The organism is Enterobacter sp. 940_PEND, assembly GCF_001059415.1.
Lineage (GTDB): Bacteria > Pseudomonadota > Gammaproteobacteria > Enterobacterales > Enterobacteriaceae > Enterobacter > Enterobacter cloacae_M.
Window position 1 is genome coordinate 173,015 of sequence record NZ_JUMS01000006.1, and the last position, 56,930, is coordinate 229,944.

The 56,930-nt window shown below is 56.3% G+C and carries 57 protein-coding genes (2 of these 57 running past the window's edge); 11 read left to right on the forward strand and 46 right to left on the reverse strand.

From position 1 onward, the window contains the following. The 14 genes from nuoN to lrhA all read right to left on the reverse strand — a co-directional run. A protein-coding gene (nuoN, locus tag ADJ24_RS02075) for an NADH-quinone oxidoreductase subunit NuoN (protein ID WP_023312531.1) crosses the window boundary here: on the reverse strand, positions 1–468 show its start. 990 nt of this gene lie to the left of the window's left edge; only the first 468 of its 1,458 coding nucleotides appear in the window; the start codon lies at positions 466–468; its stop codon lies off the left edge, out of view. Positions 469–474: 6 nt separating this feature from the next. After that, on the reverse strand, positions 475–2,004 hold the full coding sequence (gene nuoM / locus ADJ24_RS02080; RefSeq protein WP_023312532.1) for an NADH-quinone oxidoreductase subunit M: 1,530 nt from the start codon (positions 2,002–2,004) through the stop codon (positions 475–477). 76 nt (positions 2,005–2,080) lie between these two features. Next, entirely contained in the window at positions 2,081–3,922 is a 1,842-nt protein-coding gene (nuoL, locus tag ADJ24_RS02085) for an NADH-quinone oxidoreductase subunit L (protein ID WP_023312533.1), read from the reverse strand. Further along, on the reverse strand, positions 3,919–4,221 hold the full coding sequence (gene nuoK, locus ADJ24_RS02090) for an NADH-quinone oxidoreductase subunit NuoK (protein WP_003861496.1): 303 nt from the start codon (positions 4,219–4,221) through the stop codon (positions 3,919–3,921). The genes nuoL and nuoK overlap by 4 nt, the downstream gene beginning before the upstream one ends. Beyond that, positions 4,218–4,772, reverse strand: coding sequence for an NADH-quinone oxidoreductase subunit J (gene nuoJ, locus ADJ24_RS02095; RefSeq protein WP_023312534.1), 555 nt, complete (start codon positions 4,770–4,772; stop codon positions 4,218–4,220). Before nuoJ ends, nuoK begins: the two co-directional genes overlap by 4 nt. A gap of 10 nt (positions 4,773–4,782) precedes the next feature. Beyond that, positions 4,783–5,325, reverse strand: a complete 543-nt coding sequence (gene nuoI / locus ADJ24_RS02100) for an NADH-quinone oxidoreductase subunit NuoI (RefSeq protein WP_003861491.1) — start codon at positions 5,323–5,325, stop codon at positions 4,783–4,785. Between the two features lie 13 nt (positions 5,326–5,338). Beyond that, positions 5,339–6,316: an NADH-quinone oxidoreductase subunit NuoH gene (gene nuoH, locus ADJ24_RS02105; protein ID WP_008500211.1), complete on the reverse strand. Its 978-nt coding sequence runs from the start codon at positions 6,314–6,316 to the stop codon at positions 5,339–5,341. Next, the gene (gene nuoG, locus ADJ24_RS02110; protein WP_023312535.1) at positions 6,313–9,036 is read right to left on the reverse strand and encodes an NADH-quinone oxidoreductase subunit NuoG; all 2,724 of its coding nucleotides are present in this window, start codon (positions 9,034–9,036) and stop codon (positions 6,313–6,315) included. Before nuoG ends, nuoH begins: the two co-directional genes overlap by 4 nt. Positions 9,037–9,091: 55 nt before the next feature. Beyond that, the gene (nuoF, locus tag ADJ24_RS02115; protein ID WP_023312536.1) at positions 9,092–10,429 is read right to left on the reverse strand and encodes an NADH-quinone oxidoreductase subunit NuoF; all 1,338 of its coding nucleotides are present in this window, start codon (positions 10,427–10,429) and stop codon (positions 9,092–9,094) included. Beyond that, complete coding sequence (gene nuoE / locus ADJ24_RS02120; RefSeq protein WP_006176513.1) at positions 10,426–10,926, reverse strand: NADH-quinone oxidoreductase subunit NuoE; 501 nt, start codon at positions 10,924–10,926, stop codon at positions 10,426–10,428. Before nuoE ends, nuoF begins: the two co-directional genes overlap by 4 nt. Positions 10,927–10,928: 2 nt before the next feature. Continuing rightward, positions 10,929–12,731 carry an NADH-quinone oxidoreductase subunit C/D gene (gene nuoC, locus ADJ24_RS02125; RefSeq protein WP_023312537.1) on the reverse strand — a complete coding sequence of 601 codons (1,803 nt, stop codon included), beginning with the start codon at positions 12,729–12,731 and terminating at the stop codon, positions 10,929–10,931. Positions 12,732–12,820: 89 nt separating this feature from the next. Beyond that, positions 12,821–13,495 (reverse strand): NADH-quinone oxidoreductase subunit NuoB, encoded by a 675-nt coding sequence (nuoB, locus tag ADJ24_RS02130; protein WP_003861482.1) that lies wholly within the window; start codon positions 13,493–13,495, stop codon positions 12,821–12,823. A gap of 15 nt (positions 13,496–13,510) precedes the next feature. Continuing rightward, positions 13,511–13,951, reverse strand: a complete 441-nt coding sequence (nuoA, locus tag ADJ24_RS02135; RefSeq protein WP_014171000.1) for an NADH-quinone oxidoreductase subunit NuoA — start codon at positions 13,949–13,951, stop codon at positions 13,511–13,513. A gap of 631 nt (positions 13,952–14,582) precedes the next feature. Continuing rightward, positions 14,583–15,521 carry a transcriptional regulator LrhA gene (gene lrhA / locus ADJ24_RS02140; protein WP_029741933.1) on the reverse strand — a complete coding sequence of 313 codons (939 nt, stop codon included), beginning with the start codon at positions 15,519–15,521 and terminating at the stop codon, positions 14,583–14,585. Between the two features lie 937 nt (positions 15,522–16,458). Between lrhA and alaA the strand changes: the two genes are divergently transcribed. Both alaA and yfbR read left to right on the forward strand, forming a co-directional pair. After that, entirely contained in the window at positions 16,459–17,673 is a 1,215-nt protein-coding gene (gene alaA, locus ADJ24_RS02145) for an alanine transaminase AlaA (RefSeq protein WP_008500204.1), read from the forward strand. Positions 17,674–17,767: 94 nt separating this feature from the next. Continuing rightward, positions 17,768–18,367, forward strand: a complete 600-nt coding sequence (gene yfbR / locus ADJ24_RS02150) for a 5'-deoxynucleotidase (protein WP_023312539.1) — start codon at positions 17,768–17,770, stop codon at positions 18,365–18,367. Positions 18,368–18,448: 81 nt separating this feature from the next. Here the strand turns inward: yfbR and ADJ24_RS02155 are convergent, their stop codons facing one another. From ADJ24_RS02155 to yfbV, 4 genes are all read right to left on the reverse strand, one after another. Then, positions 18,449–20,281 (reverse strand): SLC13 family permease, encoded by a 1,833-nt coding sequence (locus ADJ24_RS02155; protein ID WP_023312540.1) that lies wholly within the window; start codon positions 20,279–20,281, stop codon positions 18,449–18,451. Between the two features lie 75 nt (positions 20,282–20,356). Then, complete coding sequence (locus ADJ24_RS02160) at positions 20,357–21,016, reverse strand: sugar phosphatase (RefSeq protein WP_023312541.1); 660 nt, start codon at positions 21,014–21,016, stop codon at positions 20,357–20,359. An 11-nt stretch (positions 21,017–21,027) separates the two neighbouring features. Next, positions 21,028–21,522 (reverse strand): YfbU family protein, encoded by a 495-nt coding sequence (locus ADJ24_RS02165; RefSeq protein ID WP_023312542.1) that lies wholly within the window; start codon positions 21,520–21,522, stop codon positions 21,028–21,030. 92 nt (positions 21,523–21,614) lie between these two features. Beyond that, on the reverse strand, positions 21,615–22,070 hold the full coding sequence (gene yfbV, locus ADJ24_RS02170; RefSeq protein ID WP_023312543.1) for a terminus macrodomain insulation protein YfbV: 456 nt from the start codon (positions 22,068–22,070) through the stop codon (positions 21,615–21,617). A gap of 337 nt (positions 22,071–22,407) precedes the next feature. On the opposite strand from yfbV, the gene ackA reads away from it, so the two are divergent. After that, entirely contained in the window at positions 22,408–23,610 is a 1,203-nt protein-coding gene (gene ackA, locus ADJ24_RS02175; protein ID WP_023312544.1) for an acetate kinase, read from the forward strand. 76 nt (positions 23,611–23,686) lie between these two features. After that, entirely contained in the window at positions 23,687–25,828 is a 2,142-nt protein-coding gene (gene pta / locus ADJ24_RS02180; RefSeq protein ID WP_023312545.1) for a phosphate acetyltransferase, read from the forward strand. A gap of 74 nt (positions 25,829–25,902) precedes the next feature. Here the strand turns inward: pta and ADJ24_RS02185 are convergent, their stop codons facing one another. The 5 genes from ADJ24_RS02185 to ADJ24_RS02205 form a co-directional block, all read right to left on the reverse strand. Next, positions 25,903–26,856, reverse strand: a complete 954-nt coding sequence (locus ADJ24_RS02185) for a transketolase family protein (protein WP_023312546.1) — start codon at positions 26,854–26,856, stop codon at positions 25,903–25,905. Next, on the reverse strand, positions 26,849–27,679 hold the full coding sequence (locus tag ADJ24_RS02190) for a transketolase (protein WP_023312547.1): 831 nt from the start codon (positions 27,677–27,679) through the stop codon (positions 26,849–26,851). The genes ADJ24_RS02185 and ADJ24_RS02190 overlap by 8 nt, the downstream gene beginning before the upstream one ends. Beyond that, complete coding sequence (locus tag ADJ24_RS02195; RefSeq protein WP_023312548.1) at positions 27,676–29,067, reverse strand: PTS ascorbate transporter subunit IIC; 1,392 nt, start codon at positions 29,065–29,067, stop codon at positions 27,676–27,678. The genes ADJ24_RS02190 and ADJ24_RS02195 overlap by 4 nt, the downstream gene beginning before the upstream one ends. Before the next feature lie 21 nt (positions 29,068–29,088). Continuing rightward, positions 29,089–29,361 (reverse strand): PTS sugar transporter subunit IIB, encoded by a 273-nt coding sequence (locus ADJ24_RS02200; RefSeq protein ID WP_003861447.1) that lies wholly within the window; start codon positions 29,359–29,361, stop codon positions 29,089–29,091. An 80-nt stretch (positions 29,362–29,441) separates the two neighbouring features. Then, positions 29,442–29,885, reverse strand: coding sequence for a PTS sugar transporter subunit IIA (locus tag ADJ24_RS02205; RefSeq protein ID WP_023312549.1), 444 nt, complete (start codon positions 29,883–29,885; stop codon positions 29,442–29,444). A gap of 234 nt (positions 29,886–30,119) precedes the next feature. On the opposite strand from ADJ24_RS02205, the gene ADJ24_RS02210 reads away from it, so the two are divergent. Continuing rightward, positions 30,120–31,139, forward strand: coding sequence for a LacI family DNA-binding transcriptional regulator (locus tag ADJ24_RS02210; RefSeq protein ID WP_023312550.1), 1,020 nt, complete (start codon positions 30,120–30,122; stop codon positions 31,137–31,139). Between the two features lie 3 nt (positions 31,140–31,142). Here the strand turns inward: ADJ24_RS02210 and yfcD are convergent, their stop codons facing one another. From yfcD to yfcF, 3 genes are read right to left on the reverse strand one after another with little or no spacing between them, the layout of a single operon-like run. Then, positions 31,143–31,697, reverse strand: coding sequence for an NUDIX hydrolase YfcD (gene yfcD / locus ADJ24_RS02215; RefSeq protein WP_023312551.1), 555 nt, complete (start codon positions 31,695–31,697; stop codon positions 31,143–31,145). A gap of 55 nt (positions 31,698–31,752) precedes the next feature. Continuing rightward, positions 31,753–32,304 carry a phosphodiesterase gene (gene yfcE, locus ADJ24_RS02220; RefSeq protein WP_023312552.1) on the reverse strand — a complete coding sequence of 184 codons (552 nt, stop codon included), beginning with the start codon at positions 32,302–32,304 and terminating at the stop codon, positions 31,753–31,755. Between the two features lie 56 nt (positions 32,305–32,360). Further along, a complete protein-coding gene (yfcF, locus tag ADJ24_RS02225) occupies positions 32,361–33,005 on the reverse strand; it encodes a glutathione transferase (RefSeq protein ID WP_023312553.1) in 645 nt (214 codons plus the stop codon). 141 nt (positions 33,006–33,146) lie between these two features. Between yfcF and yfcG the strand changes: the two genes are divergently transcribed. The 4 genes from yfcG to ADJ24_RS02245 all read left to right on the forward strand — a co-directional run bounded on the left by yfcG (position 33,147) and on the right by ADJ24_RS02245 (position 35,681). Continuing rightward, positions 33,147–33,776, forward strand: coding sequence for a GSH-dependent disulfide bond oxidoreductase (yfcG, locus tag ADJ24_RS02230; protein WP_023312554.1), 630 nt, complete (start codon positions 33,147–33,149; stop codon positions 33,774–33,776). Between the two features lie 75 nt (positions 33,777–33,851). Further along, a complete protein-coding gene (gene folX / locus ADJ24_RS02235) occupies positions 33,852–34,220 on the forward strand; it encodes a dihydroneopterin triphosphate 2'-epimerase (RefSeq protein ID WP_023312555.1) in 369 nt (122 codons plus the stop codon). Between the two features lie 13 nt (positions 34,221–34,233). Then, the gene (locus tag ADJ24_RS02240) at positions 34,234–35,127 is read left to right on the forward strand and encodes a TIGR01777 family oxidoreductase (RefSeq protein WP_023312556.1); all 894 of its coding nucleotides are present in this window, start codon (positions 34,234–34,236) and stop codon (positions 35,125–35,127) included. A gap of 44 nt (positions 35,128–35,171) precedes the next feature. Then, on the forward strand, positions 35,172–35,681 hold the full coding sequence (locus ADJ24_RS02245) for a GNAT family N-acetyltransferase (RefSeq protein WP_023312557.1): 510 nt from the start codon (positions 35,172–35,174) through the stop codon (positions 35,679–35,681). 110 nt (positions 35,682–35,791) lie between these two features. Here ADJ24_RS02245 and hisP read toward each other — a convergent pair whose 3' ends face one another. From hisP to pdxB, 15 genes are all read right to left on the reverse strand, one after another. Beyond that, complete coding sequence (hisP, locus tag ADJ24_RS02250) at positions 35,792–36,565, reverse strand: histidine ABC transporter ATP-binding protein HisP (RefSeq protein WP_023312558.1); 774 nt, start codon at positions 36,563–36,565, stop codon at positions 35,792–35,794. Positions 36,566–36,573: 8 nt separating this feature from the next. After that, a complete protein-coding gene (locus tag ADJ24_RS02255; RefSeq protein WP_008502590.1) occupies positions 36,574–37,290 on the reverse strand; it encodes an ABC transporter permease in 717 nt (238 codons plus the stop codon). Next, entirely contained in the window at positions 37,287–37,973 is a 687-nt protein-coding gene (locus tag ADJ24_RS02260) for a histidine ABC transporter permease HisQ (protein WP_014832782.1), read from the reverse strand. The genes ADJ24_RS02255 and ADJ24_RS02260 overlap by 4 nt, the downstream gene beginning before the upstream one ends. 88 nt (positions 37,974–38,061) lie before the next feature. Further along, a complete protein-coding gene (gene hisJ, locus ADJ24_RS02265; protein WP_023312559.1) occupies positions 38,062–38,844 on the reverse strand; it encodes a histidine ABC transporter substrate-binding protein HisJ in 783 nt (260 codons plus the stop codon). A gap of 226 nt (positions 38,845–39,070) precedes the next feature. Further along, positions 39,071–39,853, reverse strand: coding sequence for a lysine/arginine/ornithine ABC transporter substrate-binding protein ArgT (gene argT, locus ADJ24_RS02270; protein ID WP_023312560.1), 783 nt, complete (start codon positions 39,851–39,853; stop codon positions 39,071–39,073). Positions 39,854–40,144: 291 nt separating this feature from the next. Beyond that, on the reverse strand, positions 40,145–40,714 hold the full coding sequence (locus tag ADJ24_RS02275; protein ID WP_023312561.1) for a UbiX family flavin prenyltransferase: 570 nt from the start codon (positions 40,712–40,714) through the stop codon (positions 40,145–40,147). Positions 40,715–40,803: 89 nt separating this feature from the next. Further along, positions 40,804–42,321 carry an amidophosphoribosyltransferase gene (gene purF / locus ADJ24_RS02280; protein WP_021241570.1) on the reverse strand — a complete coding sequence of 506 codons (1,518 nt, stop codon included), beginning with the start codon at positions 42,319–42,321 and terminating at the stop codon, positions 40,804–40,806. A gap of 33 nt (positions 42,322–42,354) precedes the next feature. Further along, on the reverse strand, positions 42,355–42,843 hold the full coding sequence (gene cvpA / locus ADJ24_RS02285) for a colicin V production protein (protein WP_000262116.1): 489 nt from the start codon (positions 42,841–42,843) through the stop codon (positions 42,355–42,357). A gap of 254 nt (positions 42,844–43,097) precedes the next feature. After that, positions 43,098–43,790: a cell division protein DedD gene (gene dedD / locus ADJ24_RS02290; RefSeq protein WP_023312562.1), complete on the reverse strand. Its 693-nt coding sequence runs from the start codon at positions 43,788–43,790 to the stop codon at positions 43,098–43,100. After that, the gene (gene folC / locus ADJ24_RS02295; protein ID WP_023312563.1) at positions 43,780–45,048 is read right to left on the reverse strand and encodes a bifunctional tetrahydrofolate synthase/dihydrofolate synthase; all 1,269 of its coding nucleotides are present in this window, start codon (positions 45,046–45,048) and stop codon (positions 43,780–43,782) included. The genes dedD and folC overlap by 11 nt, the downstream gene beginning before the upstream one ends. 70 nt (positions 45,049–45,118) lie before the next feature. Beyond that, positions 45,119–46,024 carry an acetyl-CoA carboxylase, carboxyltransferase subunit beta gene (gene accD, locus ADJ24_RS02300; RefSeq protein ID WP_023312564.1) on the reverse strand — a complete coding sequence of 302 codons (906 nt, stop codon included), beginning with the start codon at positions 46,022–46,024 and terminating at the stop codon, positions 45,119–45,121. A gap of 154 nt (positions 46,025–46,178) precedes the next feature. After that, positions 46,179–46,838 (reverse strand): DedA family protein, encoded by a 660-nt coding sequence (locus tag ADJ24_RS02305; protein ID WP_023312565.1) that lies wholly within the window; start codon positions 46,836–46,838, stop codon positions 46,179–46,181. Positions 46,839–46,866: 28 nt separating this feature from the next. Next, positions 46,867–47,679 carry a tRNA pseudouridine(38-40) synthase TruA gene (gene truA / locus ADJ24_RS02310; protein ID WP_023312566.1) on the reverse strand — a complete coding sequence of 271 codons (813 nt, stop codon included), beginning with the start codon at positions 47,677–47,679 and terminating at the stop codon, positions 46,867–46,869. Further along, entirely contained in the window at positions 47,679–48,692 is a 1,014-nt protein-coding gene (locus tag ADJ24_RS02315) for an aspartate-semialdehyde dehydrogenase (protein WP_023312567.1), read from the reverse strand. Before ADJ24_RS02315 ends, truA begins: the two co-directional genes overlap by 1 nt. Before the next feature lie 67 nt (positions 48,693–48,759). After that, positions 48,760–49,896: a 4-phosphoerythronate dehydrogenase PdxB gene (gene pdxB, locus ADJ24_RS02320; RefSeq protein ID WP_023312568.1), complete on the reverse strand. Its 1,137-nt coding sequence runs from the start codon at positions 49,894–49,896 to the stop codon at positions 48,760–48,762. Positions 49,897–50,009: 113 nt separating this feature from the next. On the opposite strand from pdxB, the gene flk reads away from it, so the two are divergent. Beyond that, positions 50,010–51,014: a flagella biosynthesis regulator Flk gene (gene flk, locus ADJ24_RS02325; protein ID WP_023312569.1), complete on the forward strand. Its 1,005-nt coding sequence runs from the start codon at positions 50,010–50,012 to the stop codon at positions 51,012–51,014. A gap of 84 nt (positions 51,015–51,098) precedes the next feature. Here flk and ADJ24_RS02330 read toward each other — a convergent pair whose 3' ends face one another. Together ADJ24_RS02330 and fabB are read right to left on the reverse strand one after the other, a co-directional pair. Beyond that, on the reverse strand, positions 51,099–52,277 hold the full coding sequence (locus tag ADJ24_RS02330; protein ID WP_023312570.1) for an MFS transporter: 1,179 nt from the start codon (positions 52,275–52,277) through the stop codon (positions 51,099–51,101). A gap of 207 nt (positions 52,278–52,484) precedes the next feature. Further along, positions 52,485–53,702 (reverse strand): beta-ketoacyl-ACP synthase I, encoded by a 1,218-nt coding sequence (fabB, locus tag ADJ24_RS02335; protein ID WP_023312571.1) that lies wholly within the window; start codon positions 53,700–53,702, stop codon positions 52,485–52,487. A gap of 158 nt (positions 53,703–53,860) precedes the next feature. On the opposite strand from fabB, the gene mnmC reads away from it, so the two are divergent. After that, positions 53,861–55,858 carry a bifunctional tRNA (5-methylaminomethyl-2-thiouridine)(34)-methyltransferase MnmD/FAD-dependent 5-carboxymethylaminomethyl-2-thiouridine(34) oxidoreductase MnmC gene (gene mnmC / locus ADJ24_RS02340; protein WP_023312572.1) on the forward strand — a complete coding sequence of 666 codons (1,998 nt, stop codon included), beginning with the start codon at positions 53,861–53,863 and terminating at the stop codon, positions 55,856–55,858. 58 nt (positions 55,859–55,916) lie between these two features. Here mnmC and ADJ24_RS02345 read toward each other — a convergent pair whose 3' ends face one another. The 3 genes in view from ADJ24_RS02345 to ADJ24_RS02355 are tightly spaced (at most 13 nt apart) and all read right to left on the reverse strand, a layout consistent with a single transcriptional unit that may run on beyond the window. Then, positions 55,917–56,195, reverse strand: a complete 279-nt coding sequence (locus ADJ24_RS02345; RefSeq protein ID WP_023312573.1) for a YfcL family protein — start codon at positions 56,193–56,195, stop codon at positions 55,917–55,919. Between the two features lie 13 nt (positions 56,196–56,208). Then, entirely contained in the window at positions 56,209–56,754 is a 546-nt protein-coding gene (locus tag ADJ24_RS02350) for an elongation factor P hydroxylase (protein WP_023312574.1), read from the reverse strand. Continuing rightward, positions 56,754–56,930 carry the end of a sulfite exporter TauE/SafE family protein gene (locus ADJ24_RS02355; protein ID WP_023312575.1) on the reverse strand. 633 nt of this gene lie beyond the right edge of the window, so the window shows 177 of its 810 coding nt (coding positions 634–810); the start codon falls outside the window, past its right edge; its stop codon occupies positions 56,754–56,756. The genes ADJ24_RS02350 and ADJ24_RS02355 overlap by 1 nt, the downstream gene beginning before the upstream one ends.

Below are 56,930 nucleotides of genomic sequence, written 5' to 3' on the forward strand. Positions count from 1 at the left end.
GCTTGCTTCCAGGGACCGCTTCTGACGGAAGGCGTAACCAATCAGGCCGAACAGCGGCAGAGAGATCAGCTCAATACCGAGGAACAGCGCGGCCAGGTGGTTCGCATTCGCCAGCAGAATGCCGCCCAGCGCGGCAATCAGAACCAGCAGGTAAAACTCTTCTTTGTTGTCGTTGTAGCCTTCGAGCCACGGGTACGCAAAGGTACAGGTTGCCAGGCTCGCCAGCAGCACCAGACCGGTATACAGCATGGCGTAACCGTCAACGCGCATCAGCGGGGTGACGTCCATCGCCCCACCCTGGCCAACAAACCAGAGAGAGACTAACGCGGCGTTCAGGCCGATGACCGACAGCGTGGCATTCAGGAAGTGATTGCGTCGCCACGCAATGGAGAGCATCACAACCACCACCGTCAATCCGACGATCAGCAGCGGTAGCAGCGCGATCAGTTGTTGTGGAGTTATTGTCATGGCGAATTACGGCCTTGTAGTAGAAGCAGAATTAACAAACCACTGCTGGATGTTGCCCATCGCGCTATGCGAGGTATCCAGAATCGGCTGCGGGAAGAAGCCCAGCAGCACCAGCAGTACGACCAGCAGCAGGATGATGAACAGCTCACGCAGCGACATCCCCGGCAGTTCTTGTGCAGCAATTTCGCTCTTCGCTTTACCGAAGTAGGCGCGGTGCAGCATCGCCAGCGAGTACACGGAAGCGAACACCAAACCAAAGGTGGAGATCACGGTAATCACCGGTACCACTTTGAAGCTGCCGAACAGAATCATAAATTCGCCGACGAAGTTACCGGTACCCGGCATCCCCAGGGTAGCCACCGCGAAGAACATGGACAGCGCTGGCAGCCATTTAATTTTGCTCCACAGGCCGCCCATCATGCGCATGTCGCGGGTATGCAGACGCTCATACAGCTGACCGCACAGGATGAAGAGGCCGGCTGCGGACAGACCGTGCGCAATCATCTGGATCACCGCGCCCTGGTACGCCAGCTGGCTGCCGGTGTAGATAGCAATCAGCACGAAGCCCATGTGGGAAACGGAGGTGTAGGCAATCAGACGCTTGATGTCGTACTGCGTGAAGGCCATCCAGGCACCGTAGAAGATACCGATCACACCCAGCCACATGGCAATCGGTGCGAACTCTGCGGAGGCATTCGGGAACAGCGGCAGTGCGAAACGCAGCAGACCATAGGCGGCCGTTTTCAGCAAGATGCCCGCCAGGTCAACGGAACCCGCCGTTGGTGCCTGAGAGTGCGCGTCTGGCAGCCAGCCGTGCAGCGGAACGACCGGCATTTTCACCGCGAACGCGATGAAGAAGCCCAGCATCAGCAGGTATTCAACGCCGTGGGACATTGGCGTCTTCAGCAGATCTTCGTAGTTGAAGGTCCAGGTACCGGTCGCGTTGTGGTGAACAAACACCAGCGCCAGAATAGCAATCAGCATCACCAGACCACTCGCCTGGGTATAGATGAAGAACTTGGTTGCCGCCGTGATACGCGTTTTACCGTCGGACGCCTTGTGGCCCCACAGCGCGATCAGGAAGTACATCGGCACCAGCATCATCTCCCAGAAGAAGAAGAACAGGAACATGTCGATGGCAAGGAACACGCCGATCACGCCGCCCAGGATCCACATCAGGTTCAGGTGGAAGAAGCCCTGGTATTTTTCGATTTCTCGCCAGGAGCAAAGTACCGCCAGAACGCCGAGCAGACCGGTCAGCACCACCATCAGCAGCGACAGACCGTCAATCGCCAGGTGGATCGTAATGCCGAAACGCGGGATCCACGGCAGGATGAACTCAGACTGCCACTGCGGAATGCCCGCAGACTGGGTCAGTGAGTAACCGCCCTGCAACCACAGTTGCAGGCCAAGCGCGAGCGTCAATCCCATGGTGATCAGCGCGATCCAGCGCGGCATCTTCACGCCAAAGCGTTCAGTCTGCCAGCACAGGAAGCCGCCGATGAAGGGAATTAATATTAGCCAGGGTAGTAACATGGCGATTTACATTCCTTTTTAAGGCCCCCAGCAGGGGCCTGATTTTCAACGAATTCGAATAAAATTCACTTAACGATCAACGCAACACCATCAGCAGCGCCAGCACGACAACCGCACCGATGCTCATGGACGCCACATACCAGCGCAGGTAACCGTTCTCGCTGTACAGCAGGCCTTTACCTGCAAAGCGGGAAAGGATCGCCGGGATATTCATCAGGCTGTTCAGTGGGTCGCGCTTCAGCAGCCACGCAATGCCCAGGAACGGCTTAACGAAGATCATGTCGTACAGCCAGTCGAAGCCCCACGCGTTGTACCACCAGGTGCCCAGCAGACGGCCCGGCGCACTGTTGGCAACGGCAGTCACCAGCGTACGTTTGCCCAGCCACAGCCATGCAGCGATCAGGATGCCCGCGATAGCGACCACACCGGAGGTGATTTCAAGCGTCAGAACGCGACCGTGCTCAAGCTCGGTGGTGTCTGGCAGTACGCCCTGCAGCGGTGGCACAATCATCGCGCCAACGAAGGTGGACAGTACCAGCAGCACAATCAGCGGCAGGTGGTGGGTAATCCCCTTCCCTGCGTGAGCGTGAATTTGTTCTTTACCGTGGAATACGATGAAAATCATACGGAAGGTATACAGGGAGGTCATGAACGCACCGACCAGACCCGCAACCATCAGATTGATATGACCATTCGCCATGGCACCCGCAAGGATTTCGTCCTTACTGAAGAAGCCCGCGGTGATCAGCGGCAGTGCCGCCAGCGCCGCGCCGCCTACCAGGAAGCAGACATAAACCAGTGGAATAGACTTACGCAGTCCGCCCATCTTGAAGATGTTCTGCTCGTGGTGGCAGGCCAGGATCACGGAACCAGATGACAGGAACAGCAGCGCTTTAAAGAACGCGTGCGTCATCAGGTGGAAAATGGCTGCGTCCCACGCCTGAACACCCAGCGCCAGGAACATGTAACCGATCTGGCTCATGGTGGAATACGCGAGAACGCGTTTGATGTCGGTCTGCACCAGCGCGGCAAAGCCTGCCAGCACCAGCGTGACCGCACCGACGATACCCACCAGATGCAGAATTTCCGGGGTCATCAGGAACAGGCCATGGGTACGCGCAATCAGGTAGACACCGGCGGTTACCATGGTCGCGGCGTGGATCAGCGCGGAGACAGGGGTTGGACCCGCCATCGCGTCGGCCAGCCATGTCTGCAACGGCAGCTGCGCGGATTTACCCACGGCGCCACCCAGCAGCATCAGCGTTGCCCACCACAGCATGTTGTTGCCTGCAGCGAAGTGCGCCGGCGCCAGTTCCACCATTTCGCGGAAGTTCAGCGTGCCCAGTTCGTTGTAAAGAATGAACAGCGCGAAAGCGAGGAAGACGTCACCCACGCGGGTCACGACGAACGCTTTCATGGCCGCTGCGCCATTCTTCGGATCGGTGTAGTAGAAACCGATCAGCAGGTAAGAACACAGACCTACGCCTTCCCAGCCCAGATACATCAGCAGCAGGTTATCGGCCAGCACCAGAACCACCATGCTGGCGATAAACAGGTTGGTGTAGGCGAAGAAGCGGGAGTAACCCTCTTCACCGCGCATATACCAGGAGGCGAACATGTGGATCAGGAAGCCAACGCCGGTGACCACGGAAAGCATGGTCAGCGAGAGGCCATCCAGCACCAGGTTGAAGCCGATGTTGAAATCACCGACCGACATCCAAGTCCACAGCGGCACGCTGAAAGGCTGACGCCCGTTGTTAAAGAAATCGATACCCGCATACGCCGTCACCAGCGCAGCCAGACCGACGGAGCCAATGCCCACGGTCGCAGACAGATTCTCAGACCAGCGGCCGCGAGAAAACGCCAGCAGCACGAAGCCAATCAGCGGAAAAATAATGGTTAAGGCAAGCATGTTCATCCACGCAACTCACTTACTGAATCGATGTTCAGGTTCTGGCGGCGACGATGGAGCTGCAGCAACAGCGCCAGGCCAATACTCGCTTCGGCAGCCGCAAGGCTGATGGCGAGAATGTACATCACCTGACCATCGGTCTGGCCCCAGTAGCTTCCGGCGACCACGAAGGCCAGCGCGGAGGCGTTAATCATGATTTCCAGACCGATCAGCATAAACAGCAGATTGCGGCGGATAACCAGACCGGTCAAACCCAGAACGAATAAAATCGCAGCGAGGATCAGTCCATGTGTTAAGGGGATCATGCGCGCTCCTCCGTTTTTCTTTTCGCGCGGTCGTCAGTGCGGTTGCTCAGCACCTCACCAGCACGCTCTTCGCGGCCAACGTGGAAAGCAACAACCAGACCTGCCAGCAGCAGCATTGAGGCCAGTTCAACCGCCAGAACGTATGGGCCAAAGAGCGTGATACCGACCTCTTTAGCGCCAATCGGCGTGCCGTCGATGCCCTGATCGTTGACGCCCAGAATGGCGTAAACAATCACCGCCAGCATGATGGCCGACAAAATTGCCGGACCAATCCACACCTGCGGTTTTAACCACTGACGTTCCTGCTCTATTTCAGAGCCGCCCAGGTTCAGCATCATCACCACGAACACGAACAGCACCATGATGGCCCCGGCGTAGACGATGATTTCCAGCGCACCGGCGAAGTGCGCGCCCAGTGCGAAGAACACCCCGGAAATGGCCAGCAGGGAGATGATTAAGTACAGCAGCGCATGCACCGGATTGGTGTGCGTAATCACTCGCAGCGTAGCCAGGATGGCGATAAGGCCACAGATATAAAAAGCGAATTCCATTGCCCTCTCCTTACGGTAACAGGCTCTTGACGTCGATAGGCTTAGCTTCGTTCTCTGCTTCGCCCTTATCTTTGCCGTCGATTGCCATACCCGCCATCCGGTAGAAGTTATATTCCGGGTATTTGCCCGGACCGGAAATCAGCAGATCCTCTTTCTCGTACACCAGGTCCTGACGCTTGTACTCACCCAGCTCGAAGTCTGGAGTCAGCTGAATCGCCGTGGTTGGGCACGCTTCTTCACACAGACCGCAGAAGATGCAGCGTGAGAAGTTGATGCGGAAGAACTCAGGGTACCAGCGGCCGTCTACCGTCTCTGCTTTCTGCAGAGAGATACAGCCTACCGGACACGCTACCGCACACAGGTTACAGGCAACGCAGCGCTCGGAACCGTCCGGGTCGCGCGTCAGCACGATACGGCCACGGTAGCGCGGCGGCAGATATACCGGCTCTTCCGGGTACATCCGGGTTTCGCGTTTGGCAAACGCGTGCAGGCCGATCATCCAGATACTGCGTACCTGGGTACCGAAGCCTACCAGTAATTCTTTTAAGGTCATGGTCTATAGCCCCTTATGGCTGCTGCCAGAGAATGACAGCGGCCGTTACCAACAAGTTGACGAGCGTCAGCGGCAGGCACACTTTCCAGCCGAAGGACATTACCTGGTCGTAACGCGGACGCGGTAACGCTGCGCGAATCAAAATGAACATCATCATGAAGAACGCGGTTTTCAGCGCGAACCAGATGAACGGCGGTAAGAACGGGCCATGCCAGCCACCGAAGAACAGCGTTACCATCAACGCGGAAATGGTGACGATACCGATGTACTCGCCCACGAAGAACAGACCGAATTTCATACCGGAATATTCGATGTGGTAACCGTCGGCCAGTTCCTGTTCGGCTTCTGGCTGGTCAAACGGGTGACGGTGACACACCGCCACGCCCGCGATAGCAAAGGTAATAAACCCAAAGAACTGCGGGATAACGTTCCAGATGTCGGCCTGGTTATTGACGATGTCGGTCATGTTGAATGAACCGGCCTGCGCCACCACGCCCATCAGGGAGAGACCCAGGAACACTTCGTAACTCAGGGTCTGCGCGGAAGCACGCATCGCACCCAGCAGCGAGTATTTGTTGTTACTGGACCAGCCTGCGAACAGCACCGCGTAAACCGCGAGGCCTGCCATCATCAGGAAGAACAGAATGCCGATGTTCAGGTCAGCAACCACCCAGGTCGGGCTGACCGGAACGATAGCAAACGCCAGCAGCAGCGAGGTGAAGGCGATCATCGGTGCCAGAGTAAAGATCACGCGGTCAGAGAAGCGCGGGATCCAGTCCTCTTTAAAGAACATCTTGATCATGTCCGCGACCAGCTGGAGTGAACCACCCCAGCCCACGCGGTTCGGTCCGTAACGGTTCTGGAACAGACCGAGCAGACGACGTTCACCAAAGCTCATGAACGCCCCGCAGGTGACCACCACCAGCAGAATAACAATCGCTTTCAGAATGCTCAGCAGGATGTCGATAAGATCCGGCGTTAACCAACTCATGCTTTTGCCTCCTGCAGATTATCAAGACGCGCACCCGCCAGAACCGGCGCGATGCCAGGCATACCCATCGGCAGACCCACCTGCCCTGCTGTCAGACCTTCGGAGATAATCAGCGGCAGGCTGATTGTCTGGCCGTCATAGCTAAAGGCAATGTTTGCGCCCGCGTTAACGCCAAGCTTCGCGGCATCCGCCGGGTTGAGCTTGATGTACGGCTGCGGCATACGAGTCTGGAAGACAGGTGAACGCTGGGACAGCTCGTCGCTACCGAACAGATGGTAGTACGGCGCGATACGCCAGCTACCGTCCTGCGCCTGGAAGCTCGCCGGCACGGTGGTGAAGAAGTCCAGACCGGTTTCGGAAGCTTCAATCAGACGCACGCCCGGATCGCCGTGGCGCAGGGAGCCACCCACTTCAGCCTGGAACTTGTTCCATGCCTGCGGGGAGTTCCAGCCTGGCGCCCATGCGAACGGGATTTGCGAACGCGGCGCAGACGGCTGGTTGTTCCCTTCCATGGAGAAGGCGAACATGGTGTCTTTATCCTGCGGCTGGCGCGGTTCGTGCACGCTGATGTTGGCGCGCATCGCGGTACGGCCGCTGTAGCGGTGCGGTTCACGCGCCAGTTTCTGGCCGCGAATGCGGAAGCTTGCTTCAGGTGCGGCATCTTTAATGCCTGCCAGCTGAGGCAGTTTTTCCACTACCGCGTCGATAACGTGGTCGAGCTGCGTCCAGTCCACTTCACGGCTCTGCACGGTGCTGTGCAGGGAGTGCAGCCAGCGCCAGCTTTCCAGCATCACGGTGTTGCTGTCGTAGTACGCCGGGTCGTAAACCTGGAAGAAACGCTGTGCGCGACCTTCGTTGTTGATAACGGTACCGTCGCTTTCTGCGAAGCTTGCCGCAGAGAGCACCAGGTGCGCTTTGTCCATGATCGCGGTTCGCTGATGGTCAATGACCATCACCAGCGGCGCTTTGGAGAGCGCGGCGTCAACGCGAGCGGCAGAGGCGTGGCGATGCAGGTCGTTTTCGAGCACCACAACGGCGTCAGCGGCACCGGATTCCAGTTCGCTTAACGCTTCTTCCAGCGAGCCGCCGCCGATCATGCCCAGACCAATGCTGTTCACCGCACGGGCAATCATGGTCACACCGACGTCCGCACCGCGGCCTTTCAGGGCTTTGGCAACGTTGGCTGCCGCCTGAATGATCTCGGCGCTACCGGCGTTGGTACCGGAAATAATCAGCGGTTTTTTCGCACCCGCCAGGGCCTGAACAATCACGTCGACCTTGTTCTGCAGGTCGCGATCCAGCTCAACGGCCGGCGAGCTGCTATCCAGCGCGTGGGCAATCGCAAAGCCAAGACGAGCCTGATCTTCAACCGGCGCGCAGTAGGTCCACGCAGCGATATCGTCCAGACGGGTGTTATCGACGTTGGTCACAAACAGAGGATGCTTCGCGCGCTGGCCGATGTTCAGGATCGCCGCAATCTGCCAGTCAGCCACTTTCTGCGCCGCTGCCATTTCACGTGCTTTACCCTTCACCGCCTGACGAACCGCCAGAGCCGCGCGTGCGCCCGTCTGCGTCAGGTCTTCACCCAGCACCAGGACCGCATCATAAGATTCGATTTCGCGCAGCGCAGGGGTATGAATACCGCCTTCACGCAGCACTTTCAGTACCAGCTGCAGACGTTCCTGCTCGCCCTGAGCGATACCGGTATAGAAGTTTTCCGCTCCAACCAGCTCGCGCAGCGCGAAGTTGCTTTCGATGCTGGCGCGCGGGGAGCCGATACCGATCACTTTCTTCGACTGACGCAGAATATCTGCCGCGCCCTGCATCGCCTGCTCAGCGTTCAGGGTAATGAAGTCGTCGCCACGGCGCTGAACCGGCTGACGCGGACGGTCTTTCAGGTTCACATAGCCATAGCCGAAACGACCGCGGTCGCAGAGGAAGTAGTGGTTAACGGTGCCGTTGTAACGGTTTTCGATACGACGCAGCTCGCCGTAACGCTCACCCGGGCTGGTGTTACAACCGAGGGAACACTGCTGGCAGATGCTTGGCGCAAACTGCATGTCCCATTTACGGTTGTAACGCTCGGAGTGAGTTTTATCGGTGAATACGCCGGTCGGGCAGATTTCTACCAGGTTACCAGAGAATTCGCTTTCCAGCGTACCGTCTTCCGGACGACCGAAGTAGACGTTATCGTGCGCGCCATATACGCCCAGATCCTGACCGTCTGCGTAGTCTTTGTAGTAACGCACGCAGCGGTAGCAGGCGATGCAGCGGTTCATTTCGTGAGAGATGAACGGCCCCAGGTCCTGGTTACGGTGGGTACGCTTGGTAAAGCGATAGCGACGGAAGCTGTGGCCGGTCATCACGGTCATATCCTGAAGGTGGCAGTTACCGCCCTCTTCACAGACCGGACAGTCGTGCGGGTGGTTGGTCATCAACCATTCCACAACGCTTTCGCGGAACTGTTTGGCTTCTTCGTCATCAATCGAAATAAAAGTGCCTTCGGTGGCTGGCGTCATACAGGACATCACCAGGCGACCACGCGTGTCTTCCGCGTTTTGATATTGCTTCACCGCACACTGGCGGCAAGCACCGACGCTGCCCAGCGCCGGATGCCAGCAAAAGTACGGAATATCGAGGCCAAGAGACAGACAAGCTTCCAGCAGGTTGTCCGCCCCGTTGACTTCGTATTCTTTGCCGTCTACATGAATCGTAGCCATTAGCATGCTTCCAGTTGGCTCGGTCGAAACCGAGCGTTAATCAAAATTCTTGTCGTTACCAGCGCGCTTTAAGCAGGTTCGGCTGAATCCCATTAATCGCATGGGTATTACTGAACGGCTGCTTGATACCTGCTTCGAACTCGTCGCGGAAATATTTGATCGCGCTCTGCAGAGGTTCGACGGCACCCGGTGCGTGGGCACAGAAGGTTTTACCCGGGCCTAAGAATCGACACAGCTGCTCAAGCGTCTCGATATCCCCTGGCTGGCCTTCGCCACGTTCGATTGCACGCAGGATCTTCACGCTCCACGGCAGACCATCACGGCACGGTGTACACCAGCCGCAGGACTCGCGGGCGAAGAACTCTTCCAGATTACGCACCAGCGAGACCATGCCGATCTCGTGGTCGACGGCCATCGCCAGCGCCGTACCCAGACGGCTGCCTGCTTTACCAATGCTTTCGAATTCCATTGGCAGATCAAGGTGGGCTTCGGTCAGGAAGTCTGTCCCTGCCCCACCCGGCTGCCAGGCTTTGAATTTCAGGCCATCGCGCATGCCGCCAGCGTAGTCCTCAAGAATTTCACGTGCGGTGGTACCGAACGGCAGTTCCCAGACGCCAGGATTTTTAACGCGACCAGAGAAGCCCATCAGCTTGGTACCAGCATCTTTGCTTGAGGAGATGCCCTGATACCACTCCACGCCGTTGGCGAGGATAGCCGGAACGTTACACAGGGTTTCAACGTTGTTTACGCAGGTCGGTTTACCCCATACGCCGGAGCTTGCCGGGAACGGTGGCTTGGAACGCGGGTTCGCGCGGCGGCCTTCCAGGGAGTTAATCAGCGCGGTTTCTTCACCGCAGATATAACGTCCTGCGCCGGTGTGCACGAACAGTTCAAAGTCAAAGCCGGTACCCAGAATGTTTTTACCCAGCAGGCCCGCTTCGGTGGCTTCAGCAATCGCGCGACGCAGGTTTTCCGCCGCTTCGATGTACTCACCGCGCAGGAAGATGTAGCCACGGTAGGCTTTCAGCGCAAACGCGGAGATCAGCATGCCTTCCACCAGCAGGTGCGGCAGTTGTTCCATCAGCAGGCGGTCTTTATAGGTGCCCGGCTCCATTTCATCGGCGTTACACAGCAGGTAACGGATGTTCATGGATTCGTCTTTCGGCATCAGGCTCCACTTCAGACCGGTGGAGAAGCCCGCACCGCCGCGCCCTTTCAGGCCGGAGTCTTTCACCGCGTTAACGATGTCGTCCGGCGCCATGCCGCCAAGGGCTTTACGCGCGCCGGCATAGCCGTTTTTGCTCTGGTATTCATCGAGCCATACCGGCTGTTTGTCATCGCGCAGACGCCAGGTCAGCGGATGCGTCTCAGCAGTACGAATTACAGTTTTCATTTGTACTGCTCCAGCAGGTCAGGAATCGCTTCCGGCGTCAGATGGCTGTGAGTGTCCTCATCAATCATCATGGTCGGCCCCTTGTCGCAGTTACCCAGGCAGCAGGTTGGCAGCAGGGTAAAGCGTCCATCGAACGTGGTCTGGCCCGGCTTGATATTGAGCTTTTTCTCAATCGCAGCCTGAATGCCCTGATAACCGGTGATGTGGCAGACAACGCTGTCACAGTAGCGGATCACATGGCGGCCTACCGGCTGACGGAAGATCTGGCTGTAGAACGTGGCTACGCCCTCTACGTCACTTGCCGGAATACCCAGCACTTTCGCGATCTCATAGATCGCCCCATCCGGCACCCAACCACGCTGTTTCTGTACGATTTTCAGCGCTTCAATGGACGCCGCACGCGGGTCTTCGTAGTGGTGCATCTCGTGCTCAATGGCGGCACGTTCTGCTTCACTCAGCTCAAAAGCCTCGGTTTGTGGTTGTTGATTCTCGTGCATAATTAGCGGTCCACATCTGACATAACAAAATCGATACTACCCAGATACACAATCAGGTCGGAGACCAGACTGCCGCGGATGGCGGACGGGATCTGCTGCAGGTGCGCAAAGCTCGGCGTACGTACGCGGGTACGGTAGCTCATGGTGCTGCCGTCACTGGTCAGGTAGTAACTGTTAATACCCTTGGTCGCTTCAATCATCTGGAAGGATTCTTGCGCCGGCATGACCGGACCCCATGAAACCTGCAGGAAGTGGGTGATCAGGGTTTCGATATGTTGCAGCGTGCGCTCTTTCGGTGGCGGCGTCGTCAGCGGGTGATCCGCCTTGAACGGGCCTTCCGGCATGTTGTTGAGGCACTGCTCAAGGATGCGCAGACTCTGGCGCAGTTCTTCCACTTTCAGCATCACGCGGGTGTAGCAGTCGGAAACACCGCCGCCCACCGGGACTTCAAAGTCGAAGTTCTCGTAGCCAGAGTAAGGGCGCGCTTTACGCACGTCGAAATCAATACCGGTCGCACGCAGACCTGCACCTGTCGTACCCCACTCCAGCGCTTCTTTCGCGCCGTAGGCAGCAACGCCCTGGGAACGGCCTTTCAGGATGGTGTTACGCAGCGCGGCTTTCTCGTATGACGCCAGACGTTTTGGCATCCAGTCGAGGAACTCACGCAGCAGACGGTCCCAGCCGCGCGGCAGATCGTGTGCCACGCCGCCGATACGGAACCAGGCCGGGTGCATACGGAAGCCGGTAATCGCTTCGACCAGATCGTAAATTTTCTGACGGTCGGTAAAGGCGAAGAAGACCGGGGTCATCGCGCCGACGTCCTGAATGAACGTGGAGATGTACAGCAGGTGGCTGTTGATACGGAACAGTTCTGACAGCATAACGCGAATCACGTTAACGCGATCCGGCGTAACGATACCCGCCAGTTTCTCAACGGCCAGCACGTATGGCATTTCGTTGACGCAGCCGCCGAGGTACTCGATACGGTCGGTATACGGAATGTAGCTGTGCCAGGACTGACGCTCGCCCATCTTCTCAGCACCACGGTGGTGGTAGCCGATGTCCGGAACGCAGTCGACAATCTCTTCGCCATCAAGCTGAAGAATAATACGGAATGCACCGTGCGCAGACGGGTGGTTTGGACCGAGGTTGAGGAACATGAAGTCCTCGTTGTCGGTACCGCGCTTCATGCCCCAGTCTTCCGGTTTGAAGGTCAGCGCTTCCATTTCCAGATCCTGTTTGGCTTTGGTCAGCTCAAACGGATCGAATTCGGTTGCACGTGCCGGGTAGTCTTTACGCAGCGGGTGGCCGGTCCAGGTCTGCGGCATCATGATGCGCGTCAGATGCGGGTGGCCGTCGAAGGTCATGCCGAACATTTCCCAGGTTTCACGCTCATACCAGTTCGCGTTCGGGAAAAGTTTGGTGATTGTCGGCAGATGCATGTCGTTTTCAGACAATGCCACCTTGAGCATGATATCCGTATTACGGTCTATTGAGATCAGGTGGTAGAAAACGGAAAAATCCGCTGCAGGGAGACCCTGGCGGTGGGTACGCAGACGTTCATCCATGCCGTGTAAGTCAAACAGCATGACGTACGGTTTTGGCAATTTCTTGAGGAAATCGACAACTTCCAGCAATTGCTCACGCTTCACCCAAACAACGGGTACCCCGGTGCGGGTAGCCTGAACAGTAAAGGCATCCGGCCCAAAACGGTTGCGCAGTTCGCCAATGACTGGGTCATCCAGATGATCCCGGGTCTGCCAGGCGGCTTCTTGCGCGGTTAAGTCGGTCATATTGTTCACCATTGCAAATGGTCCGTGGTGACTGTTGAGCCTGGCTTCGCGCTATTTGAGTAGTGATATGCGAAGGTGTTCTCCAGGCCTACAGGCGCAAATTAAATTTCGTCAGGCGTACGCAGGTTGGTGACGGCAATACGTTCACCACGTTTACGCTCGCGCTCAGACTGCATGTTCGCGCGATACACACCCTGATCGCCAACAACCCACGACAGTGGGCGACGTTCTTTACCGATTGATTCCTGCAGCAGCATCAGCGCCTGCATGTAGGCTTCCGGACGTGGCGGACAACCCGGGATGTACACATCCACTGGGATAAATTTATCTACGCCCTGCACGACGGAATAAATGTCGTACATACCGCCAGAGTTTGCACATGCGCCCATGGAGATAACCCATTTTGGCTCCAGCATCTGGTCATAAAGACGCTGAATAACAGGTGCCATCTTGGTAAAGCACGTACCGGCAACCACCATCAGGTCAGCCTGACGCGGGGAAGCACGGAGTACCTCGGCCCCAAAACGCGCAACGTCATGCACCGCAGTGAATGACGTCACCATTTCAACGTAGCAGCAAGAAAGGCCAAAGTTGTAAGGCCAGATGGAGTTCTTACGACCCCAGTTGACCATATCGTGCATGGCATGTTCGAGCTTGCCCATGTACACGCTTTTATTGACTTCTTGCTCCAGGGGGTCGGTTACGATCTCCTGTTTTTGCAGGGGGTAACGGTCATTCTCACCGTTAGGATCTATGCGGGTGAGCGTATAATCCATCTTATTGCCTCGCTGTTACTGCTGACGATTAGAGATACTGTTTTCCGGGTTGATGTGTTCACGACGTGAACGCGCAGGCGTCCAGTCAAGCGCGCCAATACGCACCAGATAAACCAGACCGGCCAGTAGCACTAAAATGAAAATTGCGGCCTCGACAAAGCCCACCCAACCACTTTCGCGGATGGACGTTGACCATGCGAAAAGGTAAAGCGCTTCCACGTCGAAGATGACGAAGAACATGGCTACCAGATAGAACTTGGCAGACAGGCGTAAGCGAGCGGAACCTACTGAATCAATACCTGATTCGAAAGGTGTGTTTTTGTGCCTTGCACGGGCGCGACCGCCCAGGAACCAGCCGCCGACTAACATCAGGCAGCACAGGCCAATGGCTACAATAAGAAAGATTGCGAATGCCCAGTGATGAGCGATGACTTCTGTGGATGTTGACATACTCATTGCTTACTCATCAAAAGTGATACCAACGACACTGCTCTTGCTGGCAGATGGGCATCACATCGATTCATGGGGAGGAACAAATAACCTTACACTAACTGTCAGAAATGAGACGTAGACAGCAAAATGATGGGGTTTTTTACTCCTTTCTATAACCTATTGTCAACTTTAACAAAGGTTTCTTCACATTAAATTACATCGAGCGATTCTCATTAACATTTGGTGCCCTTTAACCCTGGTGGGTGCATGACTTTCCGTCAAATGTATGTTGTTGAATCGTGTCCGTTTCGGAAGTAAAAAAAATAACCCTCCTATTTTGACAGGATTTGCCAACGATTCCTCCCCCCAAATAGGAGTATTTTCTTGATCTGCGACACGCTTTTGTTAATTCAACATGGAAAACGGCAACATATTTCCTGTTTTTTTAACATGAGAGGGATATGGGCGAAGTTAGAACGGAAAACGGACAAGTTTTAAGCAAAAGTATTCAGCTTATTGATAAATAAGAGAGTATCCTGAAAACCCTTGCGCCATAAGCGGGTATTATTGCGTAAAAAAAGCCACTGCATGTGAAAATCACACGAGTGGCTGTTTTTTACACTTACATTTTGTTACCAGAATATTGAGCTATCGATCACTCAAAATCCCCTTCGACGATCAGGGAATCATCCCCCCCCTCGGAGGTAACGCGCTCGAACTGCCACGGGTTATGGTAATTTTCCATCGCCTCGAACACCACTTTTGCCAACTCGTTATGGCTGGACGAATTGTGGCAGAGCAGATACTCCGTATCCGGCAGCGCAGGAAGACCATCGGATTTCCCCAGGACGCGCAGATCGGGGCTCATCATCTCTACCGGACGGGCCGTTACGCCCAGACCGGCCTTCACGGCGGCACGAACCGCTGGCAGCGTGGAAGCCACATACGCCAGACGCCACGGAATGTTGGCCTCATTCAGCGCCGTGAGCACCATATCGCGGAACGGGCTCGGGTCATCAAGCAAGACCAGCGGAACCGGCTCCCCTTTTTGCAGCACATACTCGGCTGCACAATACCAGTGCGTAGGCGATGTGCGCAGCGTCAGGCAATCAAACTGCCCGGGACGATGCGTCGTCACCACCAGGTCGACTTTATGCTCATTTAACATCTCAACCATAAAGGCATTACGTTTTACGCTAACGTCAAGCGCAAGCTTCGGATAAACCGAACTAATACGATTGAGAAGAAACGGCAATATAGTATCCGCTGACTCATCAGATGCGCCTAACGTTAGCACTCCTTGAAGGTTGCTAAACATTAATGACATACATGCTTCATCATTAAAGCGAAGAATTTTCCTGGCATAACCCAGTAGCTGAATACCGTGTTCCGTTAAGAGCTTATTACGTCCGTGACGTGCAAAAAGCTCTTTACCGACCAGCTGCTCCAGCCGCTGCATTTGCTGGCTAACGGCGGACTGAGTTCGGCAAACGGCGGCAGCAGCTGCTGCAAAAGTGTTGAGATCGGCGACCGCAACAAACGTTCTCAGCAGATCGAGGTCGAGATTCATTATCGGACGATTTGCATTTATCATATCTATTCACTTTCAGGTTGCTCGTGCGGAGCTGCCCGGGTTGAAGCTGTGTGTAACAGTTAAGCAATTCCCTCTGAAGGTTTTCCCTCGCATCCCGGCCCGGCAGACTGCCTGACAGATAGTTATTGTGCTGCTTTATATCAACAGTCAGAAAGCACGTTTCATGACGTTATTTTTATTCTCTTAAACGTTCAGGATATTTAGATGTTCGCAGGTTTATGTAAATTACATTAAAGGTATAACACCTTTTCTGCCATCTTTATCGCAGCGCTGTCAACGTAGCAGGAGATGTGCGACACATTCCAGCCAGAGATAACTCCAACAATAACAATCAATTAATTCGAAAAGTCAGTGCCAGATATACAAAATTCTTGCATCTGTCCTCTGCTTTCCTGAAAGACATCTTAACCCAAATCCACTTTATTTATAAGTCTTATTGCAATATTGAGGATTAAAGAAGAATGTTAAGCTTCTAAACTAATTTTATTAAAATTAACTAAAGTTGCATTTTATAGGTTAATAATAAATAAATTTTAATTTAGATTAAGACCATTCATTAATGGCACTTAACATTAATTTCACATGAGTAACTTTTAGCCACATTATGCTTTTACAGGAACATGTATCAAGCATTCAGGTTTTACGAAAAGTCACGCAGGGTGATTGCTACCCTTGTCAGGTTCACCACTTATTTTTCCCAGCACAATATACAGAATTTTGACAAATGAATAGCACGTTTAACCTATCATCGTGCTATGCGCACAACTTTAAGACAGTAAAAAAGCTAACGCACAGCGAAAAAGATTTATCAAAATTTTGCTCCCGGCACAAAATCTTCTACTGCACACCCTTCAAAACGAAGCGAGGGGGGAGTACATTATTCCGTGCTGACTTCCACGGCAGGGAGTGGCAATAATAGCGAAAAGGTTAAAGGTTCATGTCCCCTATCGAAAAATCCAGCAAGCTAGATAACGTCTGTTATGACATCCGCGGCCCGGTTCTGAAAGAGGCAAAACGCCTTGAAGAGGAAGGCAACAAGGTTCTGAAACTCAACATTGGTAACCCTGCGCCATTTGGTTTTGAAGCGCCGGATGAAATTCTGGTTGATGTGATCCGCAACCTTCCTACTGCACAAGGCTATTGCGATTCAAAAGGACTTTACTCCGCACGTAAAGCCATCATGCAGCACTACCAGGCACGCGGTATGCGTGATGTTACCGTTGAAGATATCTATATCGGCAACGGCGTTTCCGAACTGATCGTGCAGGCGATGCAGGCGCTGCTGAACAGCGGGGACGAAATGCTGGTGCCCGCGCCGGACTATCCGCTGTGGACGGCTGCCGTATCACTGTCGAGCGGTAAAGCCGTGCACTATCTGTGCGACGAGTCCTCCGACTGGTTCCCGGACCTCGATGATATTCGCGCGAAAATTACGCCCCGCACGCGCGGCATCGTGATCATTAACCCGAACAACCCAACGGGCGCAGTATACTCAAAAGAGCTGCTGATGGAGATCGTCGAGCTCGCCCGCCAGCACAACCTGATCATCTTTGCCGACGAAATCTACGACAAGATCCTGTACGACGCGGCACAGCACCACTCAATCGCTGCGCTGGCTCCGGACCTGCTGACCGTCACCTTTAACGGCCTGTCTAAAACCTACCGCGTGGCCGGTTTCCGCCAGGGCTGGATGGTACTGAACGGTCCGAAAAAGCACGCCAAAGGCTATATTGAAGGGCTGGAGATGCTGGCTTCCATGCGTTTATGTGCCAACGTTCCGGCGCAGCACGCGATCCAGACGGCGCTCGGCGGCTATCAGAGCATTAGCGAGTTCATCGTTCCCGGTGGTCGCCTGTATGAACAGCGCAACCGCGCGTGGGAGCTGATCAACGATATCCCGGGCGTTTCCTGCGTGAAGCCGAATGGCGCGCTCTATATGTTCCCGAAAATTGACGCGAAACGCTTTAATATTCACGACGACCAGAAAATGGTGCTCGATTTCCTGCTGCAGGAAAAAGTGCTGCTGGTTCAGGGTACGGCGTTTAACTGGCCGTGGCCGGATCACGTGCGTATCGTGACGCTGCCGCGCGAAGATGATCTCGAAATGGCCATCAGCCGCTTCGGGCGCTTCCTCTCCGGATACCATCAGTAATCTTAAAATCAGGCTACTTCGGTAGCCTGATTTGCATCTTCCCTCCCCTCCCCGCACAATGAACGCCTGTCGCAGTGAAGACAAAAGGTAACCTATGAGTCAGAGTCATTTCTTTGCCCACCTCTCCCGCCTGAAACTCATCAACCGCTGGCCGCTGATGCGCAATGTCCGCACGGAAAATGTCTCAGAGCACAGTCTGCAGGTTGCGATGGTCGCTCACGCGCTGGCCGCTATTAAAAACCGTAAATTCAACGGTCAGGTCAATCCAGAGCGCATTGCCCTGCTGGCGATGTACCACGATGCGTCAGAAGTGCTGACCGGCGACCTGCCCACGCCGGTGAAATATTTCAACTCGCAGATTGCGCAGGAATACAAGGCCATCGAAAAGATTGCCCAGCAGAAGCTGATTGACATGGTGCCGGACGAGTTGCGCGACATCTTTGAGCCGCTCATCGATGAGCATCAGTACACGGAAGATGAAAAGTCGCTGGTCAAACAGGCCGACGCGCTCTGCGCCTACCTGAAGTGCCTGGAAGAGCTGTCTGCAGGGAATAACGAATTTTTACTGGCGAAAACGCGTCTGGAAAAAACGCTGGAATCCCGCCGCAGCGAAGAGATGGACTATTTTATGCAGGTGTTTGTGCCGAGCTTCCATCTGTCTCTGGATGAGATCAGCCAGGATTCACCGTTGTAATCTGTTTGCCCCACAGCGCTGCGCTTGCAGGGCCTACGGGTTGTTGGCCGGGTAAGGCGCAGTCGCCACCCGGCAAAATTATCAGAACGGGAACAGAACCGGTATCAATACCACGCACACCACCATCACCAGCACGGTGAACGGCACGCCCAGCTTCACGAAATCACTGAACCTATAATTCCCGGGCCCCAGCACCAGCGTATTCACCGGTGAAGAAACTGGCGTCATAAACGCCGCGGAGGCCGCCATTGCGACCATCATCGCAAAGGGATACGGCGACACGCCCATGGATTTGGCCATCGCCAGCGCAATCGGCGCCATCAGTACCGCCGTCGCGGTGTTGGAGATAAACAGACCGATGGTGGCGCACATGATAAACAGACAGACCAGCATCATGTACGGCCCATACCCGCCGCCAACGTCCATTAAGCCTTTAACAATCAGATCCACCCCGCCGGTTTTTTGCAGCGCCAGGGCGAAGGGCATCATCCCGACAATGAGGATAATGCTCGGCCAGTGAATGGCTTTATAGGCGCTTTCGGCGTCAATGCAGCGGAATTTCCCCATCAACAGGCAGGCGATGATTGCCGCGACCGGATTGGGGATTTCATCGGTCAGCATCAGCGCCACCATCAGCACCAGACAAAAAATCGCGTGGGGCGCCTGGCTGTGCGCCGGGGAGGCGTCGCTCTCCTCGACAGGCATGTTGAGTACCACAAAATCGCGCCCTTTTTGCCCGAGCTGGCTTATCAGCTTCCAGTTACCGACAACCAGGAAGATATCGCCCAGCAGGATCGGCTCATCCACCACCGCCCCTTCCATCGCCACGCCATCGCGCTTCAGCCCCACGACATTCAGGCCATAGCGGGTTCGGAATCCCATTTCCCGCACGGTTTTGCCCAGCAGTTCCGATTCCGGGATCAGCGATACTTCGGCCATGCCGACATCCAGCGCCTGATCGGAGAAATACTCCCCGCGCAGCACCATCGGTTCCAGCAGCTGTTCGCTGCAAAACTCGCGCAGATCCACGTCCGCGGTGGACATATCAATCAGCAGGACGTCCCGCGCGCGGAATTCCGACACCCCGTTGACGTTGACGATCACCCGGCGAAAACGACGCCAGCGCTCCACGCCGATCACGTTCGCGCCATAGCGCTCACGCAGCTTCAGGTCGTCAAGACGCTGTCCCACCATCGGCGAGCCGGGGCGAATAGCCAGACGGCGCGCGCGCCCGGTGAGACGGTACTCTTTAATCAGATCGCGGAAGGTGCGTCGCTTCCACCCTTCTTTATTTTTGTCCTGTTTTTCACCTTTCAGGGCAAACCGGGTCAGCAGCATGTAGACCACGCCCAACACCAGAATGACCAGCCCAAGCGGGGTGACGCTGAAAAAACTGAAGCCCTGAAATCCTTCCCGGATAAGCTCGCTGTTGACGACCAGGTTCGGCGGCGTTGCCACCAGCGTCATCATTCCGCTGATCAAACCGGCAAAACTCAGGGGCATCATCAGGCGCGACGGCGAGATCTGCATCCGCATGGAGACGCTCAGCACCACCGGAATAAAGATGGCGACCACGCCCGTTGAGCTCATAAACGCCCCCAGCCCGGCGACGGTCACCATCAGGTAGATCAGCATTTTGGTTTCGCTGCTGCCCGCCACCTTGACCAGCCACGACCCCATGATGGTTGCCACGCCGGTACGCACCAGCCCATCACCGATAATAAACAGGGCGGCAATCAGGATAACGTTGGGATCGCTAAACCCGGAGAAGGCTTCCGGCAGCGTGAGCGTACCGCTCAGCACAAACGCGACGATGACAAACAAGGCGACGGCGTCCATGCGCACCTTGCCCGTTGCAAAAAGAAGGATGGCGATTAAAAGCAGGCTCAGGACCCAAATCAGTTCACCGTTCACAACATGTCCTTGTCAGTGGGGGATGAGGAATTTTGCCATAAAAAAGCCCCAGCAATGTGGGGCTATATCATGTGATTACATTTTTAGCGAGACGGTTACAACCCCGTCAGAGGCTTTCGATACGGCCAGCGCCGTCAGTGAATCCAGCACAAAGTCTGCCTCCTCCAGACGGGGAGATCCCGCCGGAACGTTAACGGCGATAACGTGGCTTCCGGCGTTCAGCCCGGCCAGTACACCAGCGGCCGCATCTTCCACCACCACGCACTCTGTGGGCGCGAGGCCCAGCAGTTCAGCGCCCAGTAAAAACGCGTCGGGCTCCGGTTTACCGCGCTTTACGCGCTCCGCAGTGATAAACACTTCCGGCTTCGGTAAACCTGCCGCCTTATGACGGGCGTGGGCGACGGGAATGGAGCCTGAGGTGACGATAGCCCACGGGATCTGCGCCTCGTTCAGATGCTCAAGCAGTTCGCGCGCGCCCGGTAACGCAGTAATGCCGTCCGTATCCGTGGCTTCAATATGTTCCAGGTATTTGAACTCCGCCTGAATTTCGTCCTCAGAGCGTCCGGCCAGGAAGTGCCGTAGCGAGGTGATGGCCTGTTTGCCATGGATAAAATTCAGCACGTCCTGATGGCCGATGCCATGTCGGTCAGCCCAATGGCACCACGAACGCTCCACAACCGGCAGCGAATCCACCAGCGTACCGTCCAGATCAAACAGAAAACCTCTACACTGCACACGCACCTCCGTCAGGCATTAATGATTTGTTGAATTTCGTTGCTGCTTAAATGGTACTGACGCGGGCAGGCGTGCCACGCGCTTAGCATACGCTGATATTTTTCCCACATTGGGGTCTGCGCGTTGAAGCCGTGGGTGCCCGCGTCAAAGTGGGTATAACGCCCTTCTGTATTCACCATAAAGCGAACATAGCTCAGATAACGCGCTTCCGTTGCGGCATCAAAGCCTAAGAAAGTCACGCGGCGCTCGTCAATGGACTGCTGATCTTTGAGATTCGTCCAGGAGACGTGCAGAGCGTGATACATCTCCATAATGTCGATCACGATGCGACAGGTTTCTTCTTTCAGCTCGCCAAACTCGCGGTCCAGTTCGCGCATTTGCAAACCAAAACCGCGTTCGACGATGGTTTGCAGGCGGCTGTAGCGCGCAGCGTTATCGGGATCAAGCATAGTCATCATCTTGTACTGGTTAGACAAAATCAGACGTTGAGCATGGGTCATTTCCATCTTTCGACTCCTGTAGCGCATTGCACTTTAAAAAAAAGACACGGTAACTGATTGTTACTGTGCCTTCTTTTCGTCGTCGTTTCGATGATCAATCACAAGTCATCGAGGAATGTTTTATCCAGTTGCTTAAAAGCGCGCTTTAACGTGTCCGCCAGCGCCTGGTAGTCCGGCTTGCCTTCAACCGGGGCTAGCGCCTGCCCGGCCTCCTCCAGTTTTCCGCGCACTTCATAAAACCAGTGTAAAATAGATGGGGGAAGTGGCGTGATGGAGCGTTTACCTAACCACCACAGGCCCTGCATCGGCAGGCTTAATGCGAAGAGCGCCGTCGCGACGGCAGGGCCAAGCTGGCCGCCCAACGCAATCTGCCAGCACAGCGTAAAGACAGCGACTGGCGGCATAAAGCGAATCGCATAGCGCGTGGCGCGAATGGTGCGATTCTCAATGAACATCGGCGCAAGGCGCTTTTCCATCGGCCACGTCTTTGCGTAATGCTGTCCCCGACGAAACAGACTAAAGAAATTTACGGACGGGTTCTCTGGTGTCGACATGGCTGTACCTCAACTTCACATATAAAAATTAAAATTTTCGTGCAAAACCACAACAAGCTATGACAACGTTCAAAATATTTTGTCATCTCTACCCCGTATCGGGTATCCTGTGCCAGCCTGATAGGGCCTTAGACGAGAATCATTAACTCGTCAAATTATTGCATATTATGCCATTGGCTGAAAATTGTGCAAAATGGCATAAAATCATAGTTATTTCTTCCATCATGCCACAATGTTCGTTTGGCATGATGTTAATCATAAATGTCTGCGTCATCATGCGTTACGCTGTTAGACTCACTGACGTTTTTTTAGCCACGTATCAATAATAGGTACTTCCATGTCGAGTAAGTTAGTACTGGTTCTGAACTGCGGTAGCTCCTCACTGAAATTCGCCATCATCGATGCGCTCAACGGTGACGAATACCTCTCTGGTTTGGCCGAATGTTTCCATCTGCCTGAAGCACGTATCAAGTGGAAGATGGACGGCAGCAAACAAGAAGCGGCTTTAGGTGCAGGAGCCGCTCACAGTGAAGCGCTGAACTTTATCGTTAACACTATTCTGGCACAAAAACCAGAACTGTCTGCTCAGCTGACTGCGATTGGTCACCGTATCGTCCACGGCGGCGAAAAATACACCAGCTCCGTCGTCATCGACGAATCTGTGATCCAGGGCATCAAGGACTCTGCGTCCTTCGCACCGCTGCACAACCCGGCTCACCTGATCGGTATCGCTGAAGCGCTGAAATCCTTCCCGAATCTGAAAGACAAAAACGTGGCCGTATTCGACACCGCGTTCCATCAGACCATGCCGGAAGAGTCTTACCTCTATGCCCTGCCATACAGCCTGTACAAAGAACACGGCGTACGTCGCTACGGCGCGCACGGCACCAGCCACTTCTATGTGACTCAGGAAGCCGCAAAAGTTCTGAACAAGCCGGTTGAAGAACTGAACATCATCACCTGCCACCTGGGCAACGGTGGTTCTGTTTCCGCTATCCGCAACGGTAAATGTGTTGATACTTCCATGGGTCTGACCCCGCTGGAAGGTCTGGTGATGGGTACTCGTTCCGGTGACATCGACCCGGCGATCATCTTCCACCTGCACGACACCCTGGGCATGAGCGTTGACCAGATCAACAAAATGCTGACTAAAGAGTCTGGCCTGCTGGGTCTGACCGAAGTCACCAGCGACTGCCGTTACGTTGAAGACAACTACGCAGAGAAAGAAGACGCTAAACGTGCAATGGACGTTTACTGCCACCGTCTGGCGAAGTACATCGGCTCTTACACTGCGCTGATGGAAGGCCGTCTGGACGCGGTTATCTTCACCGGTGGTATCGGTGAGAACGCGGCAATGGTTCGTGAACTGTCCCTGGGCAAACTGGGCGTTCTGGGCTTCGACGTTGATCACGAGCGTAACCTGGCTGCCCGCTTCGGCAAGTCTGGCTTCATCAACAAAGAAGGCACCCGCCCTGCTCTCGTTATCCCAACTAACGAAGAACTGGTCATTGCGCAAGACGCGCACCGCCTGACTGCCTGATTCCACACCGCCAGCAATGCTGGCGGTGCTGTTTTGTAACCCGCCCAATTGCGGCGGTAACGAAAGAGGATAAACCGTGTCCCGTACTATTATGCTGATCCCTACCGGAACCAGCGTCGGCCTGACCAGCGTCAGCCTTGGCGTTATCCGTGCTATGGAACGCAAAGGCGTTCGTCTGAGCGTCTTTAAGCCAATTGCCCAGCCACGTGCCGGTGGCGATGCGCCAGACCAGACCACCACCATCGTTCGCAAGAACTCCAATCTGCCAGCGGCTGAACCGCTGAAGATGAGCCACGTTGAATCTCTGCTGTCCAGCAACCAGAAAGACGTGCTGATGGAAGAGATCATCGCCAACTACCATGCTAACGCGCAAGACGCGGAAGTGGTGCTGGTTGAAGGTCTGGTCCCGACGCGCAAACACCAGTTTGCCCAGTCTCTGAACTTTGAAATCGCGAAAACCCTGAACGCAGAGATCGTTTTCGTGATGTCTCAGGGCACCGACACCCCAGAGCAGCTGAACGAGCGTATCGAACTGACGCGCAGCAGCTTCGGCGGCGCGAAAAACACCAACATCACCGGCGTGATCGTGAACAAGCTGAACGCACCGGTGGATGAGCAGGGCCGTACTCGCCCTGACCTGTCCGAGATCTTCGATGACTCTTCCAAAGCGAAAGTCATCAAAGTTGACCCGGCTAAGCTGCAGGAATCCAGCCCGCTTCCGGTTCTGGGCGCGGTGCCATGGAGCTTCGATCTGATTGCCACCCGTGCAATCGATATGGCGCGTCACCTGAACGCCACCATCGTTAACGAAGGCGACATCAACACCCGCCGCGTGAAGTCCGTAACCTTCTGTGCACGCAGCATTCCGCACATGCTGGAACACTTCCGCGCTGGTTCCCTGCTGGTGACCTCCGCAGACCGTCCTGACGTTCTGGTTGCAGCCTGCCTGGCCGCAATGAACGGCGTGGAAATCGGTGCGATCCTGCTGACCGGTGCCTACGAGATGGACCCACGCGTCAGCAAGCTGTGCGAACGCGCGTTTGCTACCGGCCTGCCGGTCTTCATGGTGAACACCAACACCTGGCAGACCTCCCTGAGCCTGCAGAGCTTCAACCTTGAAGTGCCGGTTGATGACCACGAGCGTATCGAGAAAGTTCAGGAATACGTAGCGGGCTACATCAACGCAGACTGGATCGAGTCCCTGACTGCAACCTCCGAGCGCAGCCGCCGCCTGTCTCCTCCAGCATTCCGTTATCAGCTGACCGAGCTGGCGCGTAAAGCGGGCAAACGCGTTGTTCTGCCAGAAGGCGACGAACCACGTACCGTTAAAGCAGCTGCTATCTGTGCAGAGCGCGGCATCGCGACCTGCGTTCTGCTGGGTAACCCGGATGAGATCACCCGCGTTGCGGCGTCTCAGGGCGTTGAGCTGGGCGCTGGCATCGAAATCGTTGACCCTGAAGTGGTTCGCGAGAGCTACGTTGCCCGTCTGGTTGAGCTGCGTAAGAGCAAGGGCATGACCGAAGCCGTTGCGCGCGAACAGCTGGAAGACAACGTGGTGCTGGGCACGCTGATGCTGGAGCAGGACGAAGTTGACGGTCTGGTTTCCGGTGCGGTTCACACCACGGCGAACACCATCCGCCCACCGCTGCAGCTGATCAAAACTGCACCGGGCAGCTCTCTGGTTTCTTCCGTGTTCTTCATGCTGCTGCCTGAACAGGTTTACGTTTACGGCGACTGCGCGATCAACCCGGATCCAACCGCAGAGCAGCTGGCAGAAATCGCTATCCAGTCCGCGGACTCCGCGATTGCCTTCGGTATCGAACCGCGCGTAGCGATGCTCTCCTACTCCACCGGTACCTCTGGTGCTGGTAGCGACGTAGAGAAAGTGCGTGAAGCGACCCGTCTGGCGCAGGAAAAACGCCCTGACCTGATGATCGACGGTCCGCTGCAGTACGACGCCGCCGTGATGGCCGACGTTGCGAAATCCAAAGCGCCGAACTCGCCGGTTGCAGGTCGCGCTACCGTGTTCATCTTCCCGGATCTGAACACCGGTAACACCACCTATAAAGCGGTGCAGCGTTCAGCAGACCTGATCTCCATCGGGCCAATGCTGCAGGGCATGCGCAAACCTGTGAACGACCTGTCTCGTGGCGCGCTGGTAGACGATATCGTCTATACCATCGCTCTGACCGCGATCCAGTCTTCGCAGCAGCAGTAATGTTAAAAAGCCCGGTGGCGCTAGCGCTTACCGGGCAACAAAAAGGCGACCACTTAACGGGTCGCCTTTTTTATTTATAGCAGCTCTCGCGCCGCCGATACAATGTCATGTGCCGTCAGGCCATACTCCTTCTGCAGGAAATCCTGCGTCCCCACCTGTCCGTAACGCTCCTTGACGCCCACCCGCCGCATCGGTACCGGGCAGGTTTCCACCAGGACTTCCGCCACCGCCGATCCCAGCCCGTTGTGAATACTGTGGTTTTCACAGGTGACGATGCGCCCGGTTTTCTCGGCGTAGTTTTTCACAAGCATCCGGTCGATGGGCTTCAGGGTAAACATGTCGATGACCGCCGCGCTTACCCCCTCCTGCTCAAGCTGGCGCGCCGCCTCCAGCGCTTCCGCCACCATGATGCCGTTGGCAATCAGGGTAATATCGGTTCCTTCGCGCAGCACGTTACCTTTGCCGATGGTGAAGGTTGAGCCCGGGGCGTACACGCTCGGTGCCTGCTTGCGGATGGTGCGTACCCAGTAAAAGCCTTCGAGGTCGATAAGCTGGCGCAGCACGTCCTCAAACATCACCGCGTCGGTCACCTCCAGCACCACCGAATGCGCCAGACCGCGTACGATGCCCATATCCTCAAACGACATATGTGTTCCGCCGTTATGGCAGGCCGTCACGCCCGCATCCGAGGCAATCACCTTCACGTTGTTGCGCTGATAGTCCAGGGACATAAACAGCTGGTCGAAGCAGCGACGGCTGGCAAACGCGGTGAAGGTATGAACGAACGGTTTACGCCCGGTAAGCGACAGCCCCGCCGCCGTGCCGATGACGTTGGCCTCCATAATGCCGCAGTTAATCACGTGCTGCGGATAATCGCGCGCCACGCCGTCCATCGCCATCGAGCTCATCAGATCCGCTTCCAGGGCGATAATCTCGCTTCCCGCCTCAATCTGCTTTGCCACAAAGCCCGCGTAGACCTTACGCATCTCAACGGCGTCTTTCTCTCCTGCCGGTGCAACCTTAATCATGTGAAGCCTCCAGTTGGCGAATCGTCTCGTTGAGGGCCGCTTTGCTCTCCGTGGTCAACCGCAGGTGGTGCGAGTTGCTGAGCTGTTCCAGGTACGGCACCCCCTGCCCTTTGATGCTGTCGAGGATGACGACTAACGGACGCGCGTCGGCAGCCGGGACCCGCAACGTCACCGCCAGCAGGCCCGGGATGTCGTCGCCCTTCACCGTCGCCACGTCAAAGCCAAAGGCGCGGAATTTCCCCTCCAGGTCGAACGCGCTGATGATCTCGTCCAGCTCGCCGTCGAGCTGCTGTTTGTTCCAGTCCACGAACACCGTCAGGTTGTTCAGGCGATGGTGGGCAATAAACTGGAAGGCTTCCCAGCACTGCCCCTCGTTCAGCTCGCCGTCACCGACGATGCAGAAGACGCGATTCGGTCGCCCCGCCAGCCTGTGCGAAAGCGCCATACCGCCGGCAATGGAGATCCCCTGCCCCAGCGAACCGGTGGTGGCGTCCACGCCGCGCGTTTTCAGACGGTCCGGGTGGCTTGGCAGGCGCGTGCCGTTCTGGTTCAGGGTGCTCAGCTCTTCCACCGGGAAGTAGCCCTTGATCGCCAGCGTGCTGTAGAGCGCTGGTCCCGCATGGCCTTTCGACAGGACAAAATAGTCTCGCTCCGGCCAGTCCGGATCCGCCGGGTCGATTTTCATCACCGCGCCGTACAGCACGGCCAGGGTTTCGACCACCGACATACTGCCGCCATAGTGCCCAAAGCCCAGCTGCGTCAGGGATTTCAGCGTCTCAAGACGGATCTGACGCGCGAGTTCGGTTATCTCTTTCTCATTCATGATTTGGCTCCGGTGTTTTCCTGCGCGTTACCGCCCGCAGGTTTGTTTTTCGCGAAGACGTTGTACGCCACCAGCAGCGCGAACAACGCCACAACCAGTCCGGTGATGGCAAGCGGCGACAGGAAGCGCGCCAGGTTGCCGAGGACAATCCCGACCGCGCCGAAGTCGGCGTCCGAGAAGGTGGTGTTGGCAAAGCCAATGGCGCCCAGCACCGGCAGCAGCAGGACCGGCAGGAAGGTGATCAACAGGCCGTTAGCAAAGGCGCCAATCATTGCCCCGCGGCGTCCGCCGGTGGCGTTACCGAACACGCCCGCCGTTGCGCCGGTGAAGAAGTGCGGCACGACGCCCGGGAGGATCAGCACCCAGCTAAACTGACCGCAGATGAACAACCCTACAATCCCGCCGAGGAAGCTGAACAGGAAGCCAATCAGCACCGCGTTTGGCGCATACGGATACACCACCGGGCAGTCCAGCGCAGGACGCGCGTTCGGCACCAGTTTCTCCGAGAAGCCGGTAAAGGCCGGAACGATCTCCGCCAGAATCAGGCGTACGCCCTGCAGGATGATGAACACGCCCGCCGCGAAGGTGATCGCCATGATGATGGCGTAGACCAGGTAATTCTGACCGCCGCTGAAGGTGGCCTCCACGTACTCACGTCCGGCGCTCACCGCCATGATCAGGTAGATAATCATCATGGTCAGGGAGATCGAGATCGAGCTGTCGCGCAGGAAGCTCAGGTTCTTCGGCAGGTTCATCTCTTCGGTTGAGCGGGAGCCTTTGCCGACCTTGCTGCCAATCCAGCCGGACAGCACGTAGCCCAGCGTGCCGAAGTGGCCGAATGCAATCTCATCGTTGCCGGTAATGCGCTTCATGTAGCGCTGTGCAATCGCCGGGAAGAAGGCCATGATCAGGCCGAGGATCAGCGAGCCGGTAAAGACCAGGCCCACGCCCTCAAAGCCCGCTACCGTCAGGATCACGCCAATCATGCACGCCATGTAAAACGTGTGGTGTCCGGTCAGGAAGATGTACTTCAGGCGGGTAAAGCGCGCGACGATAATATTCGCCACCATGCCGAAGGCCATAATCAGCGCGGTCGCTGCACCGTATTTCTCCAGCGCAATTGACACAATCGCTTCATTGTTTGGAATAATGCCCTGAATCGTAAAGGCGTGCTCAAACATACCGCCCAAAGGATTTAATGACCCCACCAGCACCGTAGCGCCGCCGCCCAGCACAATAAAGCCGAGAATGGTTTTAATCGTCCCTTTCACCACGTCCGAAAACGCTTTTTTCTGCGCAACCAGACCAATAAGCGCAATTAAGCCGACCAGCACCGAAGGGACTTTTAAAATATCAACAACGAAATTCAGCGTTTCAAGGATAAACATATCCACCTCGCCTTATCAGGGTTATTGTCTTTCGAACCAGGCGCGCAACTGCGCTTCAAGTTCGTTGATGTCGATGATGTTGTTAATCACCACCAGCTGGCTTTCCGGCACGCTGGCGCTGGCCGCAATGTCTTTTGCCATCACGAACAGATCGGCCGCGCCCGGCGTGGCCGAGGAGAGATCGGAATGTTCAACCTCAGCCTCAATCTCCAGTTTTTTAAGCACCTTTTTAATATTCATTTCGACCATAAAACTGCTGCCCAGGCCGGAGCCGCAAATAGCCATGATTTTCATTGTTGTCCCCTTATTTTGAGTAGAGCACGCCCCATCACGCTGTCGCGTAATGTTGTGAATAATCGGATTAAAGAATTAAATCAGAAGCGGTCAATAATCGTTTTAATTTCCTCCAGGGTATTCGCCTGATGCAGTTTCTCCATATCCTCGTCGCTGGAAAATAATTCTGCGAGTGCGGATATCATTTCGATATGGCTATGTTTATCCGGTGCCGCGAGCATAATAATCACATCGACAGGGTCAAACTCACCGGCACCAAACGAGACGCCCTGTTTTAGTTTTAATAAAGACAACCCCAGTCCTTTGGCGCCTTCCTCCGGCCGCGCATGCGGCATCGCCAGCCCTGGTGCCAGCACATAATAGGGTCCTAACGCGTGGTGCTGCTGGATGATGGCCGTGACGTATTCAGGCTCAATCACCTGCAAATCCAGAAGCGGCTTCGCGCACAGCTCCAGCGCCTGCGGCCAGTTTTCCACGCTATCCTGCAGCGTGATGGTTGTATCATATATCCATTTTTTGAGCACTTTTCACTCCCGCTACACGCTAAAGATGAGCAAACTTTATTCAACACATCGCTGGATGACTGCGATCGCGATCACAAAGATAGCGCTACCAATACTTAACATGCAGAAATGTGATAGCGCTATCAAATTGCAATCACGGCGCTAAATCACAGCAAAAAAAGGGATTTAAGGCGTATACTGCCTGTCACGTGAAGCGAAGGAAATGAAGAACGCGTCTGGTCAGCAGGAAGGTGTATGTCTCTAACCCGAAAACGGCGCAGTACTGGTAAAGTGACACTCGCCGATGTCGCACAGCTTGCCGGTGTGGGCACGATGACCGTGTCCCGTGCACTCCGCACGCCCGAACAGGTTTCCGATAAACTACGAGAAAAAATTGAAGCTGCCGTGCAGGAGCTGGGTTATATGCCGAATCTTGCCGCCAGCGCGCTTGCCTCGGCGTCGTCGTGGACGATAGCCATGGTGGTGCCTAACCTCTCCGAAGCCGGCTGCTCGGAGATGTTCGCCGGGCTACAGCAGGTGCTACAGCCTGCCGGGTATCAGATCATGCTGGCAGAGTCCCAGCATCGTCTTGAGCAGGAGGAGAAGTTGCTGGAAACGCTGCTGGCGTCGAATATTGCCGCCGCTATCCTGCTCAGCGTTGAACATACCGATACCGTTCGCCACTGGCTGAAAAACGCCTCCATTCCGGTGATGGAGATGGGCGCCATGCGCGCCGACCCGATTGATATGAATATCGGGATTGATAACGTAGCGGCCATGTATGAACTCACGGAAATGGTGATTAAGCGCGGCTACCAAAATATTGGCCTGCTGTGCGCCAACCAGGAGCAGTGGATTTTCCAGCAGCATCTGCAGGGCTGGTACAAAGCCATGCTTCGCCACCATATGTCGCCAACCCGGGTCATTAACGCGGCGATGCCGCCAAGCTTCTCGACAGGCGCGGCACAGCTGCCTGAATTCCTGCTGGCGTGGCCGGAGCTGGATGCGCTGGTATGCGTCTCAGACGAGCTGGCCTGCGGGGCGCTGTACGAGTGCCAGCGCAGGCGAATCAAGGTGCCGGACGACCTGGCGGTGGTAGGTTTTGGCGATAGCGACGTGAGCCGCGTCTGTCAGCCGCCGCTGACGACGATGGCGGTGCCGCATCGTAAGATTGGAATTGAAGCCGGGAAAGCGTTGCTGGAGCGTCTGAATGACGGTGACTGGCGCGATCAAAAGCCCATCGCGTCCAGTCTGTGTCTGAGAGAAAGTTGCTGAATATTACTCAGCCTCTTCCTCTTTCTCTGATTTGGTCGATTCGTTTTTGGCGTTGCGGGTCATCCACAGCGCCAGCGCTTTTAACGAATCCGGCGTGAACTCGTCGCAGCGCGCGGTGATCTCTTCCGGCGTCATCCAGCTGACTTCACTCACCTCTTCTTCCTGCAGAGCGAACGGCCCGTGGGAGACGCAGCTAAACAGCCCGCCCCAGACGCGGCAGTTTTCGTCTTCGAAATAGAACTGGCCGTGCTCGGCAAACGGCACGCCGGCGATACCTAACTCTTCTTCTGCTTCTCGACGCGCGGAATCCAGCAGCACTTCATCTGCCTGGACAACACCGCCTGCGGTGGCATCCAGCATACCCGGGAGAAAATCTTTGGTGTCCGTGCGGCGCTGGACCAGAATTTTGCCCATACCGTCATGCACAACGATGTACGTTGCGCGGTGGCGCAGACGCTCCGCACGCATTTGTTCGCGGCTGGCCTGCGCGATCACTTCATTCTCTTCGCTGACAATGTCAACCCACTCTGTACTTGCCAAATGACTCTGCTCCACCATCGGGAAACCTTCTCTTCTAAGCGCTCTTTCGGCGCGTTTGCAGTTGAGGTGTAACTTACGGATTAATCGCTACCTGCGCAATAACTTGCTGATCATTAAGTGCGATAACGCGCAGGGTATTTCCATCCAGCATGCCATAGCTCGCTGGATAACCGCCTTTCGGTATGCTGACCGATCCCGGGTTGAAGTGATAAATCTCACCGCGCTTTTCAGCAACCGGAATATGAGTATGACCGTAAACCAGGACATCGCCAGCCGCGAGCGCCGGGAGATTATCCGGGCTAAAAAGATGCCCGTGCGTCAGGAACAGGCGGCTTTGTTCCAGCAGCACCTGCTGCCATGGCGCGGTAAGGGGAAAATGCAGCAGCATCTGGTCCACTTCGCTGTCGCAGTTGCCGCGAACGGCGATGATTCGTGAGGCGTACGGGTTGAGCTTTTCCGCGACCTGCGCCGGAGCGTAGCCGTCCGGCAGCGCGTTGCGCGGGCCGTGGTTGAGCACATCCCCCAGTATAATCAGCCACTGCGCGCCGCTTTGTGCAAACAGGGAAAGGACACGCTCGGTAGCGGGCAGCGATCCATGGATATCCGACGCAAACATCAGTTTCATCAGTCACTCCTCGGGAAAACAGACTGCCCCCATCATACCTGAAGCGTCCGGGCTTATCAGCCCGCGCGCCTGGCAGATAGTGCCACATAGCGCTGCACGGAGGCACGCTGCCACTGAAACGCGGCATAATCCACCAGCAGCTGCGGCACCTCATCGCCGTTGAGGATCAGGCGGTTTAGCATCAACGCAAGATCGGCGTCGGCAATGCACCACTCGCCGAACAGGTTCGGGTTGCCGTGTGCGAGGAGCGAGGTGGCGGTTTCAATGAGTTTTTGCGCGCTTTCACGACCTTCAGCGCTGAGCGCTGGCTTTTTCACCCCGGCGAACACGACGTCCGTTGAGCGTTCCACGCGAATTGGCACCAGATCGCTTCGCAGCCACGCCTGGATCTGCCGCGCCCGCGCGCGTTTTTGCAGGTCGTGCGGATAGATCCGCTCCCACTCGGGCGGCGCGAACCGATCTTCCAGATATTCATCAATCGCCGACGATTCGCTCAGGGCAAAACCGTCAATCTCCAGCACCGGCACGCGTCGGGTCAGGTCGTAACCCTGCCACTGTGGCTTGAGATGCTCACCGCCGTCGAGATCAACGGTCTTCAGCGTAAAAGTGAGTCCTTTTTCGGCCAGCGCAACGTATACGCTCATAACATAGGGAGAAAAGAAATTCGCATCGGACCACAACGTGATTACGGGCTGGTTCATAACATCCTCATCGGCTGATCGGGTTTTTACTCAACATATAATCTCTTTGCGTCGCTGTCACTTGATGAAAACTCACGATTTACAACAACCACCTATACTCATTTGTCATGGCACCACTATTCGCATGGACAGGAGTTGAGAATGATCGACCTTTATTACGCCCCTACCCCAAACGGCCATAAGATCACCCTCTTTCTTGAAGAAGCCGAGCTGGATTACAGGATCATTCGCGTGGATATCAGCAAAGGCGAACAGTTCAGCCCTCTCTTTCTGGCTATCTCGCCGAATAATAAAATCCCGGCCATTATTGATAACCAGCCGGCGGACGGGGGCAGGCCGCTGAGCCTGTTTGAATCCGGTGAAATTTTGCTCTACCTGGCGGAGAAAACCGGCAAACTGCTGAGCGGCGAACTGCGCGAGCGTCACCATACCCTGCAATGGCTCTTCTGGCAGGCAAGCGGGCTGGGGCCCATGCTGGGGCAAAATCATCATTTTACCGCTTACGCCCCGCAGCCCATTCCCTACGCGATCGAACGCTATCAGGTTGAGACTCAACGGCTGTATGACGTTCTGAACCGTCGGCTGAAGAAAACGCCGTGGCTCGGGGGCGATCATTACAGTATTGCCGATATCGCCTGCTGGCCGTGGGTGAATACGCATGAAAAACACCGAATTGACCTGGCCGCTTACCCGGCGGTGAATAACTGGTTTGAGCGCATTCGGACCCGCCCGGCCACCGAGCGGGCGATGCAAAAAATCCAGCAGATTTAACCCTCTATGAGGCTGGGTGCCCGCGAGCCTCTCATGTATGATGAGCGTGAAATACTGACACGGAGAAGACCTGCAATGTCACAGCCAGACGCTATTATTCGCATAAAAAATTTACGCTTACGTACCTTCATCGGTATCAAAGAGGAAGAGATCGCCAACCGTCAGGATATTGTCATTAACGTGGTAATTCACTATCCCGCAGACAAAGCGCGGGCCAGCGAAGACATCAACGACGCGCTGAACTACCGCACAATTACCAAAAACATCATTCAATACGTGGAGAATAACCGCTTCTCTCTGCTGGAAAAATTAACTCAGGATGTGCTCGATATCGCACGCGAACATCACTGGGTCACTTATGCTGAAGTTGAGATCGATAAACTTCACGCCCTGCGCTACGCCGATTCCGTCTCCATGACGCTAAGCTGGCGACGCCAGGCGTAACCCTGGAGGTTGTATGAAGATTTTGCTGACCGGCGGCACGGGCCTTATTGGTCGTCACCTCATTGCGCGTCTGCAGGCCTTGCATCACGACATTACCGTGGTCACGCGCAGCCCGGAGAAAGCGCGCCAGGTGCTGGGGGCGGGTATCGATATCTGGAAAAATCTGGCCGATCAGCAAAATCTGGACGGCTTCGACGCCGTCATTAACCTCGCGGGTGAACCCATCGCCGATAAGCGCTGGACGGAAGAGCAAAAACAGCTGTTATGCAGCAGCCGGTGGAACATTACCGAAAAGCTGGTCGAGATGATCCGCAATAGCCATACCCCGCCTTCGGTGCTGATTTCGGGTTCAGCGGTAGGCTATTACGGCGATCTCGGTGAGGTGGTGGTGACCGAGGAAGAGCCGCCGCATAACGAGTTTACCCACAAGCTTTGCGCCCAGTGGGAGCGTATCGCCTGTGCGGCGCAGAGCGATCGCACCCGCGTCTGCCTGCTGCGGACCGGCGTCGTGCTTGCGCCTAAAGGCGGTATTCTGGCGAAGATGCTTCCCCCTTTCCGGCTCGGACTCGGCGGCCCCATCGGCAATGGTCGTCAGTACCTGGCGTGGATCCATATCGACGATATGGTCAACGGGATTCTCTGGCTGCTGGATAACGATCTGCGCGGGCCGTTTAACATGGTTGCGCCGTATCCGGTACGTAACGAACAGTTTGCCCACGCGCTGGGGCATACCCTGCACCGCCCGGCGATATTGCGTGTGCCTGCCACGGTCATTCGCCTGATGATGGGTGAAGCGTCTGTGCTGGTATTAGGCGGGCAGCGGGCGCTGCCAAAACGGCTGGAAGCGGCCGGGTTTGCGTTCCGCTGGTATGAATTAGAAGAGGCGCTGGGGGATGTTGTGCGGTGAATATGTTACAGTGACAGGCGATGTTCCGAAGATATGGCGTAACAATGGCAACGATCACCACACCCCGGCTTCACCTCACTCCTTTCGAACCCACTGACTGGGCTTTCTTCCGCTCGCTGCGTGAAGATCGCAGCATCATGCGCTACATGGCCGCCATCGCGCCGGAAAAAGAGACCCGCCGCGTGTTTGCCGCGCGGCTGATGGCGGAGCATGTCTTCGTGATCCGCTCTCTGGAGGACGATACGCCGCTGGGCGATATTGGCCTGCAAATCAGCCCTGAGAATAGTGAAGAGGCCGATATCGGCTATACGGTTGTGCCTGCCGCGCAGGGAAAAGGGATTGCCAGCGAGGCGCTGCGCGCGGTGTGTGATTATGCGTTCAACCAGACCGGCGTAAAGGCGATTAACGCGTACGTCCTGGCGGACAACGGCGGTTCGGTGCGCGTGCTGGAGAAAGCAGGGTTTGTGCGTACGCAGGTGCTGGAAAAGGCGTATGAAATTGACGGCGTGCGCTATGACGACTGGGTGTATCGGCTGGAGTGCGGTGCGGTCTGATACCCTCACCCCAGCCCTCTCCCACAGGGAGAGGGAGAACATCCAGCCCGCAGGCTCGGTAAGCGAAGCGCCACCGGGCGATTGGGCTGCACTGCGGGCTGATGCCCTCTTTACTTCAGAGATCCTTTGAGGAACTGCTGCAAACGCGGGCTTTGCGGGTTCGCCAGCACTTCGTCCGGGTGCCCCTGCTCTTCAATTTTCCCCTGATGCAGGAAGATGACGTGGTTCGAGACGTTTCGGGCGAAGCCCATCTCGTGCGTCACCACCACCATCGTTTTGCCCTCTTCGGCCAGCTTCTGCATGATGCGCAGCACTTCGCCAACGAGTTCAGGGTCCAGCGCGGAGGTCGGTTCGTCAAACAGCAGCACTTCGGGCTCCATCGCCAGCGCGCGCGCGATAGAGACACGCTGCTGCTGACCGCCGGAGAGATGCACCGGGTATTTCATCTGCTGGCGCTCGTCGATACCCACTTTCGCAAGGTATTTCACCGCGCGCTCGCGGGCTTCCTGCTTGCTCAGGCCCAGCACCTGAATCGGCGCTTCCATCACGTTCTCCAGCACCGTCATGTGGCTCCAGAGGTTGAAGTGCTGGAACACCATCGTCAGGCGCGTACGCAGCAGTCGCAGCTGGTGTTTATCCGCGACCTTCAGCTGGCCGTCTTTGTCACGGACCAGGTTAATATTCTGCCCGCTCACCACAATCGAGCCTTCACTCGGCTTTTCGAGGAAGTTAATGCAGCGCAGGAAGGTGCTTTTACCCGAGCCGGATGAGCCGATGATACTGATCACGTCGCCCGCATTCGCCTGCAGCGACACCCCTTTCAGCACTTCATGTTCGCCGTAGCGTTTGTGCAAATCAATAACGTTTAATTTGTTCTCAGCCATCATCTTTCTCAGTGCGTCGAAGAAGGTTTTATATGCTGCAACCAGCGTTTTTCAGCCTTACGGAACAGGCTAATCAGAACATAAGAGATAATTAAATAGAGCACCGCCGCAATGCCAAACGCGGTAAACGGCTGATAGGTCGCGGAGTTAATATCGCGCGCAATTTTGAGCAGATCCGGCACCGTCGCGGTAAAGGCGAGCGCGGTAGAGTGCAGCATCAAAATCACTTCGTTACTGTACGCCGGTAGTGCGATACGCAGCGCCGACGGCAGAATAATGCAGCGATAAAGCTTCACTGAGGAAAAGCCGTACGCGCGCGCCGCTTCAATCTCACCGTAAGGGACAGAGCGAATTGCTCCGGCGAAAATCTCGGTGGTGTAGGCGCAGGTGTTGAGCGTCAACGCCAGCACCGTACAGTTCAGGCCGCTGCGGAAGAACGCATTCAGCATCTCAGTGCCTTTTACGATCTCCAGCGTATACATCCCCGAATAGAACACCAGCAGCTGCACGTACAGCGGCGTACCGCGAAACACGTAGGTGAACAGCCAGATCGGGAACTGGATAAATTTATTGTTCGATACGCGGCCAATGGCAAGAAACACCGCCAGAATGCCGCCCATCACCACGGAGGAGATCAGCAGCCAGAGCGTAATCGCCACGCCGGTAAAGCGGTAGCCATCCGTCCACAGCAGCGACTTCCAGTATTCCTGAATAATCTCAATCACAGGTCAGCCCTCTTCACACCCACGGAGTAGCGACGCTCGAGCAGAAGCAGCACACCATTGGAGACGGTCGTAAAGACCAGATAAATCACGCCGCAGACCACCGCAAAGTAGAACGGCTCCCAGGTGCTCTTGCCCGCCAGCTGAGTCGCTTTCACGACGTCTTCCAGACCGAGCAGCGAGACCAGCGCTGTCGCTTTGAGGATAACCTGCCAGTTGTTGCCGATGCCCGGGAGCGCATAACGCATCATGGCCGGGAACATAATCCGACGAAACGTTTGTGAAGAGGTAAAACCAAATGCGGTTGCCGCCTCAATATGGCCTTTCGGCACGGCCATGTAGGCACCACGGAAGGTTTCGGTGAAGTAGGCACCGTAGATAAAACCCAGGGTAATAATACCGGCCACCATCGGGTCGATATCAATTTGTCCCATGCCCATCGCGTCCGTTACGCTGTTCAGCGCAATCTGCAGACCGTAAAAGATAAGCAGCATCAGCACCAGATCGGGAACGCCGCGAATAAGCGTGGTGTAGCCTTCAAATATGAGCGCCAGCGGTTTGTTAGCCGAAAGCTTCGCCCCTGCGCCCGCCAGACCTATCAGCACCGCCAGCACCACGGAGCTGATAGCCAGCTCAAGGGTGACAAGCGCGCCCTGTAAAATAACGCCAGAAAATCCGTACAGCATACCGCGAGCCCTGTCGTATCGTGAGTGGTGGAACCGTGTCTTTTCCCCTCCCACATCGGGAGGGGCCGCACGTTATTTGACGGGGCGATTAGCCGCCGTAAACATTAAAATCAAAGTACTTTTTCGCCAGCTTGTCGTAGGTGCCGTCAGCGCGCATTTCAGCAAACGCTTTGTTCAGCGCCTCACGCAGCTCGTTGTCTTCTTTGCGCAGGCCCATACCGGTGCCCACACCAAACAACTTCACGTCCTTAATAGACGGGCCGCCAAACTTGTAATCTTTACCCACCGGCGTTTTCAGGAAGCCTTCGCTTGCCGCAACTTCATCCTGGAATGCCGCATCAATTCGGCCTGCCGTCAGGTCAGCGTAGATATTTTCCTGACCCTGATAGGAGACGATTTCAATCCCCTTCGGCGCCCAGTGTTCGTTGCCGTAGGTTTCCTGCGTGGTGCCCTGCAGCACGCCGACGCGTTTGCCTTTCAGCGACTCCAGCGTTGGCTGAATATCAGAAGCTTTAGCCACCACCAGACGAGAATCGGCCGCGTAGAGTTTGTCGGTGAAGGCAATCTCCTGCTGGCGTTTTTCGGTGATGGAGAGCGAGGACATGATCACGTCGATTTTTTTCGCTTTCAGGGATGGGATCAGCGCATCCAGCGGGTTCTCAACGTAGGTACACTGTGCTTTGATGCGTTTGCACAGCTCATTAGCCAGATCGATGTCAAAACCCACCAGTTCACCCTTTGAATTCTTTGATTCAAACGGCGCATAGGTTGGATCGGTACCAATTCGAATTTTCTGCGGAATGGCTGCGAATAACGCGGTGGCGCTGGAAAAGGCCAGTACCAGAGATAGTGACAACACGAGTTTTTTCATATTTGTCCTCAACAAACTGTCTTCATACGGGATTTTTACGACGACGGGGTGGTGCTAATGTGCCATCAATCCCCTCTGTCAGGCAAAGACTAATGCCCTTCAGGCGGGAATTTTTGCATTATAAATGCGTAAGTATGCACAAAGCGATCCAATACGGTGCAACAAATGCACCGCATTGGGTCAACCACTCCCGCAACGCACCTTTGCGGTGCGTTAGCGCCAGGTATTATTCACCGTATACGTTGAAGTCGAAGTATTTCTTCGCCAGTTTGTCGTAAGTCCCGTCTTTACGCAGCTCTGCAAAGGCTTTGTCGAAGGCGGCTTTCAGCTCGGTATCATCCTTGCGCAGGCCAATACCGGTGCCGTCACCAAAGTATTTTTTGTCTTTTACCGACGGGCCAGCAAACGCATAGTCTTTACCCGCAGGCTGTTTCAGGAAGCCTTCGCTCGCGGCGACTTCATCCTGGAATGCCGCATCCAGACGGCCTGCGGCCAGGTCAGAGTAGATCAGATCCTGGTTCTGGTAAGCCACCACGTCGACGCCCTTCTCGCGCCAGGTCGCATTGGCATAACCTTCCTGCGTCGAACCCTGAAGCACGCCAACATGCTTGCCTTTCAGCGAGTCGATGGTGGGCTTAATCGGGGAGCCTTTCGGCGCAATCAGGCGAGAATCCGCGGCGTAGAGCTTGTCAGAGAAGGCAATCTCCTGCTGGCGTTTTTCGGTGATGGAGAGAGAAGAGATAATGGCGTCGATTTTCTTGGCTTTCAGCGACGGGATTAACGCGTCAAAGTCGCTGCCCACCCATGTGCATTTCACCGCAATGCGTTTGCACATTTCATTTCCCAGATCGATATCAAACCCCACGAAATCGCCTTTCGCATCCTTGGAAGAGAATGGCGCGTAGGTTGCGTCTGTACCGATACGAACCGTCTGTGGAAGCGCTGCGTAGCTACCTGCCGCCGCACTTAACCCCACGAGCAAAGACAGAGCCAGAACCGTCTTCTTCATACATTTACCCTCAAGTACCGTGATTTTATTATGTATTGTGTTGTGTGTTGTGTTGCAGGCTTCATCTTGCAGGTCTTATGCCACATTGCCGTCTGGTCAAAACTTCGACGTTAAATATGTTAATAAAACGTTGCGATATTGCCTTAATGGTGAAAGATAGCAGGTCTGCCGAACGAACCGGAAAGAGAAAAAGGGAAAAAACGAATTAAATGTCGAGGATATGATCGCCGTTGCATAATTGCCCTGAAACAGGGCAACGTCTCTTTTCATGCACTCTGTTTGTGCACAGAATCAGGCCCCTTGCCAGCGGGTGAAGAGATCTTCAGGCAGGTCGATGTCAAACTGATCCAGCACGCGGTTGACGGTCTGATTAATCACGTCATCCAGCGAGGTCGGGCGATGATAAAACGCCGGTACCGGCGGCATGATGACGGCCCCCAGCTCCGCAGCCTGCGTCATTAAGCGCAGATGGCCGAGGTGCAGCGGCGTTTCCCGCACGCAAAGCACCAAGGGACGACGCTCCTTCAGCACCACATCCGCCGCACGCGTTACCAGGGTGTCGGTATAGCTGTTCACAATGCCGGAGAGCGTTTTAATGGAACAGGGCAGGATAACCATGCCGGCTGTTTTAAACGAGCCTGAGGAGATGCTGGCGGCGATATCACGGGCATCGTGAACCACGTCTGCCAGTGCCTGAACATCGCGCAGGGAGAGATCGGTTTCCAGAGAGAGGGTCTGCCGCGCCGCCTGGCTCATCACCAGATGGGTCTCGACTTCCGCCACGCTACGCAGAACCTGTAACAAACGTACGCCGTAAATCGCGCCGCTGGCGCCGCTGAGCCCAACAATGAGTCGTTTCATGATTTTCGCCCTTACTGATTTCAGGGCAGACTGTGCAGGATTTTGCGGGGAGTTGCAAGTGAGGGCATTCGCCCTCACTTGCCGGAGCATCAACCTTCGTTGTGCATCTCTAAGCTTTCGAGATCGTTCTGCAGCTGGACGGCTTTCGCATCGTCGTTGCGCAGCGAATCAAGATAGTCGAGGTACTGCTGGTCAACGTCTTTGGTCACGTAAATACCGTTGAACACGGAGCATTCAAACTGCTGAATTTCCGGGTTCTCGGCACGCACCGCGTCGATGAGATCGTTCAGATCCTGGAAAATCAGGCCGTCGGCACCGATGATCTGGCGAATTTCATCCACTTCACGGCCGTGAGCGATCAGCTCGTTGGCGGTTGGCATATCGATGCCGTACACGTTCGGGAAGCGAATCTCCGGCGCGGCAGAGGCCAGGTAGACTTTCTTCGCACCCGCTTCGCGCGCCATCTCGATAATCTGCTCGGAGGTGGTGCCGCGAACGATGGAGTCATCCACCAGCAGAACGTTCTTGTCGCGGAATTCCGCGCGGTTGGCATTCAGCTTGCGGCGCACGGACTTACGGCGCAGGTGCTGGCCCGGCATGATAAAGGTGCGGCCAACGTAGCGGTTCTTCACGAAGCCCTGACGGTATGGCTTATCCAGAATGCGGGCGATCTCCAGCGCGATATCGCAGGAGGTTTCCGGGATAGGAATAACCACGTCGATGTCGAGATCGTCCCACTCGCGGGCAATTTTCTCGCCCAGCTTTGTGCCCATGTTGACGCGCGCGCTGTAGACGGAAATCTTGTCGATGAAGGAATCCGGGCGGGCGAAGTAAACGTATTCAAACAGGCACGGGTTGCTGACCGGATTATCGGCACACTGGCGGGTAAACAGCTGGCCCTTCTCGGTGATATACACCGCTTCGCCCGGCGCAACGTCACGCAGGAACTCGAAGCCCAGGGTATCCAGTGCCACGCTCTCAGAGGCAACCATGTATTCGGTACGGCCATCGCCAAGGTCGCGCTTGCCGAGCACCAGGGGACGAATGCCGTTTGGATCGCGGAAGGCCACCATGCCGTGACCGATGATCATCGCTACGCATGCGTACGCGCCGCGGATCTGGCGGTTCGTCGCGGCAATCGCAGCAAAGATGTTGTCTGCTTCCAGCGGGTAGTGACGGAAGTTATCCAGCTCGCTGGCGAACACATTGAGCAGGATTTCAGAATCAGAGGTGGTGTTAATGTGGCGACGTTTCTCTTCGAACAGCTTTTTACGCAGCTCATGCGCGTTGGTCAGGTTGCCGTTATGAGCAAGGGTGATGCCATACGGTGAGTTGACGTAGAAAGGCTGTGCCTCAGAGGCGCTGGAACTGCCAGCAGTAGGATAACGAACGTGACCGATCCCCATATTACCTTGCAGACGCTGCATATGGCGGGCTTCAAACACATCGTTTACCAGGCCATTGGCCTTGCGTAAACGGAAGCAGTTGTTTGCATCAATGGTGATGATACCCGCAGCATCCTGCCCACGGTGCTGAAGCACCGTTAACGCGTCATAAATCGACTGGTTTACCGGCATGAAACCGGCGATACCGACAATACCGCACATTCGTCTTTTCCTCGTTAAGCCACATCTCAGGGTTTATGCCCTGGGCAAAAAACTCGACGAGCTTTGCAGATAGTCAAAGAACCATCTGATGATGAAGCTGAACTCTGGAATGAGCTGCGATTTCTGCCAGTCTTCGCTTTTGGAGAACCCGGTGAAGGTATCCAGGAAGAACAGGATCGCGGCCACAATCAGCACGCCTCGTAACGCCCCGAAACAGATCCCGAGCACCCTGTCCGTTCCTGACAGACCGGTTTTCTCGACCAGCTGACCTATCACGTAATTCACGATAGCGCCGACAATCAGCGTCGCGATAAACAGCACCGCGATGGCAATTCCGTTTCGGACCAGTTCATCTTCAAAGCCCGTGAACCAGACAGACAGGTAAGTGTAGTAATGACTGGCAACAAAGAAAGCACAACCCCAGGTTACCAGCGATAACGCTTCACGAACAAAGCCACGGATCAGGCTAACCAGACAGGAAAAACCAATCACCGCAATGATGGCGTAATCAATCCAGACCATATGTGTCCCACGATTTAACGCCCTGTCATCCAGTTCGGGGCGAATTCTAACAGAAAAAGAAAACGTTTGCGTAGGGATTTCCTTCCCGCGCGTAAATAAAAAAGGCGCTGAAAAAATGTTCAACGCCGTTGGCTCATTACGTCTCTTTGGACGTCTGCCATTCCCCCTCACCCCAGCCCTCTCCCTCAAGGGAGAGGGAGCAAACCATCCCCTCGCCCCTCTGGGGAGAGGGTTAGGGTGAGGGGTAGATCTTATCAGTTCGCGCTGTAGCCCATCACCACACCGCTCAGGCCGGAGATTTGCTTCAGCTCACCGAGCGAACCTTTAAGCTTATCTTTGGACGCTTCTGGCCCCACGAGGATACGGGTAATTTTACCCTGCACCGGCGTGGAAGGTGAAGTGTAAACACGATATCCCGCACTGCGCAGTTTGCTCACGACCTCGTTGACCTTATCGGCGTTTTTCAGCGCGCCGAGCTGCACAACGTATGCTTTTCCGGTCGGCGCTGCGTCTTGTTTTGCCGGCGGCGGGGTTTCTGACGCGGCAGCCAGCTGCTCTGCGGCTTTATCCCGCTGCGGTTTCGGCTGCGGCTGCGGCTTCTCAACCGGCTTCGGTTTTTCAACAGGTTTAGGCTGCTCTACCGGCACCGGATCGATATCGCTGCTGCTCGCTGCCGCCAGGCGAGACGGATCGAGCGACGGTGCGGCGGCATCGCCTGCACGCACCTCTTCCGCCGCCCCTTCCGGAGGCTGAGCAGGCAGCGCCTGCGTCGCCGCTGGCAGCATATCAGGCTCATCGCGGTCACCCGGTTTCGGCACCAGCGGAATAGCGGCAAACTCATCCTGATAATGCTTTTTCTGCCCGTCGAGCAGACCCGGGAGAATAATCACCCCGAGCGCGACCAGCACAATGGTTCCTGTTAAACGGTTCTGAAACTTACTCGCCACCGGTTCTCCCCGCGTCCATCACTTCCATGACATGTGCCACCGTGTGGAATGAACCACACACCAGCACGGTATCTTCTGGTTTAGCATCCGCCATCGCGGCATGCCAGGCCTGAGCCACGCTACTATAGATTGCGCCTTTGCCGAGATGTTCCATCAGCTGCTCAGCCGTCGCGCCGCGCGGCCCCTCCAGAGGAGCACAATACCAGCTATCGACCACACTCTCCATGCAGGCCAGCGTCCCGCCGATATCTTTATCATGAAGCATACCGATAACCGCCAGCACGCGCCCGGTTTTTGGTAACGATTTGAGACGTCCCGCGAGATACGCCGCCGCATGCGGGTTATGCGCCACGTCCAGAATCAGGCGCGGTGACTCGCTGACAATCTGGAAACGCCCGGGCAGAATTGCGCTCTGAATACCGTCGCGGATCGCCCGCTCGCTGACCACGAGGCCGCTGGCGCGCAGTGCCGCCAGCGCGGTTGCCGCGTTCGGCTGCGGCACCTGCGGCAGCGGCAGGTTGTCCAGCGCGCCCTGCCCATCGCTGAAGCGCCAGCCGTTGTCCTGAACCTCATACTGCCAGTCAACGCCGCGGCGCAGCAGACGCGCGCCCTTCTCGTTTGCCACGTCAGCAATGGTGTACGGCATGTCCGGCTCGCCGACCACGGCGGGTTTATTCGCCCGGAAAATACCTGCCTTCTCGCGGCCAATGCTTTCACGATCCGGTCCCAGCCAGTCGATATGGTCCAGCGCGATGCTGGTGACCACCGCCACGTCCGCATCCACCATATTGGTCGCATCAAGACGTCCGCCGAGGCCGACCTCAAGGATCACGACATCCAGCTGCGCCTGTTTGAACAGCCACAGCGCCGACAGGGTGCCGTATTCAAAATAGGTTAATGAGATCTCACCGCGTGCGGCTTCAATTTCCGCGAACGACGCCGTATGCGCCGATTCCGGCAGCTCGCTGTTCTGCACGCGAACGCGCTCGGTGTAGCGGACCAGGTGTGGAGAGCTGTACACGCCAACTTTGTAACCCGCGGCCATCAGGACAGATTCCAGCGTGCGGCAGGTCGTGCCTTTACCGTTGGTACCCGCGACGGTGAACACGAAAGGTGCCGGTTTGAGCACATCAAGACGCGCGGCGACCTGGCTTACGCGCTCAAGCCCCATATCGATGGTTTTACTGTGCAGGTTTTCCAGATAAGAAAGCCACGCGGCCAGGGGCGACGTGGCTTGGGGAATGCTTTTATTTTCCATAATGCCCGGTTGTCATTAACAGATTAGAAAGCAAAAGGGCAGCGCCAACCGGCCCTGCCCTTTTCAGTTATCAGGCCTCGGGTTCCTGATCCGGTACCACCACGCCTTCGCGCGGCTCATCCGGGTTCGGCGCTGGCAGATTCATCAGCTTCGCCAGGATGCTCGCCAGCTTCAGGCGCATTTCCGGACGGCGGACGATCATATCGATAGCGCCTTTCTCAATGAGGAACTCACTGCGCTGGAAGCCCGGCGGCAGTTTTTCACGAACGGTTTGCTCGATAACGCGAGGACCGGCAAAGCCGATCAGCGCTTTTGGCTCAGCGATGTTCAGATCGCCCAGCATCGCGAAGCTCGCGGAGACGCCGCCCATGGTTGGGTCGGTCAGCACGGAGATGTACGGCAGACCGCGCTCCTGCATCTTCGCCAGCGCGGCAGAGGTTTTCGCCATCTGCATCAGCGACATCAGCGCTTCCTGCATACGCGCACCGCCGGAGGCAGAGAAGCAGATCAGCGGACAGTTGTCTTCCAGCGCCTGCTCAACGGCACGCACGAAGCGCGCACCGACCACGGAGCCCATCGAGCCGCCCATAAAGGAGAACTCAAACGCAGCGGCAACAGCCGGCATCCCATGCAGGGTGCCTTTCATAACGACCAGCGCATCTTTCTCGCCGGTCTCTTTCTGTGCAGAGGCCAGACGATCTTTGTATTTTTTGGAATCGCGGAACTTCAGCACGTCTTTTGGCTCAAGTTCGCTACCCAGCTCTACCAGAGAGCCTTCGTCCAGCAGGCTATGCAGGCGGTTGCGCGCCGACATACGCATATGGTGGTCACACTTCGGACACACCTCAAGGTTGCGCTCCAGCTCTGCGCGGTACAGAACCTGACCGCAGCTATCACACTTCGTCCATACCCCTTCAGGAATGCTCGCTTTGCGCGTTGGGGTAATGTTGCTTTTAATTCGTTCAATCCAGCTCATTGATAACCTTTCTGCCTGAACCTGGTCGTATGCCAGTTTTGCTATAAGAGGCGAATAATGCCATTTTTGCCTCCAACAGACCATGAATGTTGCACATTAAAACATAACAGCCCGAAACTTTGGATAAAAAAGTGGTCGAACCGCCAGCGTGCATTTACTTCGCTTGTTTTGCCGCCGCACGTTTGTGACGAATGATTTCGATAACGCCCGGCAGTACGGAAAGCACAATAATCGCTACAATCAGTAACTTAAGGTTTTCCTGCACCACCGGGAGATCGCCAAACAGATAGCCTGCGTAGGTAAACAGCAGTACCCACAGCAGCGCGCCAACCACGTTGTATGCCGCAAAATGACGATAGGACATATGCCCCATTCCCGCCACAAACGGTGCAAATGTACGCACAATAGGCACAAAACGCGCAAGGATAATGGTTTTCCCGCCATGGCGTTCATAAAACGCATGGGTTTTGTCTAAATAGCTGCGGCGGAAAATTTTCGAATCAGGATTGCTGAACAGCCGCTCACCGAATACCCGTCCAATCGTATAGTTGACCGCATCACCGATAATGGCGGCAATCACCATCAGCACAACCATAAGATGCACGTTCAGATCGTTAGTGGGCAACGCCGAGAGCGCCCCGGCAACGAACAGCAGTGAATCCCCTGGCAGGAATGGGGTAACGACCAGTCCGGTTTCACAAAACAGAATGAGGAACAGAATGGCGTAGACCCAGACGCCATACTGCGCGACCAGCTCCGCCAGGTGAACATCAATATGCAGGATGAAATCAATCAGAAAACGTATTACGTCCATATTGTCTAAGCCCTAATTGCACCTTTGTTTAGTCCGCTAAAAACAGCGGGCCCATTGGCGGTTTCGGCAGGTCAAATCGATCCGGATAGTCTACTGAGACCAGATACAATCCTTCCGCTTTCGCCGTGGCTGCCGCAAGCGTTCTGTCCTTCGCTGCCAGCAGGTCTGCAATCCAGCTCTCCGGCTGGTGTCCGGCACCCACTTCCATCAGGCTGCCCACAATATTCCTAACCATATGATGTACAAAGGCATTGGCTTTGATATCCACCACCACATATGCGCCAAAACGGCTGACGTTTATGTGCATGACGTTGCGCCACGGCGTGCGGGACTGACACTGCACCGCACGAAACGACGTAAAGTCATTTTCACCAATCAGACACTGCGCCGCGCGATGCATACGTTCCGCATCAAGCGGTTCATAAAAATGCGTCACGCCCTGGCTTAACACCGCCGGACGCAGGCGCTGGTTATAGATGACATAACGGTAGCGACGCGCCGTGGCGCTGAAGCGCGCGTGAAAATCATCCGGCACAGCTTTTACCCAACGCACCGCAATGTCACCAGGCAAATTCGCATTTACACCCAGCGTCCAGGCGGCATCCTTACGCACGGCGGTGGTTTCAAAGTGAACCACCTGCCCCGTACCGTGAACACCCGCGTCCGTACGGCCCGCGCACAGGACGTTGATCGGCTCGTTTGCCACCTGAGAGAGCGCTTTCTCCAGCTTCTCCTGGACGCTGCGCACCTCGTTCTGACGCTGCCAGCCATAATATTTACTGCCATCGTACTCAATTCCGAGGGCAATTCTATGGACCGGCTTTTGTTCCACGTCTGACATCAGTACAGGTACTCCTGCACCAGTTTTTCAGCGATTTTGACCGCCATCAGCGCGCCGCCGAAGCGAACGTTATCGGCAACGGACCAGAACTGAACCTGCTCCGGCATGCCGTAATCGTTACGCACGCAGCCAACGGAAAGATGCGCGCTACCGGTGGCATCGCCAACCTGGGTCGGGAACTCGCTCTCTTCAGAGAGCACGATGTCTTCACCGCGGCCAAACGCGTCGCGCGCCTCTTCTGCCGCCAGCGGACGAAGGGCTTCAAAGCCGACCATCTGCGCGTGGCCGTAGAAGACAGGGGACTGCACGACGTTCGCGGAGATCATCAGGCCATCGTCCTGCAGAATTTTACGCACTTCATCGACGATACGACGCTCTTCGCGCACGGAGCCCTCGCGGTCCGGCAGCAGCGGCAGCATGTTGAACGCCAGCTGGCGACCAAAGAAATCATCTTCGTCAATCGGGATACCGTTCAGCAGCTTCGCGCTCTGCCCGGCCAGCGCGTCAACGGCCTTTTTGCCGTTCGCGGACGCGGACAGCAGGCTGGTGACGGTAATGCGCGACAGGCCGCCGTCGTCGATCAGCGGTTTCAGCGCGGTCAGCAGCTGGCTGGTGAGGCTGTTCGGAACCGCAATAACGTTACGGTTGCGGTAGTCAGCCAGCAGAAACGGGTTCACGTCCGGCACCACCAGCGGCACATCCGGCTCCATTGAGAACAGACCGCTCAGGTCGATCACCAGGCAGCCTGCGTTGGTCGCCTCTTCAACGTACGCAGCCGTCGCTTCAGCGCCCGCGGCGAAAAACGCCAGCTGCGCCTGCGTCCAGTCGAACGCGGCCGCGTCCTGGACCATGACGGATTTACCGTTAAAACGCAGATGCTCACCTGCGCTGTCGGTACGGGCCAGCGCATAGATATCGCCCACCGGGAACTGACGCTCAGCAAGGGTTTCGAGCAGGGCTTCGCCCACGGCACCCGTGGCACCTAAAATGGCAATGTTCCAGCCTTCAGACATGGTGGTTTACTCCAGAAATAAAAAAGCGTCCCTGTCGGAGTATCCGACAGGGAGCATTAAGAAGACATTAATGCGCCGGGTGATGAACGGCGTTAAATCCCAGCTTTTGCAGCAGCGTCGCCGCCGACGCGTCGTCGCACATTACATACAGGGAAGACCACTCGCGGCGCTCAACGTAGTTCTTGCGCAGCTTATCAAACTCACCCGGGATCCCCGCCACTTTACGCAGCAGCGCATCATCGCGGCGCACATCATACACCAAATGCACCAGCCTTTTCAGCGTTGCCTGATCGAGCGGGCCGTGCAGGGTAATGCGGCCAAATTCAGGCGCGGGGAGTAAGGTATCCAGCGCCACCTGCTGCGGATGGCCGATAAAAGCGCTGTAGGCTTCGAAGACCTGCGTGGTACCGCGTGCTTTGCCTTCCAGGGTATAACCGGCGATATGCGCCGTGCCCACGTCCACCTTGCTAAGCAGCTCAACGTTGAGATCCGGCTCCGGCTCCCAGACGTCCAGCACCACGCTGAGGTGTTGCCCTTCGTTCAGGCATGTCAGCAGCGCAGCGTTATCTACGACCGGGCCACGGCAGGCATTTATCAGAATAGTGCCAGCCTTCAGACGACGGATCAGCGCCTCGTCAGCAAGATGCAGCGACTTATACGGCCCCTCTTTAAACAGCGGCGTGTGGAAAGTCAGCACGTCACACTGTTCAACCAGCTCATCCAGCGAGCGGAAATCCCCGTCATCGCCGTTGTCTTTACGCGGCGGATCGCACAGCAGCGTGCGGATCCCTAACGCTTCCAGGCGCTTTTGCAGGCGCCCGCCGACGTTACCAACGCCGACAATCCCCACCGTGCGGTCCTTCAGCGCAAAACCGTCGCGCTCGGCCAGCATCAGCAGGGAGGAGAAAACGTATTCCACAACGGCGATGGCGTTACAGCCCGGCGCTGCGGAAAAACCGATTCCGGCCTGCTTCAGCCATTTATCATCCACATGATCGGTCCCTGCCGTTGCGGTTCCGACAAACTTAATCGCTTTACCGGCGAGCAACGCCTCATTTACTTTAGTCACCGAGCGCACCATCAGCGCGTCTGCGTCATCCAGTTCGTTGACCGGGATCGGGCGACCAGGGACAGCCTTAACGTTACCCAGGCGGCTAAACAGCTCACGGGCGTAAGGCATATTTTCATCAACGAGGATTTTCACGTCTGAGTACCTGTTTGAGAGGAAGAAAACCTGCCAAGTGTGCCATAATCTCGCCGCCAGGCATATATGTATGCCTGGTTTACGCTGAGTTTTGACTTTAAGGATTTTTGACGATGCAGCCCATTTCAGGTACGCCGCCACGCCCTCCGGGTGAAGGCCCTGTCACGCCAAACGTTGCCGGTGAACAACCGCTATCCACGCAACAGCGCACCGTGCTGGAGCGACTGATCACGCGCCTGATTGCGCTGACTTCACAGCAAAACGCGGAAGTCTGGGCCGGGGTAAAGCATGATTTAGGCGTGAGGAACGACGCACCTCTGCAGTCGCGCCATTTCCCTGCGGCCGAGCAAAACCTGAACCAGCGTATTAATACCGCGCAGCAGAACCACACCACGCGCCAGATTGTTGCTCAGCTGACGGAGCTGCTGGGCCAGGGTAATAACCGCCAGGCGGTGAGCGATTTTATTCGCCAGCAGTATGGTCAGACCGCGCTGGGCCAGCTGACGCCCGACCAGCTCAAAACCGTGCTGACCCTGCTGCAGAACAACGAGCTGTCAATCCCGCAGCCTCAGGTGCGCCCGGCAACCGAGCGTCCGCTGCTGCCAGCCGAGCACAACACGCTCAAGCAGATGGTGACCAAGCTGGCTGCGGCCACCGGCGAACCGACGAAGCTTATCTGGCAATCCATGCTGGAGCTGTCCGGCGTGAAGGCGGGTGAGTTAATCCCGGCCAAACAGTTTACTCATCTGGTGACCTGGCTCCAGGCGCGCCAGACGCTCAGCACCCAGAATACCCCTACCCTGCATACCGTCCAGGCGGCACTGAAGCAGCCGCTTGAGCCGCACGAATTTGAAGTCATCCGGGATTACGCCCAGCAAAACTGGCAGGCCACGCCGCAAACGGTACTGACCACCGCGCAGGTGCAGGATCTGCTCAATCAAATCTTCGTTCGCCGCGCCGAGCGCGAGGGCGGCGTGCCGGAGGTGAGAAACATTCAGCCGATCTACAGCCCGCTGTTTGCGCCGGTCGTCGAGACGTTCAGAACGCTCTCTGCGCGTCCGGGATTGATGTTTATTGCGCTACTGATTGCACTGGCGATTTTCTGGCTGGTTGCTTAACACTGCCGGGTGGCGGCTTCGCCTTACCCGGCCTACGGCTAGTGCGGTTGTAGGCCCGGTAAGCGAAGCGCCACCGGGCAAAAACTACGATCTGCGAAACGCCACCAGCGTGACCACGATCCCAACCACCGCAGAAACCGCACCGGCCAGAAAGACGGACGGATAACCAAACGAGGTGGCTAACACCCCGGCCAGCGGTCCGGTTACCCCGTATGAGATATCCTGAAACGCCGCATATCCGCCCAGCGCCGTACCGCGCACCTGTGGGGCCACGCGCTTCACCACTTCAACGCCCAGCGCCGGGAAGATCAGTGAACAGCCGCAGCCGGTTAGCGCCGCGCCGAGCAGCGCAACGGATGCCACGGGTGCATTCCACAGCAGCAGCAGACCGATAGTCTCAATCACCAGCGACGCCACCGCCACCTTCACGCCGCCGAAGCGATCCGGCATCCAGCCGAAAAGCACGCGCATCAGCACAAACGCGCCGCCAAACGCGGTAAGCGTAAAACCGGCCATCGCCCAGCCGCGGCTCATAAAATAGAGCGAGACGAAGGTACCGATCACCGCAAAACCCACACCCTGCAGCGCCAGGCCAAGACCCGGCTGCCAGATCTGGCCGACCACGCTCCACAGGGAAGGTCGCTCGCCTTTGTGCGCGGGCACCTTACGCACCGAACCGTTAAACGCCCACGCCAGCAGGGGTAAAGCCATCGTGATGGCAGCCAGCACCGCAAACCCAAACTGGCTATTGATCAGCAGCCCAAGCGGTGCTCCTGCGGCCAGCGCGCCATAGATGGCCATACCGTTCCAGGACATCACCTTGCCGGAGCGTGCGGGCCCCACCAGCCCCATTCCCCAGGTCAGGGTGCCGGTCAGCAGCTGGCTTTCACCAAAGCCAAGGATTAAACGGCCCAGCACCAGCAGCGCAAACTTATACGCCGCGTCGACTGGCAGAACAGCCGCCAGCAGCCAGGCGCCGCCCGCCAGACCGCAGGCAAACATGCCCTGCAGCGCCGAGCGTTTGGCACCGTGCTGATCCGCCAGCCGTCCGGCATATCCGCGGGTTAATACCGTGGCTAAAAACTGAATACCCACGGCAATGCCAACCATGGTGTTGCCATAGCCCAGCTCCTGATGAACGAACAGCGGGATCACCGGCAGCGGCAGGCCAACGGTCATATAGGTCAGAAATACCGCGAAAGCGATACGGAACAGCGAGACGTTCGCTGAAGAGGTTGTTTCTGTTTGAGTTACTGCAGTCATGCTTTACTCCGAAATGAAGAGTAAGGCGGGGAAATGCCACGCCCCCTCTACCTGATAATCAGGATTAAGGTGCGTTGGTTGACGTTAAACGCTTACGCATTATCGTGAGGATAATGTTGAGGGGTGAAGTTTGCCTGTGAGATCAGCCGCTTGTCAATGCATAAAAAAGGGAGCCTTATGGCTCCCTTCCGGAATCAAACGTAAAACTTATGCTTTCAGCTTACGCATAACCAGCGTGGCGTTGGTGCCACCAAAGCCGAAGCTGTTTGACATGACGGTGGTCAGCGTCGCGTCCATTGGTTTGGTCACGATGTTCAGGCCAGCAGCCTGCTCGTCCATCTCATCAATGTTGATGCTTGGCGCGATAAAGCCGTTTTCCAGCATCAGCAGAGAGTAGATCGCTTCCTGCACGCCAGCCGCACCCAGCGAGTGGCCGGTCATGGCTTTGGTCGCGGAGATCGCCGGGCTGTTGTCGCCGAAGACTTCACGGATCGCACCCAGTTCTTTCACGTCGCCTACCGGAGTAGAGGTACCGTGGGAGTTCAGGTAGTCGATTGGGGTGTCAACGCCGTGCATCGCCATCTTCATGCAGCGCACCGCGCCTTCCCCGGATGGCGCAACCATGTCGGCGCCGTCAGACGTCGCACCGTAGCCCACGATTTCAGCGTAGATATGCGCGCCACGTGCCAGAGCATGCTCCAGCTCTTCAACCACAACCATACCGCCGCCGCCAGCGATAACGAAACCGTCACGGTGCGCATCATAGGTACGGGAGGCTTTATCCGGGGTTTCATTGTATTTGGTGGACAGTGCGCCCATCGCGTCGAATTCACAGGCCATTTCCCAGCCCAGCTCTTCGCCGCCGCCAGCAAATACGATGTCCTGTTTACCCAGCTGGATCTGCTCAACAGCATTACCGATGCAGTGCGCGGAAGTCGCACACGCGGAGCTGATGGAGTAGTTCACACCGTGGATTTTGAATGGGGTCGCCAGGCACGCGGAAACCGCAGAGCCCATGGCTTTTGTGACCACGTACGGACCTACTGCTTTCAGACCACGCGGGCTACGCATTGCGTCAGCGCCGAATACCTGCGCTTTTGATGAGCCGCCGGAACCGGCGATCAGACCCACGCGCGGGTTGTTCTGATAAACCTCTTCGCTCAGGCCGGAATCTTTGATCGCTTCCTGCATGGAGAGATAAGCATAAATAGAGGCATCGTTCATGAAACGAACCACTTTGCGGTCAATCAAACCGGTGGTGTCCAGTTTGACGTTACCCCATACGTGGCTACGCATACCTGAATCTTTAAACTCTTCAGAGAAAGTGATCCCGGAGCGTCCTTCACGCAGAGATGCCAGGACTTCCTGCTGGTTATTACCGATGCTGGAAACAATGCCCAGGCCAGTAATCACTGCACGTTTCATTCAATACCTCTGTAAGTCGCACTATAGTAAGTTTCGAGTCGCACAATAGCGTACACTTGTACGCCGAACAAGTCCGATCAGACATTTTCTGCGGAAATTTGCACCGATGGACTCACATCGTTAAGATCGTGCCACTGCCTGTCAGACGAGTAACTTACGTGAAACAAAACGCTATACAACCCGCCAACCTCGAATTCAACGCTGAGGGTACACCTGTTTCCCGAGATTTTGATGACGTCTATTTTTCTAATGATAACGGACTCGAAGAAACTCGCTATGTTTTCCTCGACGGAAACCAGCTCAGCACCCGCTTCCCGGAGCATCCGCGGAACCTGTTTGTGGTCGCGGAAAGCGGATTCGGCACCGGGCTCAATTTTCTGACCCTCTGGCAGGCGTTTGACCAGTTTCACGCTGCCCACCCTGAGGCTACGCTACAAAGATTACATTTCATCAGTTTCGAAAAATTCCCGCTCACCGCGCACGATCTGCGGCTCGCTCATCAGCGCTGGCCAGAGCTTGCAGCCTGGGCGGAGCAGCTTCAGGCGCAGTGGCCGCCCCACATCGGCGGCTGCCACCGTCTGATTCTGGACGGCGGACGCGTGACGCTGGATTTATGGCTTGGCGACATCAATGACCTGACCGATACGCTCGATGATTCGATGAATCAGACGGTGGACGCCTGGTTCCTTGACGGCTTTGCCCCCGCCAAAAACCCGGACATGTGGAGCCAGCATCTGTTTAGCGCGATGGCGCGCCTGGCGCGCCCGGGCGCAACGCTTGCCACCTTCACCTCGGCAGGCTTTGTCCGCCGCGGACTGCAGGAGGCGGGCTTTACCATGCAGAAAACCAAAGGTTTTGGCCGCAAGCGCGACATGCTGGTCGGCAGAATGGAGCAGACGCTGGATATCCCCGCCAGTGCACCCTGGTTTGCGCGCCGCGCCAGCGCATCCCGTGAGGTGGCGATAGTTGGCGGGGGGATCGCCAGCGCCCTGCTGTCTCTCGCGCTTCTCCACCGCGGCTGGCAGGTCACGCTCTACTGTGCTGACGACGCGCCAGCAAGCGGCGCGTCCGGCAACCGCCAGGGGGCGCTCTATCCGCTTTTAAGCGCGCACGACCCGGCCCTGTTCCGTTTTTTCCCGGCGGCATTTACCTTCGCTCGTCGCCTGTACGATGCCCTGCCGGTGGAGTTTGACCATGACTGGTGCGGCGTGACGCAGCTCGGCTGGGATGAAAAGAGCCAGCAAAAAATCACGCAGATGCTGTCGCTGGGTCTGCCTGACGAGATTGCCCGTGCGGTAAGTGCGCAAGAGGTGGCAGAGACCGCTGGCGTGGAAACCGGGTGTGGGGGCATTCAGTATCCGCTCGGCGGCTGGCTGTGCCCGGCTGAACTGACCGCGGCAGCCATTGCCCTGGCGCAGTCGCGCGGGCTGACGGCGCATTATGCTCGCAAGGTTGAATCGTTGAGCCGGACAGAACGCTGGAATCTGCGTTTTGCCGATGGCAAAGAGGCGAGTCATGCCAGCGTTGTGCTGGCAAACGGGCATAACATCAGCCAGTTTATCCAGACAGAGTCATTGCCGGTTTATCCGGTCGGCGGCCAGGTAAGCCATATTCCTTCCGCGCCTGAACTGAGCAAACTGCGTCAGGTGCTGTGCTATGACGGCTATCTGACGCCGCAAAATCCGTCTAACGGCCACCACTGCATCGGGGCCAGCTATCATCGTGGCGAAACGGATATGCGCTACAGCGAAGCGGATCAGGCCCAGAACCGCCAGCGCCTGATTGACTGCTTCCCGGATGCGGCGTGGGCGAAAGAGGTTGACGTCAGCGAGGGTGACGCGCGCTGCGGCGTGCGCTGCGCCACCCGCGATCATCTGCCGATGGCGGGAAATGTGCCGGACTATGATGCGACGCTTGAGGCCTATCAGGATCTTGCTGAACGCAAGGAAACGGCGGCGGCCTCGCCGGTGTATCCGGAGCTGTTTATGCTGGGTGGATTAGGATCTCGCGGGCTCTGTTCCGCACCGCTGCTGGCAGAAGTGTTAGCCGCGCAAATGAGCGGCGAGCCGATTCCGCTGGACAGGGTTACGCTTGCGGGGCTGAATCCGAATCGATTGTGGGTACGGAAACTGCTGAAGGGGAAGAAGGTTAAGTAGGGTGCGGTCTGGTGCCCTCACCCCGTCCCTCTCCCACAGGGAGAGGGAGGTGAAACACTTACTTCGCTTTCGCCTGCTGGAACAAAGTGTCCCACATGCCTAACACCAGAGACTGATCGCGCGGCGAGAGCTCTCCGGCCTGAATGGCTTTCTCCAGACTGCGGGCTACTTCGGCGTGAACGGCGTCGGCAGAGTGATCGTCCCCCGCTTCCAGCTCGGCTACCGCGAGCGTCAGGTGACCACGCAGATAACCGCTGGCGAACAGCTCATCATCACTGGCGTGTTCCACCATGTCATCAATTAACGCCAGAATGCGTGATTCAAATTCTGCGATCATCTTCTTTCCTCTGTTAAAGATCTTCCGGCCAAGGGAAGCATTCCGCCGTGATAACCGGCGTGTGGTAATAATTCTGTAAGGCCTCGATCAGGCGTGCCGGACGTGCGGGGATGCCTTTCTCAAGATATTCCATCACCTGCGCGTGAACGCGGCGCTGGAAGACGATACGGTCTGGCTCGAAGTCGCCTTCGAGGTTGTCGCAGCTGACGTTGAACGGGAAACCCGCCGCGACGCAGAATAGCCATTCCAGCGCCTGCGGCTTCACTTCCACATTTTCAAACTGGCCCTGCGTTGCGGCATCACGTCCGTCCGGGCAGTACCAGTAACCGAAGTCCACCAGCTCGCGCCGCGCTTTCCCCGCGATGCACCAGTGCGAAATCTCGTGCAAGCCGCTGGCATAAAAGCCGTGGGCAAAGACGATGCGGTTATACGGAACCTCTGCATCAGCAGGAAGATAGATCGGTTCGTCGTCGCCTTTAATCAGACGGGTATTAAAATCGTCAGCAAAACAGCCGTCGAAAATTTCAATCAGCTGTTCGTAGTTATGCGTACTGTTCATTAGTGCATCCCCAACCAGGTGAGGATCTCCTGTCCATGGCTGTCATAAAGAAGTTTGGCGCTCATCACCGCCGAGACGATAACGATCATCGGGCGAATCAGCTTTTGTCCTTTGCTTAACACCAGACGCGAGCCCGCGCGCGCGCCCAGAAACTGCCCTGCCATCATCACAAACCC

Bases quoted from the DNA above. Each gene is read 5' to 3' on its own strand.
- nuoG (WP_023312535.1), bottom strand. From the start codon at position 9,036: ATGGCTACGATTCATGTAGACGGCAAAGAATACGAAGTCAACGGGGCG.
- hisP (WP_023312558.1), bottom strand. From the start codon at position 36,565: ATGGCTGAGAACAAATTAAACGTTATTGATTTGCACAAACGCTACGGC.
- ADJ24_RS02185 (WP_023312546.1), bottom strand. From the start codon at position 26,856: ATGATTAAGGTTGCACCGGCAGGAGAGAAAGACGCCGTTGAGATGCGT.
- ADJ24_RS02210 (WP_023312550.1), top strand. From the start codon at position 30,120: ATGTCTCTAACCCGAAAACGGCGCAGTACTGGTAAAGTGACACTCGCC.
- ADJ24_RS02315 (WP_023312567.1), bottom strand. From the start codon at position 48,692: ATGTCTGAAGGCTGGAACATTGCCATTTTAGGTGCCACGGGTGCCGTG.
- nuoI (WP_003861491.1), bottom strand. From the start codon at position 5,325: ATGACCTTAAAAGAATTACTGGTAGGCTTCGGTACCCAGGTACGCAGT.
- yfbV (WP_023312543.1), bottom strand. From the start codon at position 22,070: ATGTCGACACCAGAGAACCCGTCCGTAAATTTCTTTAGTCTGTTTCGT.
- flk (WP_023312569.1), top strand. From the start codon at position 50,010: ATGCAGCCCATTTCAGGTACGCCGCCACGCCCTCCGGGTGAAGGCCCT.
- nuoC (WP_023312537.1), bottom strand. From the start codon at position 12,731: ATGGTGAACAATATGACCGACTTAACCGCGCAAGAAGCCGCCTGGCAG.
- nuoM (WP_023312532.1), bottom strand. From the start codon at position 2,004: ATGTTACTACCCTGGCTAATATTAATTCCCTTCATCGGCGGCTTCCTG.
- nuoL (WP_023312533.1), bottom strand. From the start codon at position 3,922: ATGAACATGCTTGCCTTAACCATTATTTTTCCGCTGATTGGCTTCGTG.
- ADJ24_RS02195 (WP_023312548.1), bottom strand. From the start codon at position 29,067: ATGTTTATCCTTGAAACGCTGAATTTCGTTGTTGATATTTTAAAAGTC.
- cvpA (WP_000262116.1), bottom strand. From the start codon at position 42,843: ATGGTCTGGATTGATTACGCCATCATTGCGGTGATTGGTTTTTCCTGT.
- truA (WP_023312566.1), bottom strand. From the start codon at position 47,679: ATGTCAGACGTGGAACAAAAGCCGGTCCATAGAATTGCCCTCGGAATT.
- ADJ24_RS02305 (WP_023312565.1), bottom strand. From the start codon at position 46,838: ATGGACGTAATACGTTTTCTGATTGATTTCATCCTGCATATTGATGTT.
- yfcE (WP_023312552.1), bottom strand. From the start codon at position 32,304: ATGAAACTGATGTTTGCGTCGGATATCCATGGATCGCTGCCCGCTACC.
- argT (WP_023312560.1), bottom strand. From the start codon at position 39,853: ATGAAGAAGACGGTTCTGGCTCTGTCTTTGCTCGTGGGGTTAAGTGCG.
- yfbR (WP_023312539.1), top strand. From the start codon at position 17,768: ATGAGTCAGAGTCATTTCTTTGCCCACCTCTCCCGCCTGAAACTCATC.
- yfcD (WP_023312551.1), bottom strand. From the start codon at position 31,697: ATGGTGGAGCAGAGTCATTTGGCAAGTACAGAGTGGGTTGACATTGTC.
- lrhA (WP_029741933.1), bottom strand. From the start codon at position 15,521: ATGATAAATGCAAATCGTCCGATAATGAATCTCGACCTCGATCTGCTG.
- fabB (WP_023312571.1), bottom strand. From the start codon at position 53,702: ATGAAACGTGCAGTGATTACTGGCCTGGGCATTGTTTCCAGCATCGGT.
- yfcG (WP_023312554.1), top strand. From the start codon at position 33,147: ATGATCGACCTTTATTACGCCCCTACCCCAAACGGCCATAAGATCACC.
- ADJ24_RS02165 (WP_023312542.1), bottom strand. From the start codon at position 21,522: ATGGAAATGACCCATGCTCAACGTCTGATTTTGTCTAACCAGTACAAG.
- ADJ24_RS02330 (WP_023312570.1), bottom strand. From the start codon at position 52,277: ATGACTGCAGTAACTCAAACAGAAACAACCTCTTCAGCGAACGTCTCG.
- ADJ24_RS02200 (WP_003861447.1), bottom strand. From the start codon at position 29,361: ATGAAAATCATGGCTATTTGCGGCTCCGGCCTGGGCAGCAGTTTTATG.
- folX (WP_023312555.1), top strand. From the start codon at position 33,852: ATGTCACAGCCAGACGCTATTATTCGCATAAAAAATTTACGCTTACGT.
- ackA (WP_023312544.1), top strand. From the start codon at position 22,408: ATGTCGAGTAAGTTAGTACTGGTTCTGAACTGCGGTAGCTCCTCACTG.
- nuoE (WP_006176513.1), bottom strand. From the start codon at position 10,926: ATGCACGAGAATCAACAACCACAAACCGAGGCTTTTGAGCTGAGTGAA.
- hisJ (WP_023312559.1), bottom strand. From the start codon at position 38,844: ATGAAAAAACTCGTGTTGTCACTATCTCTGGTACTGGCCTTTTCCAGC.
- yfcF (WP_023312553.1), bottom strand. From the start codon at position 33,005: ATGAACCAGCCCGTAATCACGTTGTGGTCCGATGCGAATTTCTTTTCT.
- nuoF (WP_023312536.1), bottom strand. From the start codon at position 10,429: ATGAAAACTGTAATTCGTACTGCTGAGACGCATCCGCTGACCTGGCGT.
- nuoJ (WP_023312534.1), bottom strand. From the start codon at position 4,772: ATGGAATTCGCTTTTTATATCTGTGGCCTTATCGCCATCCTGGCTACG.
- nuoA (WP_014171000.1), bottom strand. From the start codon at position 13,951: ATGAGTATGTCAACATCCACAGAAGTCATCGCTCATCACTGGGCATTC.
- ADJ24_RS02345 (WP_023312573.1), bottom strand. From the start codon at position 56,195: ATGATCGCAGAATTTGAATCACGCATTCTGGCGTTAATTGATGACATG.
- nuoK (WP_003861496.1), bottom strand. From the start codon at position 4,221: ATGATCCCCTTAACACATGGACTGATCCTCGCTGCGATTTTATTCGTT.
- accD (WP_023312564.1), bottom strand. From the start codon at position 46,024: ATGAGCTGGATTGAACGAATTAAAAGCAACATTACCCCAACGCGCAAA.
- ADJ24_RS02260 (WP_014832782.1), bottom strand. From the start codon at position 37,973: ATGCTGTACGGATTTTCTGGCGTTATTTTACAGGGCGCGCTTGTCACC.
- alaA (WP_008500204.1), top strand. From the start codon at position 16,459: ATGTCCCCTATCGAAAAATCCAGCAAGCTAGATAACGTCTGTTATGAC.
- ADJ24_RS02245 (WP_023312557.1), top strand. From the start codon at position 35,172: ATGGCAACGATCACCACACCCCGGCTTCACCTCACTCCTTTCGAACCC.
- nuoH (WP_008500211.1), bottom strand. From the start codon at position 6,316: ATGAGTTGGTTAACGCCGGATCTTATCGACATCCTGCTGAGCATTCTG.
- ADJ24_RS02190 (WP_023312547.1), bottom strand. From the start codon at position 27,679: ATGAATGAGAAAGAGATAACCGAACTCGCGCGTCAGATCCGTCTTGAG.
- ADJ24_RS02350 (WP_023312574.1), bottom strand. From the start codon at position 56,754: ATGAACAGTACGCATAACTACGAACAGCTGATTGAAATTTTCGACGGC.
- ADJ24_RS02240 (WP_023312556.1), top strand. From the start codon at position 34,234: ATGAAGATTTTGCTGACCGGCGGCACGGGCCTTATTGGTCGTCACCTC.
- ADJ24_RS02275 (WP_023312561.1), bottom strand. From the start codon at position 40,714: ATGAAACGACTCATTGTTGGGCTCAGCGGCGCCAGCGGCGCGATTTAC.
- folC (WP_023312563.1), bottom strand. From the start codon at position 45,048: ATGGAAAATAAAAGCATTCCCCAAGCCACGTCGCCCCTGGCCGCGTGG.
- purF (WP_021241570.1), bottom strand. From the start codon at position 42,321: ATGTGCGGTATTGTCGGTATCGCCGGTTTCATGCCGGTAAACCAGTCG.
- nuoB (WP_003861482.1), bottom strand. From the start codon at position 13,495: ATGGATTATACGCTCACCCGCATAGATCCTAACGGTGAGAATGACCGT.